Consider the following 54,880-nt stretch of genomic DNA (forward strand, 5'->3'; position numbering starts at 1 on the left):
CCGTTCAAGTCCCTGTCAAATTGACCCGACTTGCTCGACTTGCGGAAATTAAGACCTGCCCCGTTTCCGGGACAACCCCTCTAACTTACCAGCCCTCACGAGTGGACGCGCACGTCCGCCGCGATGGAGGAGGAGAAGAAGGGTTGTGCCGTACTGCGTCGGCTCTTCAAGATTAGCAGCGCTCCCGACCCCTCGGGCCGGATCGCCACGTCCAACGGACACAGATCGATCACGACCGAACATAGACTCCCCACGTGAGCAGTTACACGCCGCCAGTGGCGAAGAAGGTTCCGACTGAGCGCACCCACCACGGTGACACCGTCATCGACGAGTACGCCTGGCTGAGCAACAAGGAAGATCCCGATACCACCGCCTATCTGGAGGCGGAGAACGAGTTTCTCAAACAGCAGACCGCTCACCTCTCCGACCTTCAGGAGCAGGTGTTCCAGGAGATCAAGGGCCGCACGCAGGAAACCGACCTCTCGGTGGCCAGCCGCAAGGGCTCCTGGTGGTACTTCTCGCGCACCTCTGAAGGCAAGCAGTACGCCGTCTCCTGCCGGGTCCCGGCCGACAGCGACGCGCCTCCGGAGATCACCCCGGGAGCCACGCTCGAACGCGAGGAGGTGATTCTCGACGGCAACGAGCTCGCCGGCGACAGCCCGTTCTTCTCGATCGGCACCAGCTCCGTATCGCCCGACGGCACGATGCTGGCCTATTCGACCGATTTCAAGGGCGACGAGCGATTCACGCTGAAGTTCAAGAACCTCGAAACAGGCGAGCCGCTCCCCGACGAGATCACCGACATCTTCTACGGCGGCGCCTGGTCGGCCGACGGCTCGACGTTCTTCTACACGCGCGTGGACGACGCCTGGCGCCCGTACCAGGTCTACCGGCACACCCTCGGCACCGAAGAGGACGTGCTGGTCTACGAGGAGTCCGACGAGCGTTACTGGGTCGGCATCGGCCTGACGCGCAGCGAGAAATACCTCGTGCTGGGCGCGGGCAGCAAGATCACCAGTGAGGTGCGCATTCTCGACGCCACCGATCCCACCGGTGAGTTCACGGTCGTGCGCCCCAGGAAGACCGGTGTCGAATACGGCGTCGAGCACGCGGGCGACTTCTTCTACGTGCTCCACAACGAGAACGCCGAGAACTTCGAGCTGGCCACCGCCCCGCTCGACGCCCCCGGCACCTGGACCCCGCTGATCGCCCACCGCGACGACACCAGGCTCCTGGAGATCGACGCCTTCTCCGACCACGCCGTGGTGCACTTCCGCCGCGACGGGCTGACCGGCCTGCGCGTGCTGCCGTACCCGGGCGACGTCCAGGATGGGCGCGAGCGGATCGAGGCCGCCGAGCGGAACGCGTACGAGATCGACTTCCCCGAGCCGCTCTACGACGTCGGCCCCGCGGGCAACCCCGAGTTCACCACGACGCGGCTCCGGCTGGCCTACACGAGCATGGTCACCCCGCCCAGCGTGTACGACTACGAGCTCGACACGCACGAGCTGATCCTGCTCAAGCGGCGCCCGGTGCTGGGCGGCTACGACCCGGCCGACTACGAGCAGTTCCGCGAGTGGGCCACGGCCGAGGACGGCACGAGGATCCCGGTGTCCATCGTGAAGCGCAAGGACGCCGCCAAGCCCGCCCCGACCGTGCTGTACGGGTACGGCAGCTACGAGACCTCCATCGACCCCGGCTTCTCGGTCCCGAGGCTCTCGCTGCTGGACCGCGGGTTCATCTTCGCCGTCGCGCACATCAGGGGCGGCGGTGAGATGGGCCGCCGCTGGTACGAGGACGGCAAGCTCACCAGGAAGCGCAACACGTTCACCGACTTCGTGGCCGCGGCCGGGCACCTGAAGGCGAGCGGCTGGAGCGAGCGGATCATCGCCAGGGGCGGTTCGGCCGGCGGCCTGCTGATGGGCGCGGTCGCCAACCTGGCGCCGGAGGAGTTCGCGGGCGTGGTGGCCGAGGTGCCGTTCGTGGACGCGCTGAACACCATCCTGGACCCGTCGCTGCCGCTCACCGTGATCGAATGGGACGAGTGGGGTGACCCCCTGCACAACCCCGACGTCTACGCCTACATGAAGAGCTACACGCCGTACGAGAACGTGGATGGCCGGTCGTACCCGCCGATCCTGGCCATCACCAGCCTCAACGACACCCGCGTCCTCTACCACGAGCCCGCGAAGTGGATCGCCCGGCTGCGGGCGACGGCGAACGGCGGGCCGTTCCTGCTGAAGACGGAGATGGGCGCCGGGCACGGCGGCCGCAGCGGGCGCTACGACGCCTGGCGCGAGGAGGCCTTCGCGCTCTCCTGGATCATCGAGAGGGGCACCTCATGACCTATCGGGCCGACGACGGGCGCTACGAGCGGCAGCCGTACAACCGCAGCGGTCGCAGCGGGCTGAAGCTGCCCGCGGTCTCCCTGGGCCTGTGGCACAACTTCGGCGACACCCGTCCGATCGAGAACTCCCGGGCGATCCTGCGGCGCGCGTTCGACCTCGGGGTGACGCACTTCGACCTGGCCAACAACTACGGCGTCCCGTACGGCTCGGCGGAGCAGAACTTCGGCCGCATCCTGCGCGAGGACTTCATCCCGTACCGGGACGAGCTGATCATCTCCACCAAGGCCGGCTACGACATGTGGCCGGGCCCGTACGGCGAGTGGGGCTCGCGCAAGTACGTCCTGGCCAGCCTCGACCAGTCGTTGCGGCGCATGGGCCTGGAGTACGTCGACATCTTCTACAGCCACCGTCCCGACCCGGAGACGCCGCTGGAGGAGACCATGGGAGCGCTCGACCGGGCCGTGCGCTCGGGCAAGGCGCTCTACGCGGGCATCTCCAACTACTCGGCCGAGCAGACCGCCCAGGCCGCGCGGATCATGCGCGAGCTGGGCACGCCGCTGCTCATCCACCAGCCGTCCTACTCGATGATCAACCGGTGGATCGAGGACGGGCTGCTGGACGCGGTGGAGGAGGCGGGCATGGGCTGCATCGTGTTCTCGCCGCTGGCGCAGGGCCTGCTGACCGACCGCTATCTCGACGGCGTGCCGGCGGACTCGCGGGCGGCGACGAGCAGGTTCCTCAGCGCCGACCGGATCGACCTCGACCTGGCCCGCGGCCTCAACGAGATCGCCAGGGGCCGCGGGCAGACGCTGGCTCAGATGGCCCTGTCGTGGACGCTCAGGGACCCGCGCGTGACGAGCGTGCTCATCGGGGCGAGCAGCGTGCGGCAGCTCGAGGACAACGTGGCGTGCGTGGACGGCCCCGACTTCACGGAGGACGAGCTGGGGACCATCGACAAGATCACCGAGCGCTACACGGCCCGCTGATCACAGGGATTCGTGCCGCTGGAGGTAGGTGAAGGCGGCCCAGCCGGGCAGCACCGGCAGCCAGAACGTGAGCAGCCGGTGCAGCAGCACGGCCGAGGTGGCCAGCTCGGCGGGCACGCCGGCCACGGTCAGGCCGCCCGCGAGCGCGAGTTCGACCGCGCCCAGACCGCCCGGTGTGGGCGCGGCCGAGCCGATGGCGTTGGCCGTGAGGTAGACGACCGCGACGGCGGTGAAGCTGAGCGAGCCGCCGAACGCGGCCACGCAGGCGTCCAGGCACAGCACGAACGCCAGGGTGATCATGAGCGTGCCCGTGCACGCCTCCACCATCTTGCGCGGCGACTGCAGCACGTCGAGCAGCCTGGGCAGCACGTTCGTGAACAGCTTGCGCATCCTGGAGGTCACCAGCCTGCGCAGCGGCGGCACGCCGAGCACCACCACGACCAGCACCGCGACCGCGAGCAGCACCACGACGAGGCCGCGGGACGGGGTGAACGACGTGGTCGTGGTGGACCCGGTGATGTAGGCGAACAGCAGCAGCAGCGCGATGTGGAAGACCAGCATGATGAGCTGCGAGGCGCCCACGCTGGCCACCGCGCTCGCCGGTGGGATGCCGCGCTTCTGCAGGTAGCGGGTGTTGATCGCGACCCCGCCCACGGCGGCGGGCGCGACGAGCTTCACGAACGACGAGGCGAACTGCACGAGCACGGTACGCCAGAGCGGCAGCGGCTCGGGCACGAAGCCCCGGAGCATCAGGGCCGCGGCCACGAAGCTGACGAACGACGCGACCAGCGCCACCCCGGACCAGGCCCAGTTGGCCGTGGTGACCACCCGGTAGATGTCGACCCGGCTGAGCTGGGAGAGCACGATGTACGCGGCCAGCGTGCTGGCGATGATCGTGATCAGAGTGCGCGGTTTGAAGCGTTCGAGGCGTACTTCCTCGACCTTGCCCTGCGGCTTGAGCGCGACGATGTGCTCGCGGATGCCGGCCAGCAGGTTTTTGTTCTTCGAGAGAGCCGAGCGGGTCTCCCTGGTCAGCGCGATGCGCTGGAGCAGCGGCATGGCGGCGGCCAGCGTGTCGGGCCCCATGACGGCCGCCGCCGTCCGAACGGAGCGCTCCGGGCCGACGCGCAGCGCCAGGTAGGTGAGCAGCTGGGCGATGTCGAGCCTGAGCAGCAGGTCACCGGCGGCGATCTCGCCGCTGCGCGCGTCGGTCAGCACGACGCGGCCCGCCCGGTCGAGGTGGATGCTGTCGCCGGTGAGCCGCCGGTGCGCCAGGCGCTGGATCTGCAGCAGCTCCACCTGCTCCCAGATCTGGGCGAGCAGCTCGTCGTCGATCTGCTCGTCGGGCACCTCGTCGAGGGGGCGCGTCTCGATGTGCTCGTACGCGAGCATCGCGGCCTCGGTGCCGATCTCGCTGGTGCCGAGCAGCCTGGGGGTGCTGGCGCCGGCCGCCTGGGCCGCGTACGCCATGAGCGCCTCGCGCTCCAGCTCCGCCCGGAGCGACCTGATGGCTCTGCGCCGGGTCTCGGAGTTGAGCCGGATGCGCCGCCACAGCCGGTACGGCAGCCCGGCCACCTGCCGGTCGCGGTCGAGCACGGTGACGTCGAGGCTGGTGCCGTCCTTGAGCCCGATGGCGTAGCGGCGGCTGCCCTGGTGGTCGTCCTCGATGCGGCGGGCCGAGACCACCGCGAACGACAGCTTGCGCAGCGCGGCCACCAGGGCGCTGCCCGCCGGCCTGGTGTTGGGGCTGCCGACGCCGTAGAGGGTGGCGTAGCCGATGACCATGCCGACCAGCACCGTGACGATGGCGCTCGGGATCGTGATCTGCCGGCCGGAGAAGAACGCGAGGACGTAGAGGGCGATCGTGGTCCACATCAGCATGCGCCAGGTGGGCCGGCGCGAGATGCGGACGGCGGTGGCGTACGCGACGACCGAGGTGAGCAGCGTGTTCAGCGGCTCGATCGTCCGGTCGCCGGTCAGCAGCACGCGCAGGTCGTCGGCGTTGCCGGCGACCAGCCACTGCCCGAGCAGGAACGACCCGGCCATGCCGATGATCGCGGCGATCAGCCCTTCGGCGACGCGTAGCCCGTCGCGGTGGAAGACCCGCTCGACGGCGAACGCCGCGGGCACGATGAGCACCGCCGCGCCACCGAGGAACGCGGCGATCCTGCTGAGCAGCGGTACGAGCTGCGCGCCCTCCTTGACGTCGGCCTCCAGGCCGATGAGCGTCTGCTTGGCGACCAGCGCGAGCAGGATCACCGCGCCGAGCACGATGAGCGTGGCGAAGAAGCGCAGCAGGTCGGAGGGGCGGCGGAGACGCTGGGGCAGCAGCGGCTCTACAACGTAGACGTCGCTTTCGGCGCGTGACTCAACCACGGCTGGATCCCCCTCGAGGTCCTCCGTGTCATCTCGTTCCCTGATTTCGGCCACCGACAGCGATTCTGCACCTTCCCGGCCGGACCGTGCGATCTCTAGGTTTCCAGTGTCCTCAATCGTCCCCCGCACACGTCGCACCGGGCAGGCTACACGCATTTCCGCGTCTCCCGTCATTCCAGGTACGGGACGTAGTCTGTGTCCCATGTCGGGTGAATTGAGGGTTTTGGGAGCCTGTCCGCTGGACTGCCCGGATGGCTGTTCCTGGGTGGTCACCGTCGAGAACGGCAGGGCCGTCAAGCTCCGGGGCAACCCCGATCACCCGTACACCAGGGGCGCCCTGTGCGTGAAGGTCAACCGCTACCTTGAGCACACCCAGGCCGACGACCGCATCCTCTACCCCATGCGCCGCACCGGCCCCAAGGGCTCCGGCCAGTTCGAGCGCATCACGTGGGACGAGGCGCTCGACGAGATCTCGCGGCGGCTGCGCGGCATCGTGGAGGAGCACGGTGGGGAGGCCATCTGGCCGTATCTGGGCACCGGCACGCTCGGCTACCTGCAGGGCTGCGAGGGCGTGGCCGGCCGGCGGTTCTGGAACATGCTGGGCGCCTCCAAGCACTGGCTCAACATCTGCTCGGCGGCCGGCAGCAGCGGCCTGATGCGCACGAACGGCACCCCGGGCGGCATGGACCCCGAGAACTTCGCGCTGGCCAAGCTGATCCTGCTCTGGGGCACGAACACGCTGACCAGCGGCCACCACCTGTGGAAGTTCATCCAGGACGCGCGGGCGAACGGCGCGCACGTCGTCGCCATCGACCCGATCCGCACCAGGACGGCCGACCAGGCCGACGAGTACCTGGCGATCAGGCCGGGCACGGACGCGGCGCTCGCGCTCGGGCTGCTGAACGTCGTGCTGGCGGAGAACGCGCAGGACGAGGAGTTCCTGGCCGAGCACACCGAGGGTTGGGAGGACTTCCGCCAGGAAATCCTGAAATATCCGGTCGAGACTGTGGCTGAAATCACCGGCATCCCCGCCTCCGCCATCCACAGCCTGGGGATGAAGCTCGCCCACACCCGCCCGACCGCCATCCGCGCCACGCAGGGCCTCCAGCGGCACCAGGGCGGCGGCACCGCGCTGCGCACGATCGCCTCGATCCCCGGCGTCACCGGCGACTGGCGCCATCCCGGCGGCGGCATCGCGTACTCCACCAGCGGCCACGTGCACTTCGACATCGACTACCGCGACGACCTGCTGGCCAGGCCCGTCCGCACTCTCGTCATGACCAAGCTGGGGTCCCAGCTCGACGACGTGAAATGCCTGTGGGTGTACGCGGCCAACCCGGCGGGCTCCAGCCCCGACGCGAACGCGATCAGGCGGCAGCTCGCCCGCGAGGACCTGTTCACGGTGGTCATGGAGCAGTTCCCGACCGACACCGTGGACTACGCCGACATCGTGCTCCCCGCGACCATGCAGACCGAGCACCAGGACCTGCACGCCGGATACGGGCACCTCTACCTGCTCTGGAACGAGCCCGCCGCGCCCCCGCCCGGCGAGTGCCTGTCCACGACCGAGACGTTCCGGCGGCTGGCGGCGCACATGGGGATGACCGAGCCGTCGCTGTTCGACTCGGACCTGGAACTGGCCGAGCAGCTGCTGTCGAGCGGGCACCCGTCGCTGGAGGGCATCACGCTGGACCGGCTGCGCAAGGAGGGCTGGGTGCGGATGAACTATCCCGAGCCCTTCGCGCCGTTCGCCGAGGGCTTCCCGACGCGGTCGGGCAGGATGCGCTTCCCCCCGGCGGGCAAGGCGTACACGCCGTCCCACACGGCCGGCGCGAGGGGCGGCTCGCCGTACCCGCTGGCGCTGGTCACGCCCGCGTCGCACACGTTCCTCAACACGACCTTCGGCAACAACCCGGAGCTGCGCCGCCGCGCCAAGGACCCGGTGGTGCTGGTCAACCCGGCCGACGCGGCCGCACGGGGGCTGGTGGCCGGTCAGCGGGTACGCGTGCACAACGACGGCGGCGAGTTCCTGGCGGACGTGGAGATCAGCGACCGCGTCGCGGCCGGGGTGGTGGCCTCGCCGAAGGGGCGCTGGCCGAAGCTGACCCCCGGCGGCGCCAACCCGAACGCGGTCGTGGCCGAGCGGGACGGGGACATGGGCAGGGGGCCGGGCTTCCACGACAACCTGGTCGAGATCAGCCCTTGTGCCGGTCCATGAACGCCACGATCCGGTCGAGCACGTCCTTGCCGTGAGGGCTGCCGAACAGGGCCGAGGCGTGCAGGCTCTCCCCCGGGATGACCATGGTCTGGTTGTCGGGGGCCTTGGTGGCGGCGGCGTGCGCCTCGGCCAGGTCGTCGGCGCCGCCGTACCCGTCGTTCTCGGAGCCGATCTGGAGGAGCGGGACGGTCAGCCTGGCCGCGTTCTCCGCGCTGATCTCGCCTGAGACGGCCACCACGCCGGCCGCCTTCGGGCCGAGCCTCAGTGCCGCGGGGACGGCGGTGGTGGCGCCGATCGAGCCGCCGACCAGGAAGATCCGCTTGACGCCCGACTCCTTGGCCAGGCGCTTGCCCATCGCGACGGCGGCGTCCTCGGGGAGCGTGGTGGACCTCCTGGCGTACAGCAGGACGCGGTAGCCGACGGCCACGAGGCGGTCCGACAGCGGCCGCCACGTGCACACGTTGCCCCGGCGCTCGTAGGTGATGACCACGCCGACCGGGCCGTCACCGGTGATCACGCCGGGGAGATCACCGTCGTGCTTGAAGATCTTGCCGTCCGCCTCGGTGAAGCACCCGGAGACGTTCGGCCCCGTCGGAAGCGGGGCCGACGTCGTCGCCTCGGGAACCGGGGCCTGACTCGTCGCCGCGGGAGCCATGCTCGTTTCCCCCCGAGAGTGGCCGGGCGCCGCGGCACCGGTGCTGGCCGCGCCCCCGCAGGCCGTCAGCACTCCCACCATGAGCCCCACCACACCTACCAACGCGCGCATGGCCGCCCTTTCCTCTCGACTATGTCAGAACTGACATAGTCGCAGGAGCACCATATCCTTGGGCGAACCATGACCTCAACGCTGGGATTCGCGATCCTCGCCGTGCTGGCGCGCGGCGAGCGCACGGGGTACGACCTCGCCGCAGCCATGCGGCGGCCCGTCGGCTACTTCTGGACGGCCGGGCACAGCCAGATCCACGCCGAGCTGCAGAAGCTGCGGGCCGGGGGGCTGGTCGGGTTCGAGGCCGAGCACGGGCCGGGGCCGCAGGGCAGGAAGGTCTACCACCTGACCGCCGAGGGCGGGGCGGCGCTGCGGGAATGGGTCACCGAGCCGCCCCGCGAGCGGCCGGAGCGCGACGAGCTGGTGCTGAAGACGTACGCGTCGTGGCTGGCCGAGCCGGAGCTGGTCAGGCGGATGTTCGCCGACCAGCTCGCCGCGCACGAGGAGCGGCTGGCCGAGTACGAGCGGCAGGAGGCGTCATTCGACGGGCCGCCCGCCTTCGGCGATCCCCGGTTCGGCAACTACGCCACGCTGCGCTGCGGGCTGAGCTACGAGCGGCACCGGGCCGACTGGTGCCGCTGGATGCTGGCTCAGCTCAGCGAGAGCTTGTAGCCCTCGTGGGAGGCCGTGAAGCCGAGGTTGTCGTAGAAGCGGTGCGCGTCCGTACGTGACTTGTCGGAGGTGAGCTGCACGATGGCGCAGCCGCGCTCCCGGGCCCGGTCGACCGCCCACTCGATCATCCGGCCCCCGAGGCCCTGGCCGCGGGCGCCGGTGGCGACCCTGACGGCCTCGATCTGGCACCGCTCGGCGCCCAGCCGCGACAATCCCGCCAGGTACGTGAGCTGCATCGTGCCCACCACCTCGCCGTCCTGCTCGGCCACGATCAACTCGTCGTACGGGTTGGCGTCGACCCGCTCGAACGCCGCCAGGTAGCGCTCGTCGCCGGGGTCGCCCTCGCGCGTGGCGCCGAGATGGTCGTCGGCCAGCATCGCCACGATGGCCGGCACATCCTCCTTGCGGGCCGTGCGGAAGAGCGCTTTCTCACTTTGCTGCATGTCCGAATGATGTCAGGGATGGCTCAGGGTCCGTCCCCGATGCCCCCAGGGGGGCCGAAAAGGCACCATGAGTGACATGAACGAAATCAGCCGACGGGATGAAGTCTCGCTGTCGGGCGCCGCGCTCCGCGGCGCCCCCTGGAAGGCCGCCGCCATCGGCGGCGGCGCCGTCGCCGCGACCAGCTTCGGCCTGGGCGTGCTCACGGGCGGCGGCGACCTGGTGTGGGCGCTGGGCCTGGGCGTCAGCCTGTTCGCCCTGATCGCCGCGATCGGCGCGGTCTCCAAGCCGCACGAGGGCGACCGGGTGACCCGCCAGGCCCGCCTGTGGTCGCTGAAGCACCCGTGGAAGTTCGCGCTGCTGCCCGCGGGCATCACGGCCGTGCTGGACTATCCGGTGCAGCTCGTGCTCGACGGCGAAGGGGTGTTCGGCTCCGGCGTGCACGCCCTGTGGCACGGCGCCCTGGTCTATCTGATCGCCGGCGTCCTGACCCTCACCATGCGGGGCCGCGCCGGTTCCGCCCGGTGAGGTCAGCCCTGCGCCTCCCGCTCCGCCTGGCTCCGGCACACGCAGAACTCGTTGCCCTCCGGGTCGAGCATCGTCACCCAGCCGCTGCCGTCGGGCTGCCGCAGGTCGTCATGGACGGTCGCGCCCAGCCCGATCAGCCACTCGACCTCCTGGTCGCGGGTCCTGCCCTCGGTGCCGTTGACGTCGAAGTGGACCCGGTTCTTGACGGTCTTGCCCTCGGGCACGCGGATGAACAGCAGGAACGGGTCCTGCTTGGTACGCAGCAGGACCTCGTCGTCGCCCGGCTTGTCGCCCTCGCCGAGCGGCAGCCCGGTGACCTTGCTCCACCAGCTGGCGATCTCGTACGGGTCGGCGGCGTCGACGGTGACGGCATGAATTTCGATCACCCCGCCACCCAACCGGCGACGGGCCGAAACGTCAAGGTCAGGCGAGCACGCGCAGGCCGATGACCCCCGCCAGGATCAGCGCGATCGAGATGAGGCGGGGCAGCGAGACCTCGTCCCCCATGGCGATCATGCCCAGCACCGCGGTGCCCGCCGCGCCGACGCCGGTCCAGACGGCGTACGCGGTGCCGACTTCGAGGGTCTTGAGCGCGTACGAGAGCAGGCCGAAGCTCAGCACGGCCGTGACGAGGAACGACAGGGTCCACCAGAGACTGCCGAACCCGTTGCTGAGCTTGAGCGAAAGGGCCATCGCGACTTCGAAGACGCCGGCCAGCACGAGGACGATCCACGCCATGATCAGAACTCCCTTGAGACGAGACTGCAGTGCGTGCGTCGTCTTGGCGTTCCGGGTACGGCGCGTCTCGTCCGGGAGCTGTCAGCTCATCGGCAAGAACGCGGGGCTCGACGGGATCATTCCCACCAGACAGTGACCCATCGGTCGCGCGGCAACGGCCACATGCCGAGCTCCAGCACCGTGGCTGCCACCTCCTCCGCCCTGGACGGGTCAAGGCATACCCTGCGGCACGCGCTGACCGCCAGGTCCTCCAGCGAGGTGAATCGTTCCAGGGGCGCTTCCCGTTCCTCCACCTGCACCACGTAGCCGAGCGCCGCCGCCAGCGCCACGCAGTCCTCGGCGATCGGCCGGACCGGCCGGTCGACCCCGTGGAAGTGCTGCCACAGCGGCGTCATCCAGCTCATGGGATGGCGGTGCGTGAGCTCCAGCACCACCCGCCCCTGCGTTCGCTCGTCGAGGGCCCGCAGGAACTCGGCCAGGTCGAGGACGTTGTAGACCACGTGGGCGGCGACGGTGACGTCCACCACGGGCACCCGGCCGGCCACGTCGGGCCAGCGCCCCTCGATGGCCGTGACCGGCACGCCGAGCTTCTCCGCCCGGGCGGTCAGCCCCTCCAGCATCGACGCCGAGGTGTCCACCGCGTAGAGGTGGCCGATGCGCTCGTGCAGCGGCAGGGAAGAGGCACCGGGGCCCGAGCCCACGTCGAGCAGCGTGCCCTTGTCGGGCAGCGCCTCCGAGAGCCGGGTCATGGTGGGACCGTCGTCGGGCTCGGCCAGCGCCCTGTCGGTACGGGTGCCGAACCGCTCGGGCGAGTGACTCCAGGGGTCGGCAGAAGCCTTGGCCATGATCTCGTCGGGAATGGCCCAGGATTCCAGGCGCTCTCGCCATCTCGCGGCGAGTTGTTCGGCGTCCATGGAGACGAGCATGCCATGCATACCTCGGGTTACCCGCGGGTAGCATTGCAGAGTAAGGTTACTCGCCAGTACGAATACCCCTCGGTTCAAGGAGATCGACCCCATGGGCCACTACAAGAGCAACGTGCGAGACCTGGAATTCAACCTTTTCGAGGTGTTCGGGCGACGCGAGATCCTCGGCACAGGGCCCTTTGCGGACGTGGACGAGGAGGTCGCCCGGGGCCTCCTTGACGAGGTCAACAGGCTGGCCACCGGCGTCCTGGCCGACTCCTTCGAGGAGGGCGACAGGAACCCGCCCGTGTTCGACGCGGCGACCAGCTCCGTGAAGGTGCCCGAGGGCTTCAAGAAGTCCTACAAGGCGCTGGTCGACGGCGGCTGGGCCAACCTCGACCTGCCCCCCGAGCTGGGCGGCCCCGGCATCCCGAGGAGCCTGGCCTGGGCCACGGCCGAGCTGGTGCTGGGCTCGAACCCGGCGCTGTACATGTACGCCGCGGGCCCCAACTTCGCCTACACGCTGTGGAAGGTCGGCACGCCGGAGCAGAAGCGCTTCGCCGAGCTGGCCATCGAGCGCGAGTGGGGCGCCACGATGGTGCTCACCGAGCCGGACGCCGGCTCCGACGTGGGCGCCGGGCGGACCAAGGCGGTGCGCCAGGAGGACGGCAGCTGGCACATCGAGGGCGTCAAGCGCTTCATCACCAGCGCCGAGCACGACATGTCCGAGAACATCTTCCACCTCGTGCTGGCCCGCCCCGAGGGCCACGGTCCGGGCACCAAGGGGCTGTCGATGTTCCTGGTGCCGAAGTTCCACGTGAATCTCGAGACCGGCGAGCTGGGCGAGCGCAACGGCGTCTACGTCACCAACGTCGAGAAGAAGATGGGGCTGAAGGTCTCCACGACGTGCGAGCTGACGTTCGGCGACAAGCACCCGGCCGTCGGCTGGCTGGTGGGCGACGTGCACGAGGGCATCAGGCAGATGTTCATGGTCATCGAGCACGCCCGCATGATGGTCGGCACCAAGGCCATCGCCACGCTCTCCACCGGCTACCTGAACGCGCTGGAGTACGCCAAGTCGCGCGCGCAGGGCGCGGACCTGACCCGGATGGCCGACAAGGCCGCCCCGCGGGTGACCGTCACCCACCACCCGGACGTGCGGCGCGAGCTCATGCTGCAGAAGTCGTACGCCGAGGGCATGCGGGCCCTGGTGCTCTACACGGCCACGTTCCAGGACGCCCTCCTGGTCGACCCCGACGACCGGCACGCCGTCGAGATGAACGACCTGCTGCTGCCCCTCGTCAAGGGCGTCGGCTCCGAGCGGTCGTACGAGCTGCTCTCCCGCTCGCTGCAGACCCTCGGAGGCTCCGGCTACCTGCAGGACTACCCGATCGAGCAGTACATCAGGGACGCCAAGATCGACTCCCTGTACGAGGGCACGACCGCGATCCAGGGCCTGGACCTGTTCTTCCGGAAGATCCTGCGCAACCAGGGCGCGGCGGTCGGGTCGCTGCTGGCCGAGATCGGCGAGTTCGCCGGCTCGGAGGCGGGCAACGGCCGGCTCAAGGAGGAGCGCAAGCTCCTCGCGGAGGCCGCCGGCGAGGTCAAGGCCATGGGCGACACGATGGCGGGCTGGGCGCTGAGCTCGCTGGAGGCGCCGGCCGAGGTGTACAAGGTGGGGCTGAACACCACCCGTCTCCTGCTGGCGCTGGGCGACCTGGTGATCGGCTGGCTGCTGCTGCGGCAGGCCGAGGTGGCCCTGGTCAAGCTGGCCGACGGCGAGGACCCGTTCTACCTCGGCAAGGTGGCCGCGGCCTCGTTCTTCGCCAAGACGGTCCTGCCGCGGCTGGCGGCGGAGCGGCGGGTGCTGGAGTCCACGGGGCAGGAGCTCATGGAGCTTCCCGAGGAGGCCTTCTAACCCGCAGAGGCGGGGGGCTGGGAGTGCTTCGAGGGAGTACGGTCGCGGCATGAGCTCGACTTCTCACGATCATCCCCTTCCCCCGCCCCGGGTCGAAGAGGTGTCCGAGGGCGTTTTCGCCTACATCCAGCCCGACGGGAGCTGGTGGATCAACAACACCGGCTTCCTGGCCGGCCGGCGCGGCGTGATCTGCGTCGACGCCTGCTCGACCGAGCGCCGTACGCGGGCGTTCCGGGAGGCCATCGGCAAGGTCACCGACCGGCCGATCACCACGCTGATCAACACCCACCACCACGGCGACCACACGTTCGGCAACTGGCTCTTCCCCGAGGCCACGATCGTCGGGCACGAGGGCGTGCGGGAGCAGATCCTGGCCGAGGGCGTCCCCACCTACCGCGCCGCGTGGTCGCCCGAGGTGGAGTGGGGTGAGATGGAGGTGGCGCCGCCCTTCCTCACCTTCACCGACCGGATCACCCTGCACTCCGACGACCTGCGGTGCGAGGTGCGGCACGTGGGCCACGCCGCGCACACGACGAACGACTCGTACGTGTGGATTCCCGAGCGGCGGCTGCTGTTCTCTGGCGACCTCGTCTTCAACGGCGGCACGCCGTTCGTCCTCATGGGCTCGGTGGCCGGGGCGCTGGACGCGCTCGACCAGCTCAGGGCTTTGGGGGCGGAGACCATCGTGCCGGGGCACGGCGGGGTGTGCGGGCCGGAGGCATATGACCGGGTCGAGAGTTACCTGCGGTTCGTCCAGGAGACCGCGGCCCGGGGCCGGGCGGCGGGGCTGTCGCCGCTGGAGGCGGCCAGGGAGGCCGACCTGGGCGAGTGGGGCGGGCTGCTGGACTCCGAGCGCATCGTGGGCAACCTGCACCGCGCCTACGCCGAGCTCGACGGCCGGCCGCTGGGAGCGCCGATCGACCTGGTCACCGCCGTGTTCGACATGATCACTTACAACGGGGGCAAGCCGCTGTCCTGTCTCGCCTGAGATGTTACGGGTGTGATCTTCTGTACCCGGGTATGACCGTGGCTGTACTCGCCGTTTGCCTGGAGGTCGTCATGGGTGTCGGGGTAAGTATCTTCTTCCTCACGCTTGGCGCCATCCTGAGATTCGCGATCGAGCCCGACGTGTTCGGCAAGAGCGTCCACATGGACGTCGTCGGGCTCATCTTCATGATCGTCGGTGGCGTGGGAGTGGTGCTGAGCATCGTGCTGGCCCCCAGGAGGGGCCGCACTTCCGAGGACAGGCTGATGCACCGCGAGAACAACCCGCCGGAGATCTAGAGGCTGAGCTGCACCGCGGCCCGGGAGGCCAGGATCGGCCTGATGTGCTCCGCGATCACCGCCTGGTGCTGCGGGTGGTCGCGGTAGACCAGGTAGTCGTCGACGTCGTCGAAGTCGGCCACCACCGCGTAGTCGTGGTTGCCCTGGTTGATGCCCGCGTCCGCGCCCACGGTGTACGAGCGGAGCTGCGGGATGATGCCGGGCAGCTTGCCCAGCTCGGCGGTCACCGTCTCCTTCTGCTCGTCGGTCGCGGCTTCGGTCCAGGTGAACAGCACGATGTGGCGAATCATGCGATCAGGTGTATCAGATCGCGGCGGCGAGACTCTGTACGGGATGGGTGCGGGTGTCCCGGCCTACGGCGATCGCCGGGAGAGGGGTCCTCCCGGCGGTCGCCGTAGTCTTCCGCGGCTAGCTCCAGGCCAGCATGTGCAGCGGGTCCTCCAGCATGTCGCCGACGTCGCGCAGGAACATCGAGCCCAGCTCGCCGTCGACGATGCGGTGGTCGAACGAGAGGGCCAGGGTGGTGACCTTGCGCACCGCCAGCTCGCCCTCCACCACCCACGGCATGTCCCTGATCTGGCCGACGGCGAGGATGGCGGCCTCGCCGGGGTTCAGGATGGGGGTGCCGGCGTCGACGCCGAAGACGCCGACGTTGGTGATGGTGAAGGTGCCCCCGGCCATCTCGGCCGGCTGGGTGCGGCCCGCCCTGGCGGTCTCCGTGAGCTCGGCCAGCCGCCCGGCCAGCTCGGGGAGCGACAGGGCGTGGGCGTCCTTGACGTTGGGCACCACCAGCCCGCGCGGGGTGGCGGCGGCTATCCCCAGGTTCACGTAGCGCTTGACCACGATCTCCTGCGCCGCCTCGTCCCACGACGAGTTGATCATCGGGTGGCGTTTGACGGCGGTGAGGACCGCCTTGGCCACCAGCAGCAGCGGCGACACCTTGACGTCCGCGAAGTCCCGGAAGGTGCGCAGGCGCTGCACCGTCTCCATGGTGTTCGTCACATCGAGCTGGAGGAACTCGGTGACGTGCGGAGCGGTGAAGGCGCTGGTGACCATGGCCTGGGCGGTCATCTTGCGCACGCCCTTGACGGGGATGCGCTCCTCCTGCCGCTCGGGTGCCGCCACCTCGGGGACCGGGACCGCCCCGGCCTCCGCCGCGGCGTGGACGTCCTCGCGGGTGATCGAGCCCTCGGGGCCGGTACCGGTGAGGGTGGCCAGGTCGACGCCGAGGTCCTTGGCCAGCTTCCGTACGGGTGGCTTGGCGAGGACGCCGACCCGGCCGGCGGGCGGCACGACAGGGGCAGGAGCAGGGGCAGGGGCGGAGCCGCCGTCCACCTCCACGCGGGAGGGGTTGGCCACCGGGCTCGCCGGGATCCCGGGAGCCTGGGGCTTGCGGGGGCGGCGCTTGGTGGCGCCGGTCTTGACGCCGTAGCCGACCAGGACCGCCTGGCGCTCCTCCTTGGGAGCCGGGCTGCCGTGGGCACCGGGCTCGACGGCACCCTCCGCCGGAGGCGTGGGCACCAGGTCCTCGGCCAGGGCCTTGGTCTCCTCCGAGACCTCGGAGGTGTCGACGGCGATGATGGGGGCGCCGACGTCGACCGTCTGGCCCGCCTCGGCCAGCAGCTCCGCGACCACCCCGTCCCAGGGGATCGGGAGCTCGACGATCGACTTGGCCGTCTCGATCTCGACGACGATCTGGTTGACCTTGACCGCGTCACCCGCCTCGACGTGCCAGCGGACGACCTCGGCCTCCGTCAGCCCTTCGCCGACGTCAGGGAGCTTGAACTCGCGTCGCATGAGAACCCCACCCCCCTCAGTACCCGAAGGCCCGGTCGACGGCGTCGAGCACCCGGTCCAGGTCGGGCAGGTAGTGCTCCTCCAGCTTCGACGGCGGGTAGGGGGTGGAGAAGCCGCCGACCCTGAGCACCGGCGACTCCAGGTGGTAGAAGCACTGCTCCGTGATCCTGGCCGCCAGCTCGGCCCCGAACCCGCTGTTGACGGGGGCCTCGTGGACGACCACCACCCGCCCGGTACGGCGCGCGGAGTCCATCACGGCCGGCTCGTCCAGCGGGTTGAGCGAGCGCAGGTCGATCACCTCCAGCGAACGGCCGTCCTCCTCGGCGGCCGTGGCGGCCTCCAGGCACGTCTTGACCATGGGGCCGTAGGCCAGCAGCGTGACGTCGGACCCGGGCCGCACGACCCGGGCCGCGTGCAGCGGCGGCCACCAGTCGGTGGAGCCGGTGTCGATGTCGGCCTTCTCCCAGTAGCGCCGCTTGGGCTCGAAGAAGATCACCGGGTCGTCGCTGCGGATGGCCTGCTGGATCATGGTGTACGCGTCGGCCGGGTTGGAGCAGGAGACGACGCGCAGCCCGGCCGTGTGGGTGAAGTACGCCTCGGGCGACTCGCTGTGGTGCTCGACCGCGCCGATGCCGCCGCCGCACGGTATGCGTACGACGACCGGGAGCTTGATCGCGCCCAGCGAGCGCATCGGCATCTTGGCGAGCTGCGTGATGATCTGGTCGGCGGCCGGGAAGACGAACCCGTCGAACTGGATCTCGCACACCGGCCGGTAGCCGCGCAGCGCCAGCCCGATGGCGGTGCCGATGATGCCCGACTCGGCCAGCGGCGTGTCGATGACGCGGTCCTCACCGAAGTCCTTTTGCAGGCCGTCGGTGACCCTGAAGACGCCACCCAGCTTGCCGACGTCCTCGCCCATGATGAGGACCTTGGAGTCGTCCTCCATGGCCTTGCGCATGCCCTCGTTGAGCGCCTTGGAAAGGCTCATCACCGTCATTTGGCGAACCCCTCCAAATACGCGGCGTACTGGGCGCGCTCCTGGTCCATCAGGGCGTGGGGCTCACGGTAGACGTGGTCGAAGATGTCGAGCGGCTGGGGGTCGGGCATGGCCAGGCAGCGCCTGCGCAGGTCGGCCCCGAGCTGGTCGGCCTCGGCGTCGACGGAGTCGAAGAACGACGGGTCGGCGTGCTCGTTCTTGAAGAGGTACGACCTGACCCGCTCGATCGGGTCCTTGAGCTTCCACGCCTCCAGCTCGCTGGCCACGCGGTAGCGCGTCGGGTCGTCGGTGGTGGTGTGGGCGCCCATCCGGTACGTGAACGCCTCGATGAGCGTCGGCCCCTGACCGGTGCGGGCGGCCTCCAGTGCCTTCCTGGTCACGGCCAGGCAGGCGAACACGTCGTTGCCGTCCACCCTGATCCCCGGGAAGCCGAAGCCGGAGGCGCGCCGGTAGAGGGGGATACGGGTCTGCTTCTCCAGGGGCTCGGAGATGGCCCACTGGTTGTTCTGGCAGAAGAACACGATCGGCGCGTTGAACACACTGGCCCAGATGAACGACTCGTTCACGTCGCCCTGCGAGGTGGCGCCGTCGCCGAAGTAGACGATCGTGGCGGCGCTCGCGTCGTCGCGCTGGATGCCCATCGCGTAGCCGACCGCGTGGAGGGTCTGGCTGCCGATCACGATCGTGTACAGGTGGAAGTTGTGCTCCTTGGGGTCCCAGCCGCCGTGGTTCACGCCTCTGAACAGGCCGAGCAGCTTCACCGGGTCGACGTCGCGGCACCACGCCACGCCGTGTTCGCGGTAGGTGGGGAAGGCCATGTCGGAGTCGGTCAATGCGCGGCCCGAGCCGATCTGGGCCGCCTCCTGGCCCAGCAGCGAGGCCCAGATGCCCAGCTCGCCCTGGCGTTGCAGCGCCACGGCCTCCAGGTCGATGCGCCGTACGAGGACCAGGTCGCGGTAGAGCGACCGGACCTCCTCATCGGTCAGGTCGATGTCGTAGTCGGGGTGCTCTACCCGCTCACCCTCGGGGGTGAGCAACTGGACGAGCTCCGGAGGTGCGTCAGAGGCACCACGAGAGGCGTCGGCTGTCACGAGGCCTCCTTTGTCGGCCTCGTGACACATGTGCTGTGTCTATCGATGACCTCGACAAGCTCGGTCATGAGCCACTCCTGTGCGGTCGTCAGGGCAGATCCTCGATGGGGTTGCCATCTCGGGCCGGCCTTCCAAGCGATGAACCATCTGGTGGTGGTTCGTACGCGTTTGGGGACATCGTGGCAGACGTCACAGCCCTGCGCGCAAGCCCCATGCCCTCCCCGTTCCCGTTGTGTCGACAGCCACACGCGCCGGTAGGCTGTGCTTCCCAGTCACCCACCGCATCCAGGAGGAACGCAGTGGCCCGCGTCATCGTGGACGTCATGTTGAAGCCCGAGATCCTCGACCCGCAGGGCCAGGCGATCGCCAGGGCGCTGCCCAGGCTCGGCTTCTCCGGCGTCTCGGCCGTACGTCAGGGCAAGCGCTTCGAGGTCGAGCTCGACGGCCCGGCCGACGAGGCGGCGCTCGAGGAGGTTCGCAAGATGGCCGAGACCCTGCTCGCCAACACGGTGATCGAGGACTACAGCGTCCGGGTTGAGGATTAGGGGAGATTTGCCGCCCGGATTCCCCCCTGGCCGGTTAAAGCGGGGTTCGGGAGAGGCACAATGCCACGGGCGTGCCAACACTAAATAACAACAACGTGATTTTGCGGTTAGCCCCGTTTTCACAGGGAAACCTACTCCAGGTGACGTTCTGGCGCCCGGAGGAGTCCGGTGGATATTGAGTTCTCGTTGGCACTGCCTCGGGATGCGATCGGCATACCGATGGTCAGGCGAGTGCTGGGCGATGCCATGCGTTCACTCAACGTGAGTGAGACGTGCATCGCCGACATGCTCCTCGCCGTCTCCGAGGCGTGCTCCAACGCGGTGCGGCACGGGGGGCCCGCCAACCGCTACGAAGTGAGCGCGGCGATCGGCTATGGCCGCTGCGACGTGCGCGTCGCGGACAACGGCGACGGGCTGCCGACGATGCCGCCGCACTTCCCTCCACCCGACACGGAGAACGGCCGTGGTCTGCTGATCATGCGCTCCGTGGTGGACGAGATCTCCTTCGGCATCACGCCCGGCCGCGGCACCACGGTCCACCTGCGCAAGCACCTCGCCTGGGACGACGCGGCGGATGCCCGTCCCCGTGAGCTGGCAGCTGTCTGACCTGCGCCTTCGCCCGACGCACGAGCCGATGTGGACCACCCGGCAGCACCCGATAATCTGAAGACACCGCCGCAGACCACCGTCCACCCGAAGAGACGGTGGCGCGTGCGCGCGCATTCCTCGGAGGGGACGACTGTCATGAGCGCTGCCCGTGTGGGCGTAGTCACGTTTCCAGGAACTCTCGACGACCAGGACGCCGCCAGGGCCGTACGCCTCGTGGGCGCGGAGGCGGTGCCGCTGTGGCACGCCGACCACGACCTGAAGGGGGTCGACGCCGTCTTTCTGCCCGGCGGCTTCTCCTACGGCGACTACCTGCGCTGCGGCGCCATCTCCCGGTTCGCGCCGCTGATGGACGAGCTCATCCCGGCCGCCAGGGCGGGGCTGCCCGTGATCGGCACCTGCAACGGGTTCCAGATCCTCTGCGAGGCCCACCTGCTACCCGGTGCGCTGACCCGCAACGCCTCGCTCCACTATGTCTGCCGTGACCAGCGGGTCCGGATCGAGCAGACGGCCACCCCCTGGACCAGCTCCTTCGAGCCCGGCCAGGAGATCGTGCTGCCCGTCAAGCACGGCGAGGGCCGCTACGTGGCCTCCGAGGACACCCTGGCCGCGCTGGAGTCGGGCGGCCACGTGGTCGTGCGCTACGTCGGCGGCAACCCCAACGGCTCGCTCAACGACATCGCGGGCATCCGTAACGAGGCGGGCAACGTGGTCGGCCTCATGCCGCACCCCGAGCACGCGGTCGAGGACCTGGTCGGCGCGCCCAGCACCGACGGCCTCGGGTTCTTCACCTCCGTCCTCAAGAAGCTGGTGAACGCATGACCGATAATGTGAAGCGGGCCGGAGAGACGCCCGAAGAGCCGATGCCCTTCGCCGAGCTGGGGATGAAGCAGGACGAGTACGACCGGGTCAAGGAGATCCTGGGTCGCCGTCCCACCGGCTCCGAGCTGGCCATCTACAGCGTCATGTGGTCCGAGCACTGCTCGTACAAGTCGTCCAAGGTGCATCTCAAGCAGTTCGCCACCAAGGCGCCCAAGTCTGACGCGCTGCTCGTGGGCATGGGTGAGAACGCGGGCGTGGTGGACATCGGCGACGGCTGGGCGGCCACGTTCAAGATCGAGTCGCACAACCACCCGTCCTACGTCGAGCCGCACCAGGGCGCGGCCACCGGCGTCGGCGGGATCGTCCGCGACATCATGTCGATGGGCGCGCGCCCGATCGCGGTGATGGACGCGCTGCGCTTCGGCGGCGCGGACGCCGTGGACACCCGCCGGGTCCTGCCCGGCGTGGTCGAGGGCATCAGCCACTACGGAAACTGCCTGGGCCTGCCCAACATCGGCGGCGAGGTCGCCTTCGACCCCTGCTACATCGGCAACCCGCTGGTCAACGCCCTGTGCGTGGGCCTGCTCCGCAAGGACCAGATCAAGCTGGCCACCGCGCCCGGCCCGGGCAACAAGGTCGTGCTGTTCGGCGCGTCCACCGGCCCCGACGGCATCGGCGGCGCCTCCGTGCTGGCGTCGGCGACCTTCGAGGACGAGTCGCACGCCAAGCGGCCCGCCGTGCAGGTGGGCGACCCGTTCATGGAGAAGCTGCTCATCGAGTGCTGCCTGGAGCTGTACGCGGCCGACGTGGTCGTCGGCATCCAGGACCTCGGCGCGGCCGGGGTGTCGTGCGCGACGACCGAGCTGGCCGCCAAGGGCACCGGTGGCATGCACGTCGACCTCAACCTCGTCCCGCTCCGCGACCCCTCGCTCAGGCCCGAGGAGATCCTCATGAGCGAGTCGCAGGAGCGGATGATGGCCGTGGTCCGGCCCGACGACATCGCGGCGTTCATGGCGATCTGCGACAGGTGGGACGTCCCCGCCACCGTCATCGGCGAGGTCACCGACACCGGCCGCCTGGTGATGACCTGGGACGGCGAGGTCATCGTGGACATCCCGCCGGGCACGGCGGCCGACGACGGGCCCGTCTACGAGCGCCCGTACCACGAGCCGTCCGGGCAGGCCGCGCTCAACGCCGACACGCCCGACCGGCTGGAGCGGCCCGCGGACCTGCGGGCCACGCTGTTCCAGCTCCTCGGCTCGCCCAACCTGGCCTCCAAGGAGTGGGTGACCTCCCAGTACGACCGCTACGTCCGCTCCAACACCGTGCTGGCCCAGCCGGCGGACGCGGGCATGCTGCGGATCTCGGAGGTCATCGCCGGCGCGGAGCCGACGACCCGGGGCATCGCGCTGTCCACCGACGGCAACGGCCGCTACGCCAAGCTCGACCCGTACGCGGGGGCGCAGCTGGCGCTGGCCGAGGCGTACCGGAACGTGGCCGTGACCGGCGCCAAGCCGCTGGCCGTGACCAACTGCCTCAACTTCGGCTCGCCCGAGGACCCCGAGGTCATGTGGCAGTTCGCCGAGGCCGTGCGCGGCCTGGCCGACGCGTGCCGCACCCTGGGCGTGCCGGTGACCGGCGGAAACGTCTCCTTCTACAACCAGACGGGCTCGACGGCCATCCACCCCACGCCGGTCGTGGGCGTGCTGGGCGTCATCGAGGACGTGGCCAGGCGGGTGCCGTCCGGGTTCACCGCCGAGGGGCTGAAGGTCGTGCTGCTCGGCGACACGCACGAGGAGTTCGGCGGCTCGGAGTGGGCGCACGTCGCGCACCGCCACCTGGGCGGGCTGCCGCCCCGGGCCGACCTGCAGGCCGAGCAAGCGCTGGCGACCGTGCTGGTCGAGGCCGCCAGGCGGGGGCTGCTGGAGGGCTCGCACGACCTGTCTGACGGCGGGCTGGCCGTCGCGCTCGCGGAGTCGTGCCTGGCGCGGGGCGTCGGGGCCTCGGTGGCGCTGAGCGGGGACGCCTTCACCGACCTGTTCAGCGAGTCGGCCGCGCGGGCGCTGGTCGCGGTGCGGCCGGAGGCCTACGAGGAGTTCGCGTCGCTGTGCGGGCGGCACGAGGTGCCCTGCTACGGGCTCGGCACGACCGGAGGCGCCTCGCTGGTGGTCGAGGGCGTGTTCGAGGTGCCGGTCGAGGAGCTGCGGGAGACGCACTCGGCGGCGCTGCCCGCGCTGTTCGGCTGACGGTCTTCCGGAGGGCCGGTACGGGTTGCCCGTACCGGCCCTCCTTCGCGTGTTACGCCTTCTTCTGGCCCAGGCAGACGACGTAGACGGTGCCGCTGACGCTGGTGCCGTGGTTGCCGCCGCTGGTGGTCTTCTGGTCCGTGGTGTCGGCGGAGGAGTAGGTGTTGTTGCCGTTGTCGTCCTTGGCCACGTTCACCGTCCATCCGTTGCCGCCGCTGGGCGCGCTGCTCATGACGATGGCGTTCTTGAGGGCGGTGAACGAGAAGCCGCCGCCCGTCATCATGCCGCCCTTGTCGCAGTTGGCCGTCGCGGAGCCGGTCGAGGTCAGGGACGCGGTCTTGGTGTAGGTGATGTAGTTGGCGCCGTCGCCGGGCTCACCCTGCGGACCCTGAGGGCCCCGGGGGCCCTGGTCGCCCTTCTCGCCCTGCTTGCCGGGGAGGCCGTCCTGACCGTCCTTACCAGGCAGACCGTCCTTGCCGTCCTTGCCGGGGAGGCCGTTCTTGCCGTCCTGACCGTCCTTGCCGGGGAGCCCGTCCTTGCCGTCCTTGCCGGGCAGGCCGTTCTTGCCGTCCGCGCCCTTCGGGCCCTGCGGGCCGGCCGGGCCGGCCGGGCCGGTCTCGCCCTTCGCGCCCTGCGCCCCCTGCTGGCCCTGCTGGACGGTCGTCTGGGAGGCGCCGCCGATCAGGATCCGCTCCTCCGTCTTCCGGCACTTCGTGTCCGGGTTGACGATGCGGGCGTACCGCGTCTTCTTGTGCACGCAGGCGTGCACCTCGCCGGCGGCCGACGATGCGGTGGCGACGCCACCGACGGTGAGGAGCGAGGCGGCCAGCGCCCCCACGGCGGCGAGGGTGAGCGTGCGCCCACCGCGAATCTTGTTAGCCACGGCTGTCCTTCCGAACAAGTGATGCTCATGTTGTCCATGAGATGCACGTTTCAATCGTTCCAAGAGATGACAGGAACTACATAACGTATCCATCACGAAACGGAGGGTTACTGACCAGATTGACAGGATTTCGAGACGCCGGTGAGTAAAACGACGCATTGGCGGCGTCGATCTCCGGTGGATAATCGGGTCTGTGTCAACCCCCTACCTGCCTCCGGCCACCCAACCCGTGCGCGGTGTGGTCTGGGGCATCCACCTGGTCCTGCCGCTGCTGGGGCTCTGGCTGCTGCTCGCCCAGCCGACGATCAACATCATGTGGCACCACAACCTCAGCCACTTCTGGATGATCATCACGGTGGCCGGGATCAACGTGGTCCTCGGAGTGATGATCAGCGAGGCGTCGCGACGCCGCCAGGACGCCCGGTTGTTCCTCGTGTCCATGGTCTTCCTGAGCAGCGCCGGCTTCTTCTTCATGCACGGCCTGGCCACGCCGCAGATCATCCTGCCGATCGGCTCACTGGGCTTCGACGTGGGCCAGCAGGTGGGGCTCTCCGTCGCGGCGGCGTTCGCGTTCGCCTCGGCGCTGCCGCTGGGCGACGCGGCCGCCAAAAAGGTGCTGGACGCCCAGCACCTCATCCGGGCGGTGCTGTTCGGCTTCATGGTCGTCTGGGGCGTCACGTCGCTGGTCCCGGGGCTGACGCAGCTCAGCGAGCCGCCGCTGGCGTCGCCGGTCGACTGGCTGGCCTGGGCGTCCGTCCCCGGCGTCCTGCTGTACGGGGCGGCGAGCGTGATGATGTTCCTGCTGCACCGCAAGCGCCCGTCGGCCATGCTCATCAGCCTCATCACGGCGTACGCGCTGCTGGCCGAGGCCATGGTCGCTGGCATGTCGCAGCTCAACTGGCACCTGTCCTGGTGGGAGTGGCACCTGCTGCTCACGCTGGCCTTCGTCTTCGTGGCCTACAGCGCCTACCTGCAGTTCAGGCGGGAGGGGTCGAGCGCGGGCCTGTTCGACTCGGTGACGCTGGCGGCGACCGTGCGGCGCATCCAGCAGGACTACGACAAGGCCCTGGAGGAGCTGGTCGAGCACGTACGGCGGGGCGAGCCGCTGGCCGCGGCCCGGCTGTCGGGCAAGTTCCGGCTGAACGAGAGCCAGGTCGCGGTGCTCGACCGGGCGGGCGAGGCGCTGGCCAACGAGCGCGAGCTGTCCGGGCGCCTGGCCGCCCTGGTGTCCGTGAGCGCCCAGACCCGGGTGGGCCTGCCCGAGGACCAGCTCCTGGCCACGGCCCTCGACCGGGTGCGGCAGGCGTACGGCGACGTGAAGATCGGCCTGGTCGCGGAGGGCAGGACGGAGATCGGCTCGCGCGAGTACGAGTTCCCCGGCAACCAGCCCGTCAGGCGCGACAACCTGCTGGCCTTCCCCCTGACGGTCAAGGGCCACCTGGCGGGCGTGCTGGAGGTGCCCATCGGGCGCAGCCGGCAGGACGAGGCGCTGGCCGCCACGCTGGCCGGGCAGCTGTCGATCTCCCTCGAGAACGCCCGCCTCTACCAGGAGCTCGACACGCTCTTCCGGCAGTACATGTCGCCCGACGTGGCCAACGCCCTGCTGGCCGACCCGGCGCAGGCCGCGCTGGGCGGCGAGCTGAAGGAGCTGACCGCGCTCTTCGCCGACCTCAAGGGCTTCACGACGTTCTCCGAGAAGGTCACGCCGGGCGAGATCGTCGAGATGCTCAACCGCTACCACACGGCCGCCGTCCCCTGCATCCTCAACAACGGCGGCACGATCGTGCAGTTCGTCGGCGACGCGCTGCTGGCCCTGTTCAACGCCCCCGCCACGCAGGCGGGCCACGCGCGGGCCGCCTGCAAGGCCGCGCTGGAGATGCAGCGGGCCGCCGCCGAGGTGGCCGAGGAGATGTCGTGGAAGCGGGTGGACGACATCCCGTGGCCGACGTTCAGGGTGGGCGTCAACACCGGCCCCGCGCTGGTCGGCAACATCGGCAGCCCGGAGCTGCGCGGCTTCAACGCGATGGGCGACTGCGTGAACGTGGCCGCCAGGCTCGAAGGCATCGCCGAGCCGGGCACCGTCGTCATCGGGGAGACGACGCTCAGGCAGCTGGGACGTGGCGCGTCGGTGAACCCTCTGGGGCCGCTCAACCTCAAGGGCAAGGAAGAGCTCGTCAATGCGTACGTTCTGACTGATTTGCAATAGAAGGGTGACTCCCGTACCGCCATAATCGGGCGCATGGAGCCAGAGTCCGGCGAGTTTCTGTCCATGCTCACCGATGAGGAGGTCGCGGCCCTGCGCGCGGCCGGCCGGCCGCGACGGTGGGATCGCGGCACCACCGTGATCAACGAGGGCGACACGTCCGACTGGGTCCTCGTGCTGACGGATGGCCGGGTCAAGTGCTCGTCGCACACGAGCGCCGGCACCGAGGTGGTGCTGGCCGTGCGCGGCCCCGGCGCGCTGCTCGGGGAGATGTCGGCCATCGACGGATCGCCCCGCTCGGCCACGGTGACCGCGCTGGAGCCGATCTCCGGCATCGTGGTGCGGGACTTCTCGTCGTTCCTGGAGTCCCACGGACGCATCGCCGTGCTGCTCATGCAGCTCGTCACCGGGAGGCTGCGGGACGCGGACAGGAAGCGCATCGAGTACGGCGCGTTCGACACCACGGGCCGGGTCGCGACGCGCCTGCTGGAGCTGGCCGACCGGTACGGCGAGAAGACCAACAGCGGGGTACGCGTGGCGCTGCCCCTGTCGCAGGACGAGCTGGCCGGCTGGACGGGCGCCTCCCGCGAGGCGGTCAGCAAGGCGCTGCGCACGCTGCGCGACCGGGGGCTCATCGAGACCGGGCGGCGGCGCGTGGTCATCCACGACATCGACGGCCTGCGCAGGAGGGCCCGCTAGAGCCCGCCCGCCAGATCCCGTACGTACGCCGTACGTCATAGTGGAGGGCATGGTCGCGGTCATTCCTCACGACGCCAGCCGCTTACGCTACGCCTGGCGGGTCTGCGCGGTCACCAGCCTGGGGCTCGTGCTCATCGGCATCGCCGGCAGCACGCTCAACGTCGCGCTCCCGACGGTCGTGCGGCACTTCCACGCCGACGCCCTGGAGTCGGGCTGGATCCTCCTGGCGTTCCTGCTGGTGAACACCGCGAGCCTGGTCTTCTTCGGCCGGGTGGCGGACCTGCTGGGCAGGCGGGAGGTCTACCTGACGGGGTTCGCGATCTTCACGGTGGCCTCGCTGCTGGCCGGGCTGTCGCCGAGCGTGTGGTTCCTGATCGCGATGCGCGTGCTGCAGGCGGTCGGGGCGGCGATGATCCTGGCGAACGGCACGGTGATCATCACGGACGCGTTCCCGCCCGACCGGCTGAGCCAGGGCATGGGCGTCTACATCGGCACGTTGTCGGTGGCGCAGCTGGCCGGGCCCACGCTGGGCGGGTTGATCGCGGAGACCGCGGGCTGGCAGTGGATCTTCTGGGTGAACGTGCCCGCCGGGCTGGCCGCGCTGACCGTGGGGGCGGTGCTCCTGCGCAGGATGCCCAGGCGGCCGAAGGAGCCCGTGGACGCGCTGGGCAACGTGCTGCTGTTCGCGGCACTGACGGCGGTGCTGCTGGCCCTGTCGGAGACGGGCTCGGCCGGGCTGACCAGCCCCGTGGTGCTGACGGGGGCGGCGGTCTTCGTGGTGCTGCTGCCGCTGATCGTGCTGGCCGAGCGGCGCTCCTCGAACCCGGTGCTGGACCTGCGGCTCTTCGGCGGGCGGCTGCTGGCCTACGCGAACCTGGCCTCGTTCTGCAACGCCCTGGCCCGCTCGGCGCTGATCCTGGTGGTGGCGCTGTACTTCCAGGCGGCCAGGGGGGTGGACGCGTTCACGGCGGGGCTGAGCGTGCTGCCGGTGCCCGTCGGGATCGGGCTGGCCTCGCCGATCGTGGGCCTGCTGGGGCGGCGGGTGTCGCCGTACGCGCTGTCCATCGGCGGGGCGGTGCTCAGCGCTCTGGGGCTCGGGACCCTGATGCTGACCGCCGATCCCGCCACGCCGTACTGGGTGATCGGGATCGGCCTGTTCGTGGCCGGCTGCGGCAGCGGAACGTTCCTGACCGGCAACACCACCCAGGTCATGCGGGCGCTGCCGGCCGGCAGCCTGGGCGTGGTCAACGGGTTCCGCGTCATGATCATGAACGTCGGCATCGTGATCAGCGTCGGCCTGTCGCTCAGCGTCCTGACCGCTTCCGTGGGGCCCGGGCTGCGGGCCCAGGTGTATGCGGGCACGCTGTCCAGGCTGTCGCCGGTGGCCGTGGGACAGCTGATGGACGGCTTCCAGCGCGCGTACGCCGTGCTGTTCGCCGTGGCCCTCGCGGGTGCGCTGCTCGCGGCCCTGGCGCGTCCTCAGAGGGCGGCGGCGAGCCTGGACTCCACGTCGCGGTAGCGGGAGACCGGGATGAGGTGGACGCCGGCGAAGGCGCCCGAGTCGCGCAGGGCGAGCACCTGCTCGCAGGCCGCCTCCACCCCGGCCATGCGGTCCGCGGCCACTTTCGCGATCAGGTCTTCCGGCAGGTCGATGTCGGGGATGCTGGCGGCCAGCATCCTGGCGTGGCGCTCGCTGGCCAGCACCATGACGCCCGCGTAGACCGGCACGTCCACGGGGTGGGCCTCGCGCCAGCGCAGCTGCGCCTCCAGCGAGAAGCCGACCTGCAGGAACAGGAAGTCGGCCGCGCGCTTCCACGTGGGCAGCGAGCGCATCGAGGCCGCCGCGCCCAGCCGCAGGCCGGGCGAGAACTCCCGGGCCTCCTCGATCATCGAGCGCACGGTGAGGTCGCTGGTCCGGTTGCCGCTCGTGGGCTTGTCTCCGTAGACGAACAGGAACTGGTCCACCCCGTACGCCGCCGCCGTGAGCAGGTCGCGGCGGAAGCCCAGCAGGTTGCGGTCGCGCGAGTTGAGGCAGGCGATGCCGCGCCCGCCCATGGCCTCGACCTCGTGCGCCACCGCCACGCTCGACACCGTCGCGCGCCCGATGTGGTTGTCGGGGATGAGGAACGAGTGGGCGATCTTGCTCATGGTGCCGATCTGGTGCCTGACGTGCTTCAGATCGGGCTTGGTGGGAGGTTCGATCTCGCAGATCAGCTCGAAGGACATGATCGAGACTCTAACCTTTGGGCGCGAGCGCCTCTATGCCGCTGAGCACCAGATCGACGCCGAACGTGTCGTACAGCCCCTTCTCCGTCCCCTTGACCAGCGGTGAGGCCATCTCGACCAGGTGCGGGTACGTCTCCTCGGGCAACGACCGCAGGCCCGCCAGCTTGGCCCTGACCGCGTCCGGGCTGACGGTCTTGACGTGCATGGGGGCGTCGGCGATGGCGATGGCGCTCTGCAGCAGATATTTGCTGATCAGGCAGCTCTCGTCGATGCCGAACCCGGCGCTGCGGGCCAGGCCGAGCGACTGGTCCCAGACGGCCAGGAAGTTCGGCACCTCGATGGGGTCGATCTGCTCGAGCACGCTCTTGGCGCACGGATGCGTGCGCAGCGTCCTGATCAGCCCCTCGATCAGGTCGCGGAACTGCTCCCGCCACGGGCGCTCGTCGGCCTGCTTGGGTGCGAAGCCGCCGATCAGGTGGTCGGCCATGCCGACGAGCAGCTGCTCTTTGTTCTTGTAGTGCCAGTAGAGGGCCATCGGGGTCACGCCCAGGTCCGTGGCCAGGCGCCGGATCGTCACGGTGTCGAGCCCTTCGGCGTCACCGATCTCCAGGGCCCGCTCCGCGATCGCCTGCGCGGTCAGTTTTCCCATCACGGTTGACAACTATACGCCGTACAAGTTCAACTATACGACGTACAAGTACGGCGTATAGGAGGAAATGGCGTGCGGTGGTGGGCGTTGGTCGCGGTGACCTTGGGCACCTTCATGACTTATTTGGACAACAACGTCGGCAACGTTGCGTTGCCGACCATCCAGCGGGAGCTCGGGCTGACGATCTCGGGCCTCGAATGGATCGTGAGCTCGTACATCCTGGTCTTCGCCGGGCTGATGCTGGTCGGCGGCCGGCTGGCGGACGTGTTCGGGACCCGCAGGGTGTTCCTCGGCGGGCTGGCCGTCTTCACGCTGGCCTCGATGGCGGCGGGGCTGGCCACGTCCGGCGCGGCGCTGATCGCCGCGCGGGCCGTGCAGGGCGTGGGGGCGGCGCTGCTCACGCCCACCGCGCTCACGCTGATCAGCCAGATCTTCCCCGACCCCGGCGAGCGCGGCAGGGCCGTGGGCATCTGGAGCGCCGCGGGGGCGCTCTCCATGGCGCTCGGGCCGATCACGGGCGGCTTCATCAGCCAGAACCTGCACTGGGGCTGGATCTACCTGATCAACGTGCCGATCGGCGTGGTGACGTTCGGCCTGGGGATGTGGGCGGTCAGGCCCGCGTTCACCCGCGTGCGGCACCGGATCGACCTGCCCGGGCTGGCCACTTCGGCCCTCGCCCTGTTCGCCCTGACATATGCGCTCATCGAGGGTGAGAGTGCCGGATGGACCTCGCCGGAGATCCTGGCCGCGTTCGGCGTGTTCGCGGCGGCGGCCGTGGCCTTCGTGCTGGTCGAGGCGCGGGCCGCCGAGCCGATGATCGCGATCTCGCTCTTCAGGTCCAGGGTGTTCAGCGGCGGGCTGCTCACCAGCGGCATCTGGTCGTTCGGCGTGTTCGGGATCTACTTCTTCAGCGCCCTGTGGCTGCAGAACGTGCTCGGCTTCTCCCCCACCCAGGCGGGCGCGTCGTTCGTGCCGATGGCCCTGGTCATGGCCGTGATCGCGATCCTGTCGCAGCGGATCAGCGCGCGCATCGGCATCGGCCCCACGGTGGCGCTGGGCATGGCTCTCATGGGCTCGGCGATCTACCTGCTCTCCGGCGTGGGCGCCGGCGCCGACTACGCCGACGTGGCCCCCTGGTTCCTGCTGTACGGGCTCGGCGGCGGCATGCTCGTGCCCCTGACGGCCGCGATCCTCGGCGGCATGCCCCAGGGCAGGTCGGGCGTGGCCTCGGGCGTCCTGAACGTGTCACGCGAGGTGTTCGGGCTGCTCGGCATCACCGTGCTGGGGGCGATCCTGAGCGCCAGGCAGAGCGGCAGCGACCGGGCGCCGCTGCTCGCCTTCCTGGACGCGTACCAGTTCACGCTGGTCATCGCGGCCGTGGTGGTGCTGGCGGCGATCCCGGTCGCCCTCTATTCATTGCGAGGGAGCGCCGACGCCTGGAGGAGCGGCGGGAGCGAAGCGACCAGAGCGGGGGAAGGCGTCGGCATCGAGGGCGACCGAGCCCGCCTCACGAAGTGAGGCCATGGACACAGGCTCGTCGAACTGAGTGCGGTAGAGCTCCTCGTAGCGGCCGCCGGCGGCGAGCAGGTCGGCGTGCGTGCCGCGCTCGACCACGCGCCCGTCCTCGATCACCAGGATGAGGTCGGCGGCGCGGATCGTGGAGAGCCGGTGGGCGATCACCACGGCGGTCCTGCCTTCGAGCGCCTCCCCGAGCGCCGCCTGCACGGCCGCCTCGGAGGTGGAGTCGAGCGCCGCCGTGGCCTCGTCCAGGATCACCACCCTGGGCCTGGCCAGCAGCAGCCGGGCGATCGTCAGCCGCTGGCGCTCGCCGCCCGACAGGCGGTAGCCGCGCTCCCCCACGACCGTGTCGAGCCCGTCGGGCAGCGACTCGATCAGGGTGGCCAGCCTGGCCCTGGTGAGGGCGTCCCAGATGTCGTCCTCGGTGGCCTCGGGCCTGGCCAGCAGCAGGTTCGCCCTGATCGTGTCGTGGAAGAGGTGACCGTCCTGGGTGACCATGCCGAGCGTGTCGCGGAGCGAGTCGGCGGTCAGGTCGCGTACGTCCACGCCGCCGAGCCGTACGGCGCCCGAGTCGACGTCGTACAGCCTGGGCAGGAGCTGGGCGATCGTGGACTTGCCCGCGCCGGACGAGCCGACCAGCGCCACCATCTGGCCGGGCTCGGCCCGGAACGAGACGCCGTGCAGCACCTCGACGCCGCCGCGCGAGTCGAGCGTGGCGACCTCCTCCAGCGAGGCCAGCGAGACCTTGTCCGCCGAGGGGTAGGCGAAGCGGACGTCGTCGAACTCAACGGCGACCGGGCCCTCAGGGACCTCGCGGGCGCCGGGCTTCTCCTTGATGAGCGGCTCGAGGTCGAGCACCTCGAAGACGCGCTCGAAGCTGACGACCGCGCTCATGACGTCCACCCGGGCGCTGGCGAGCGCGGTCAGGGGCGCGTACAGGCGGGTGAGCAGCATGGCCATCGACACGAGCGCGCCGGGCGCGAGCTGGTCGCGCAGGGCGTAGAAGCCGCCGAGGCCGTACACGAGCGCCAGGGCCAGCGCCGAGACCAGCGTCAGCGCGGTGACGAAGGTCGACTGGGTCATGGCCGAGCGCACGCCGATATCGCGCACCCGCCTGGCCCGGCCGGCGAACTCGGCCGACTCGTGCGCGGGGCGGCCGAACAGCTTGACCAGCGTCGCCCCGGGCGCCGAGAAGCGTTCGGTCATCTGCGTGCCCATGGCCGCGTTGTGGTCGGCCGCCTCGCGCCGCAACCTGGCGATCCGGGTGCCCATCCGCCGGGCGGGCAGCATGAAGACCGGTAGCAGCAGGAGCGCGAGCAGCGTGATCTGCCAGGAGATGCCGATCATGGCGATGAGCGTGAGCACGAGCGTCACGATGTTGCCCGCCACGCCGGACAGGGTGTCGGTGAACGCCCGCTGCGCCCCGATCACGTCGTTGTTCAGGCGGCTGACCAGCGCGCCGGTGCGCGTCCTCATGAAGAACGCGACGGGCATCTTCTGCACGTGGTCGAAGACGGCCGTACGAAGGTCGAGGATCAGGTCCTCGCCCAGGCTCGCCGACAGCCACCGGTTGAGCAGCCCGAGCCCCGCCTCCGCGAGGGCCAGGCCCGCGATCGCGAGCGACACCACCACGACCACGTCGAGCGGCTCGCTGTTGAAGATGGCGTCCACCACCCGGCCCGCGAGCAGCGGGGACCCCACCGCCAGGCCCGCCATCACCACGCTCAGCACCAGGAACAGCGCCAATTTCCGGCGGTGCGGGCGCGCGAACCCGCCGATGCGCCGGAGCGTCGCCCTGGAGACAGGGCGACGCTCCTTCTGGTTGTTCATCGAATACAGCTGGTGCCAGGCGGTCATCTCCATGCTCATGGCATGGAACGGTATTGCCTCAAGTTAAGTTGAGGTCAAGCGCCGATCTTCTTGCCCTGGCCGTGCCAGACCACCGCGACCGACGGGCGCGGCTGGTCGCCGTCGGGCCAGTGGCTGCTGGGGTTGTCGGGGTTCGCGCCGTCGGTCTCGCCGGGGTGCTGCACCGCGACGAAGACGCTGCGCTGGTCCGCGGTCACCAGCGGGCCGCAGGTCTCCGCGCCGAACGGGACGGTGAGGAACTGGCGCAGGTGGCCGCGCTCCTTGCCGCGCACGGGCATCACGAACATGCCGTCGTTGCTGCCGAGCTGGTTGCCGTCCGTGGAGATCCACAGGTTGCCGTCACGGTCGAACGCCAGGTTGTCCGGGCACGAGATCGGCGAGACCTTGGTCTTGTCGTAGCCGGCGAAGTAGGTGTTGGGGTCGTTCGGGTCACCGCAGACCAGCGGGAGCGACCACGCGAACGTCTTCTCGCCCGCGTCGTTGCGCCGCTCGACGATCTCCAGGACGTGGCCGTGCTTGTTCGAGGGGCGCGGGTTGGCCTCGTCCACCTGGGCCGCGGTGCGGTTGGTGTTGTTGGTGAGCGCCACGTACACGGCGCCGGTGACCGGGTTGCGCTCCATGTCCTCCGGGCGGTCCATCTTGGTCGCGCCCACCTTGTCGGCGGCCACGCGGGTGTAGACCAGGACCTGGACGGCGGTCATGCCGTCCACGAACGACTTGTCGCCCGAGACCAGCGGGATCCACTCGCCCGAGCCGTCGAACTCGCCGTCGGAGGGCAGCTTGCCGCTCCCGTCGATCTCGGAGGCGGGGCTGTCGCCGGTGAACTTGGCCACGTACAGGGTGCCCTCGTCCAGCAGCGTCCGGTTGTGCCGGTCGAAGCCGGGGATGTAGCGGTTCTTGGAGACGAACTTGTAGATGTACTCGGAGCGCGAGTCGTCGCCCATGTACACGACCAGGCGGCCGTCGCGGGCCAGCGTGGTGTTGGCGGCCTCGTGCTTGAAGCGCCCGAGCGCGGTCCGCTTGATCGGCGTGGAGTCGGGGTCGAACGGGTCGATCTCCACGATCCAGCCGAACCTGTTGGCCTCCTGCGGGTGCTTGGCCAGGTCGAAGCGCTCCTCCACCCGGTCGAACCTACGGTTGCCCGACGGGGTGCCGGTGGTGATGGTGTAGCGGGTGATGTACGGCTTCTGCGCCTCGGGCACCTTGTCGCCGTTGACGAAGTACTGGTCGAAGTTCTCCTCGGCGGTCAGCACGGTGCCCCAGGGGGTGGTGCCGCCCGCGCAGTTGTTCAGCATGCCGACGGGGTTGCGCCCCTCGGGGTCGGCGGCCGTCTTGAGCAGGTCGCTCCCGGCCGCGGGGCCGGAGAACTTCATGGGGGTCTGGGCGGTGATGCGGCGGTTGTAGCGGCGACGGCCCCTGGTGACCAGCTTCCACTCGCCCGCGCCGGCCCGCTCGATCTCCACGACCGAGCCGCCGTGCGCGGCCAGCGCGATCTTGATCTGCTCCTCGGTCGCGGCGGCGCCGCCGGTGTAACCGCGGAACATCAGGGCCTCGTTGGTGTACTCGTGGTTCACCCACAGCAGGCCGCGGTCGCGGCCCATCGGCAGGAGCATCACGTAGTCGCAGTTGTAGCCGAACTGCTTGGCCTGCGCGTCGGCGCTCTGGTTGGCGAAGTCGAAGGCCGGGGCGCCGGGCAGCACGGGGTCGCCCCAGCGCACGACCACGGACGAGCGGTAGCCATCGGGGATGGTCAGCTTGTCGTCCTTGTTCGGCGCGACCGGGGTGAACCGGAGGTCGCCGGAATTCCCACCTCGGGCGAGCTCAGCGGCCTGCGCCTCGGGGTCGTCGGCCATGGCCGGCGCGGCCCCCGCGATCCCCGCGCCCGCCACGAGGGCGCCCAGCGCGCCGGCGCGCAGCACGCCGCGGCGCGACAGCGCCTCCTTCACCACGTCACCGAAATAAGCGTTGCCACTGGTGTTCGCCACGTCATGCGCGCACGCGTTCCCGCAGCGGAACTGACACGTCATCGCGGAGCGACCGCCGTTGTGCGGGGTGGAAAGCAGCGGCAGCAGCCGCCCGCCCGCGTTCCGGTTCGCCACAGATCCTCCATATATGTGCGCGGTTGTACGGCGGGGACGTTACGGCCGCTGTCAAAACCGGAGGTGAACGATGACCTCCGTCTCGATGAACGCTGCCAGGGAGACAATGGTGGGGTGCCACCACGCAAACTGGATCAGGAAAAGCTGAGATCGGCGCTCGACGGCCAGCTCGTCGCCCTCGACGAGCCTCCCTACGACGGTCCCGCGTCGGCATTGCCCGACGCGCTCGTGTCCGCCGTGCTGGCCGCCTACGACCGGGGGCTCGAGCCCGAGCGCGCCGCGGCCAGGCAGGCGGTGCGCTACCTGCTCGACCGGCTGGCGACCGCCGCGCCCGGCAGGACCGTGGAGGTACGCGTGCCGCCGTACGCCGCCGTCCAGGCCGTCGAGGGCCCCCGCCACACCCGGGGCACGCCGCCCAACGTGGTCGAGATGAACGGGCGCACCTGGATGGAGCTGGCCCTGGGCCGCCTCACCTGGGCGGAGGCGATGGCGAAGAACCTGGTGTCCGCCAGCGGGTCGCGGGCGGACCTGTCAGAGCACCTGCCGCTCTAGCCTGCTAGCCGCGGGTGCCGCCCATCCAGGGAAACTTGTCCTGGACGCACTTGTCCACGAGCGGGCTGGGCAGGTTGGCGCACTCCTGCACCACGTTCCAGAACCAGAGCGCCACGATCGCGAACAGGACCAGCGAGAGCCCGCTGATCACGATGCCGGCGATGGCGCGGCCCTTGCCGGCGCGCTTGGCGAGCGCCACGCAGCCGAAGACGATCGACAGGATGGCGGTGATCAGGCCCGTGAAGCAGACGAAAACCAGAAAGGGGCTGGCCACGCCCAGCACCAGCGACGCCGTGGCCAGGCCGCTGCCGGGCTGGGCCTGCTGGTAGGGGACGCCATAGGGCGGCGGGCTGTAGCCGGGCGGCCCACCGTAGGGGCTGGAAGGCGTCGTACCGGGAACGGTCGGCTCGGCGGCGTACCCGCCCGGGTGAGGAGCGCCGCCGACCGGCGCTCCTTGGTCCGGCGGCGGGTAGGGGCGCTGGTCCTCCTGCTCGTAGCGGGACGGCGCCGGCCTGGCCGGCGGCTCCCCCTGGGCGCCTCCCCAACCCGGGTACGTCGGGGTGGCCCCGGGGATCGGATACGCCTGGGTAGCCTCGGCGTCACCCTCGGTCGGCGGCATGGCCCGGGTCTCCTCGGCATCGCCCCCGGTGGGCGGCCCTCCGGTGGTCGGCAGGGTCTGCGTCTCCTCGGCATCGCCCCCCGTGGGCGGCGGGGTCTCGGGTGAGGTGGGCAGGTCGGGATGGGCCGGCTCACCGCCCGGCCTGGGCTCGTGCGTGGGCGGCACGTCGGGCCGGGGCACCACAGGCGGCACGGGAGCGATCGGCTCCTCGCCCTCCTGAGCAGGCTCCCGCCGCTCCTCCTCCGGCTCGCCGTCGCGCCACCATTCGGGCGCGTGCCGGCCGGGCTCTTCCTCTTCCCTACGGCCTTCGCGCGGGCCCTGGCCCGGGCGGGGCTCGTTCGGGTCCCCAGGTGTGGTCATGCCTCTCCCCGACGGCTCAACTGCCGGATACTTCACCCTTTCGCGGAGAGGGTCGGCTAAACCGCGCGACACGGTAAAAGGCTTCCGATACTTGGGTCACCATGCGCCAAAACCGCAGGCGGCGGGCAAGATGGGTGCATGCTGGAGGAGACCCTGACGTACGCGCTGATCAAGGTCATGAAGGCGCACCGCAACCAGTTGGCCGCCGAGCTGGGCCCGCTCGGGCTGCACGCCGGGCAGGAGTTGCTGCTCAACCAGCTGTGGCGGCAGGACGGCCTCTGCCAGGGCGAGCTCATCACCAGGCTCGGCGTCGAGCCGCCCACCGTGACGAAGACCCTCCAGCGTCTGGAGCGCGCCGGGCTCGTCCACCGCGCGCCTGACCCCGGCCGGGCGCGGGTGACCCGCGTCTACCTCACGGACGCGGGCAAGGCGCTGCAGAAGCCGGTGGAGGACATCTGGAACCGCCTGGACGAGGAGCTCCTGCGCGGCTTCGACCCCGAGGAGCGCACGCTGCTGGCCCGGCTCGTACGCGCCATTCCCCATTAGTCGTTTCACTCCCAGCGAAATCCCCTTGCGACCAGGACAGCCCTTCCAGTTAGCTGGCTAATTAGTCGGCTAATTGAGAGGGGATGTCTCCATGCACGTACTGATCACGGGTGGTTCGTCGGGGATCGGCGCCGCCACCGCGCTCGCGTACGCCAAGGCCGGGGCGCGCGTCACGATCACCTACAACACCGGCGCCGACCGGGCGGCCGGGGTCGTCAAGCGGATCGAGGAGGAGGGCGGCCAGGCCGCGGCCGTACACCTGGACCTGGAGGACCACGCGACCATCGCGCCCGCGGTCGCCCAGGCGGGCGAGGTGGACGCCCTGGTGGCCAACGCCGTCCGCTGGGGCACCATCATGCCCAACAGCGTGCCTTTCGAGGGCGTGCCCGCGGCCGAGTGGTCGGCGGTCATGCACGCCAACGTGGTGGCCAACGCGCTGCTCGTGCAGGCCGTGCTGCCCGGGATGCGGCGCAGGGGGTTCGGGCGGATCGTGTTCGTCTCGTCGGGCGCGGGCGAGGAGGGGCTGCCGGGGCCGGGCGCGTACGGCACCGCCAAGATGGCCCTGCACGGCATGGCCCGCGCGCTGGCCTGGGACGCCGGCAAGGACGGCGTCCTGGTGAACGTGGCCGTCGCCGGGCTCACGCTGACCGAGCGGGAGCGCCCGGTGTCACAGGAGGCGCTGGACGCCATCGCGGCCCGCACGCCCACCCGCAGGCTGTCCACCGCGGACGACCTGGCCGCGCTGATCCTTTTCCTCGGATCCGCGGCCAACCGAAACCTCACTGGAGAGATCATCCGGGACGGTTCCAACGCAGGCAGATCCAGCCACGTGGCCTGATATCGCCCCCGAGTGTGCGAGCACAGAAGCGGCCGACCTAAACTGAGCCATGTGCTGAAGGGCGACGGCCGGCTCGGCCATGACCTGGACCTCGATGACCGCGCTCCTAAAGACGCCTGTGGCGTCTTCGGCGTCTGGGCTCCGGGCGAGGAAGTTTCCAAACTCACCTACTACGGGCTGTACGCGTTGCAGCACCGCGGGCAGGAGTCCGCGGGCATCGCGGTCAGCGAGGGCAGCCGCATTCTCGTCTACAAGGACATGGGCCTGGTGGCCCAGGTCTTCGACGAGTCGGTGCTCAGCACCTTGCGCGGCCACCTGGCCATCGGACACTGCCGCTACTCCACCACCGGATCGAGCGTGTGGGAGAACGCGCAGCCCACGCTGAGCTCCACCGACGTCGGCGGCCTCGCGCTCGCCCACAACGGCAACCTGATCAACACCCCGGAGCTGGCCCAGCGCCTGGCTCCGGGCTCCACCCGCGCGACGACCGACACCGAGGTCCTGACCACGCTGCTCGCGCAGGACCGCACGCGTTCCATCGAGGACTCGGCGGCGGAGCTGCTCCCGCAGGTCAAGGGCGCCTACTCGCTGGTGTTCATGGACGAGAAGACGCTCTACGCGGCCCGCGACCCGCAGGGCATCCGCCCGCTGGTCCTGGGCCGGCTGGAGCGCGGCTGGGTGGTGGCCTCCGAGACGGCCGCGCTCGACATCGTGGGCGCCACGTTCGTCCGCGAGATCGAGCCGGGCGAGATGCTGACCATCGACGAGCGCGGCGTCAGGTCGCGCCGCTTCGCGCTGGCCGAGCCCAAGGGCTGCCTCTTCGAGTACGTCTACCTCGCCCGCCCCGACACCACCATCGCGGGGCGCGGCGTCCAGGTCACCAGGGTCGAGGTGGGCCGCGTGCTGGCCCGCGAGCACCCCGTGGAGGCCGACCTGGTCATCCCCACGCCCGAGTCCGGCACGCCGGCGGCCGTCGGCTACGCCCAGGAGAGCGGGATCCCCTACGGGCAGGGCCTGGTCAAGAACTCCTACGTGGGCCGCACGTTCATCCAGCCCTCGCAGACCATCCGCCAGCTCGGCATCCGGCTGAAGCTCAACCCGCTGCGGGAGGTGGTCGAGGGCAAGCGGCTGGTGGTCGTGGACGACTCGATCGTGCGCGGCAACACCCAGCGGGCCATCGTCCGGATGCTGCGCGAGGCCGGGGCCAAAGAGGTGCACGTACGCATCTCCTCGCCGCCCGTGGCCTGGCCGTGCTTCTACGGCATCGACTTCGCCACCAGGGCCGAGCTGATCGCCGGATCGCTGTCGGTCGAGGAGATCCGCGCCTCGCTCGGCGCCGACACGCTCGGCTACATCTCCCTGGAGGGCCTGACCAAGGCCACCACCATTCCCGCGGACCGACTGTGCAGGGCCTGCTTCGACGGCTCCTACCCGATCCCCATCGACCAGGACAACGTGGGCAAGTTCGTGTTGGAGAGCAAAGCGTGAGCGAGCGTAGCGAGCGAACCAATGAACACAGCAGCACTGTGCTCACGCTGCCGACGAAGGAGGCTGCGTGAGCACCTATGAGGCCGCCGGGGTCGACATCGAGGCGGGCGAGCGCGCCGTCGACCTGATGAAGAGCAAGGTCGCGCGCTCGCGGCGGCCCGAGGTCGTCGACGACGCCAGCGGGTTCGCCGGGCTGTTCGACGCCTCGGCCCTCCTGCGTTACGAGCGGCCGCTGCTCGCCACCTCCACCGACGGCGTCGGCACCAAGGTCATGATCGCCCAGCGGTACGGCAAGCACGACACCATCGGCATCGACCTGGTCGGCATGGTCCTCGACGACCTGGTGGTGTGCGGGGCCGAGCCGCTCTTCATGACCGACTACATCGCCTGCGGCAAGGTGGTGCCCGAGCGCGTCGCCGAGATCGTCGGCGGCGTGGCCGAGGGCTGCCGCCTGGCCGGGGCCGCGCTGGTGGGCGGGGAGACGGCCGAGCATCCCGGTGCCATGGGGCCCGACGAGTACGACCTGGCGGGCGCCGGGACGGGCGTCGTGGAGGCCTCCGCCATGCTGGGGCCCTCCCGGGTCGTGGCGGGTGACGTGGTGCTGGGGCTGGCGTCCTCCGGGATCCACTCCAACGGCTACTCCCTGGTCCGCCACGTGCTCCGCGAGGCCTCCCTGTCGCTCGACGCCGTCCTGCCCGAGCTGGGGCGCCCGCTGGGCGAGGAGCTGCTGGAGCCGACCCGCATCTACTCCCTCGACTGCCTGGAGCTGACCCGGGCCGTCGACGTGCACGCCTACGCCCACATCACCGGCGGCGGCATCGAGGGCAACCTGTCACGGTCGCTGCCGAACCACCTGGACGCCGTGCTGGACCGGTCGTCCTGGACGCCGCCCGCCGTCTTCGGGGTGCTCGCCGGGCACGGCCAGATCGCCCAGAAGGACCTGGACCGTACGTTCAACCTCGGCGTCGGGATGGCGGCCATCGTGGCCGCCGACTCGGCGGACGAGGCTGTCAGGGTGCTCGGGGCACGCGGGCTGGACGCCTGGGTGCTCGGGGAAGTGGTCCCGGGCGAGGGCCGCGCCCGCTACCGGTAGCCGTCACTCAGATGCCCAGCTTGGCGGCGATGCCGTCGAGGACGTACTCGAGGCCGGTCTCGAACCGCCAGAGCACGTCGTCCTTGCGGGCGGCCGTCATCAGGTAGCCCTCGAAGGTGGGGTAGCGCCCGGTCTGGATGTGCCAGGTCATCTGCGGGGCGAGCTCGGTGCGCAGCTCGCCCCCGTCGGCCCAGCCCTGCTGGTCCATGAAGCTCTGCACGGCGATCTCGTACGCCATGGCGCCGTTCGCGTAGGCGTCGACGGCGCGGAACACGCTCATCATCGTGTCAGGGTCGAGGCCCGACCCGGCCAGGGCCGACAGGGAGCGTTCGGTGACGGCCATGCGGCGCGGGGTGATCGCGAGCATGGCCTGCGGGGACAGCTGAGCCAGCCACGGGTGCCGCAGCATCATCTCGCGGGTGCCGTGCCCCAGGGCGCGCATCGTCTCGCGCCAGCCGAGGCCCTCGGGCAGCCGCAGCTCCTCGTAGACGTGGTCGACCATCAGCTCCAGCAGCTCGTCCTTGCCTGACACGTACCGGTAGGGCGCCATGGGCGCGACGCCCAGCTCGGTGGCCAGGCGGCGCATGGTGACCGCGTCCAGGCCCTCGCCGTCGGCGATCCCGGCCGCGGCCGTGGCGATGCGCTGCGGCGTGAGGGTCTGCCGCGGGGCGGGGGCCGGACGTTCCAGGCGCGCCCAGAGCGGTTCGCGCGGTTTCTCTTTCTCGACGGCCATGTGGCTCCCCTTCCGTTCCCGATACAGCGTATCCGAAGTAGACAACGTACATTCTCGTGTGTACGTTGTATCTCGCTGAATACGACGTACACAACTGGAGCCCTCATGAACGACAGCCCGCTCAAGGTCGCCGTCATCCTCGGCAGCACCCGCGACGGCCGCCTCGGCACAGTCGTCAGCAACTGGATCGTCGGCCGGCTCGACCAGCGCGGCGACATGGCAGCCGACCTCATCGACCTGGTCGAGACGCCGCTGCCGACCGTCTTCCCGGTCCTCGGCCAGCCCCCGGCCTCCCAGGAGGCCAGAGACCTGCTGGCCGCGGTGTCACCGCGGATGGCGGCGGCCGACGCCTTCGTGATCGTCACGCCGGAGTACAACCGCAGCTTCCCGGCCGCGCTGAAGAACGCCATCGACTGGCACGGCCCGGAGTGGCACGCCAAGCCGGTCGCCTTCGTCTCCTACGGCGGCTTCTCCGCCGGGACGCGCGCGGTCGAGCAGCTCCGCCTGGTCCTGGCCGAGCTGCACGCGGTCACCATCCGTGACAGCATCGGCTTCCAGCGCGTCTGGGAGCAGTTCGACGGCGAGGGCAGGACGGTCGACCCGGCCGTCGAGCCCGCCACCAAGGTGATGCTGGACCGGCTCGCCTGGTGGGCGCAGGCCCTGCGCGAGGCCAAGGCCGTCCGGCCGTACGCGGCGTGACGCGCCATGACCCGATCTCTCTACGTCGGCGTGTTCGGCCTGCTGCTCGGCATGTTCCTGGCCATGCTGGACGGCCTGATCGTGGGCACCGCGCTGCCCACGATCGCGGGCGACCTCGGCGGCCTGGACCGCCTGCCCTGGGTGGTGACCGCCTACCTGCTCGCCGCCGCGGCCACCACCCCGATCTGGGGCAAGGTCGGCGACCTGTTCGGCCGCAAGGCGACCTTCATCAGCGCGATCGCGCTCTTCCTGGCCGGGTCGGGGCTGGCCGGCCTGTCGCAGGACATGGGCCAGCTCATCGCCTTCCGCGCCGTGCAGGGGCTCGGCGCGGGCGGGCTCATGGTCGGGGCGCTGGCCATCATCGGCGTGCTCGTGCCGCCCCGCGAGAGCGGCCGGCTGCAGTCGATGATCGGCGTCATCATGCCGATCGCGTACGTCGGCGGGCCGCTCCTGGGCGGACTGCTCACCGACTACCTGAGCTGGCGCTGGACCTTCTACGTCAACCTGCCCGTCGGCGCCGTGGCGCTGCTGATCATCTCCACCCGGATCCACCTCCCGCCTGCCGAACGCGTCAAGCCCCGCATCGACTACGGCGGCGCGGCCCTGCTCACCACCGCCATCGTGGCCATGACTCTGCTGGCCGGCTGGGCGGGCACCACGTACGCCTGGACCTCACCCCAGGTCCTCGCCCTGGGCGCGCTCTCCGTGCTCGCCCTGGCAGGATTCGTCGCCGTCGAGCGCCGGGCCGCCGAACCGGTCATCCCGCCCCGGCTGTTCGCCGACCGCGGCTTCACCCTCGCCCAGGTCCTCAGCTTCCTCGTCGGCGCCGCCATGGTCAGCGTGACCAACTACCTGCCCCAGTACATGCAGTTCGTCCAGGGCGCCTCGCCGGCGGCGGCCGGCATGCTGCTGCTGCCGCTGATGTTCGGCATGCTCGCCGCGCAGCTGGTCACCGGCCGGCTCATCAGCCGCGACGGCCGCTACCGCCGCTATCCGATCCTCGGCGGCGCGCTCATGACCGCCGGGTCGCTGGCCCTGCTCCTGCTCGACGCCTCCACCCCCGCACCGGCCGCCTCGGCGCTCACCCTGGTCATCGGGACGGGGATCGGCCTGGTGATGCAGAGCACGACGCTCATCACGATCAACGGCGCCGACCCGCGCGACATGGGCGCGGCCAGCGGCACGGTCACCCTGCTGCGCACCGTCGGCGGATCGCTGGGGATCGCCGTGCTCGGCACCCTGTACGCGGCCCGGATGCGTACGGAGCTGACCGCCCGCCTCGGCCCCGGCCAGGCCGAACGGCTGGAGCGGGGCGGGGAGCTGACGCCCGGATCGCTGCCGCGCCTGCCCGCCCCGATGGCCGACGCCGTCCGCGAGGCCGTCATCAGCGGCCTGCACGCCCTCCTCCTCGGCGCCGCCGCCCTCGCGGCGATCTCCTTCGCGATCGCCTGGCTCATCCGCGAGATCCCGCTCCGCACCGAAACCGCACCCCGGCCCGACTCCGAACCGGCGCCCCTGCCCCGGAAAGGCTGAGTCAAAATTCCCGCGACAGCGGGATCCGCGTCCGGAAAAAGGGAATCGCGCCGATAGCGGGCACTGCGATTCCAGAGGGGGCCATGAACGGATTCTATTGGGGATTCGCCACGGCGGCACTGGCGGCCACGGCCTTGACGATGGCCCGCAGCTCCGGGACTCGCGCGGCTCTCCGCGCCATATTCAGGCGCCCGCTCGGCGAGCTGACCCTGATCGTGAAAACCGGGACCACACTCGAGTCCCAGCAGGGGGCACGGCCCGCCATGGAGGAAGAGGTCATCCCCATAGATGAGCTGATCATCAAGATCGAGGAGGACCGGAGCAGCCCGGTGGCGCGTCACCACCGATACGCGGGAGGGCCGGAATGAGCCCGGGCGGCGGCGCGACGACCGTGGACCGGAATTTCCGGCTCGTGTTCTTCGTGGTGCTCGGCTTCACGGTCCTCTTCGTGGGCGGCGCGATATATACGGGGCTTTTCATCGAAAATCCCACCGACTCGCAGAAGTCAACGATCGAATGGCTGCAAAGAGCCGCGTGGGCCGGTCTGGGCGTGATTTTCGGGTTGCTCGGAGGCAAAACAGTTTGATGATGGCCAGCCTGATCCTGCTCGTGGCGGCGTTCCACTTCGACCTCCTCGCCGGCCAGTGCCACAGCAGACCGGGTTTGCCCTCTTTCGTGCGCCACGACTCGGCCGGCGTGATCACGTGAGACTGCTCAGATGGCTGAACCGGTTCGCGGGCGGCGGGAACCCATGGCCCTCCAAGACGTTCTAACGTGCAGATCGACCCGAGGAGATCTGCGTTGAAAGACCTGTTCCCGTACCTCCCGCTGCTGTTTGTGGTGTTCGGATTAGTGATCATCCTGGTTGCGATCAGAGGGATCATCAACGGCAAGCGGTTCGTACGGCAGGCGCAGCGGGTGCAAGGCGTGGTCAGCGACGTCCGGACCAGGTTCACGGGACAGGGCGAGCGCTTGAGGGCGAACCAGTGGCCGGTCCTGACCTTCACGACCCTGGAGGGGCAGGAGATCACCACCGAGGCGGCGACCACCTCCGACCTCGGCACCGGCGATGAGACCGAGGTGCTCTACGACCCGCAGGACCCGACCACGGCCGTGCCCGCGCAGGACGCCGGCGGCAGCTACGGCGGCATAGTCGTCGGGCTCATCGCGGTCGTGATCGGCGTGGTCTTCTTCTTCGGCTTCTGGGACGGCGGCAGTAAGAGCGGGTGCGAGATCCAGCGCCCCGACGGCTCCCTCGAGAGCGTCGCCTGCCCGCCCGGCATCGGAACCGGCGGATGACCGGCTCGGACTGCTCGGGGGCAAACAGTTTGATGCCGGACGGTGCCACTCGCCGCCGCCGACACGCCACGGCATTGCAGGAAATCAGGTCAGCTCTCGCGGCTCGGCCGGGCGTGAGGCTCAGGCAATGATCGCAGGGCATGGGGCTTCGCCAGGCCGACCACGTCCCGCGATGCATGGGCCACGAATTGAGTAAGCAGGTGGTCGCTCTGCTTGACCTTCACGTCGAACTCCGATCGCGACAGGGTGGGACGCATTTCATCGATCGTCTCCAGCACGCTCCGAGCGCAGGCCGTCACGTCGTTGTCGCCGGCGATGATCTGGGCGCGGAACAGGGCATGCAGGGCTGCTCCTTGGGCGCGGTCGCTCTCGGCACGCGCTTCACGATAGGTCGGCCCGTCACGATCATCCTGTTGTCTGTACCAACGCGTGATCCGCGCCTGTCGGTAAGTAGTCGAAGCGGCAGCGAAGGCTCCATATGTCTCGATCCGCTCTTCGCGGAGCTTGGAGTCTCGGGACCGTATCTCCATCTGGTCGGTCGTACGGCGCTGTAACCAGTGCGTGACGATGGACCCTAAAAGGGTTCCCATTATGGCGACGACTCCTGCCAGCACAGCTTCCATGAGCTCATGGCATCACATCGAATGGATGATCCGACAGGCACGGATGGAATTCGGAATCCCGGCACCCTGCCGCCCTTCGAGTTGCCGCTTCACGGCCGACGACGTACCCGTGGCGAACGCGGCCCACAGCCTGGGGAGCGTGAAAGCCCGGCAGGCCACCTCACCGGCGCCGCGGCCCTCGCGGCGATCTTCTTCGCGCTCGCCTGGCTCATGCGCGAGATCCCCTATCCGTGTACCCTCATCAGTCGTATTCGCGCTGCGCGCCTACCTCGATCACTTCGGGCTGGTGTTCGGCTGTTTCGACTTTGCCCTGGAGGCCGACGAAACGGCCAATGATCCTTACCGCTGGATATTCCTGGAATGCAACCCGAACGGGCAATGGGGTTGGCCGCCCGATGCGGGCGCAATAGCCGGCGCTTTCGCCGAAACCCTGTTGGAGGGATGGTTCGCATGAACCTGGCTGCCAAGCTCCGTCATGAACTGGCCGCCGCCGTTGACTCTCCGACCTGGCGTGCGGCGCTTGAAGCGGTGCCGCGCGAGCTCTTCGTGGGCGATGCCGTCTACCGCTACCGGGCCGGACAAGGCCGGGTGGCGGTGCATCGCTCCGAGATGGACCCGGAGGACTGGCTAGCCCTGGTCTACACCGATGAGACATGGGTGACCCAGGTCAATGGCGTCATGGCCGAAGATGCAACCCGGCCCATGGGCATCTTGCTGCCCACATCGTCGTCAACGCTCCCGAGCCTGGTTGTCCGGATGCTTGAAGCTGCCGAGATCGGCGAAGGCGAAGAGGTGTTGGAGATCGGAACCGGAACGGGCTACTCCACGGCTTTGCTGTGCCATCGGTTGGGCGATCGCGCCGTCACATCGATCGAGTTCGACCTCGTTGTAGCCGAGCGCGCGAAAGTCGCGCTGAACGTGGCCGGGTACATGCCGACGCTCGTGCAGGATGACGGGCTGATCGGGTACGAGGCGAACGCTCCCTACGACAGGCTCATTGCCACCTGCGCGGTGCGTACGATCCCGCCCTCGTGGGTGCGGCAGATGCGTCCAGGCGGGACGATCACGGCCCCCATGCTGGGTTGGACGGGCGGGGTCGCGTTCGCGCATCTCCACGTCGCTGACGACGGCACCGCAAGCGGACGTTTTCTCAAGGACGACGTCTACTTCATGATGGCGCGGCCCCACCTGCCGCCCCCTCGACCAACCATGACTATGGGTACGGGCGAGGTGAGCGAGAGCAGGATCGACCCGAGCATTCTCACGGACGACACCGCCCTGTGGGTTGCCCAGCTCGCCGTCCCGCAGGCGCAACACGGATGGGCCGAAGACATCCTGACTCTGCTTGATGTGGAGACCGGGGCACAGGCCGACGTCCGGCCCTCAGTCGAGGGTGGCTGGACAGTCCACCAAGACGGGCCACTCAAGTTGTGGGACGCCGTTGAAGACGCCATTCTGACGTGGCAGGAAGCCGGTCGGCCCCACCAATCCGGCTTCGGGCTCACCGTCACACCCGAGGCGCAATGGGTATGGCTGGGCGAGCCTGACGGGCCTTCCTGGGCGTTGCCCACCTGAAGAGCCGTTTCTTAGTGCGGTGACCGCAAACTTTCACCAGTCTGACGAAGGGGAAACCCCCGGCTCAGGATGCCTGCCGAACCAGCGACTCAAAGGCGCCGCAGGAAGTCCAGACTTCGCCGCCAGGTGCGATCGGCCGCTTTCGCATCGTGATCATGCAAGTTCGCGTCCGTGTAGAAGTGTCCGACACCTGGATAGGTGAAGACCTCCACAGCGGCACCCGCGCTCATCGCGGCCTTCGCCCAGCCGTCGACAGCAGCGGGCGGCGCGAACGAATCCGGATTTGCGACGTGCAGTTGTACAGGCAGGGCGGGCCGCGCGGACGCGGGGAGCTGCGTGATGCCGTGCAGGAGCAGCAGACCAGCCGTGTCGCGCCGTTCGGGCAGCAGTTCCCCGACCACCCCGACGCCCATCGAAACGCCGGCGAGAACGGTGCCCCCAGGCATTCTCCGGACGGCATCGCGGGCTCGTTCCACGATGACCTCCCAACCGATCCGGTATGAGCCATCCCATCATCCTCTCCGCTTCACGGCCGGCGACGCACCCGCGGCGAACGCGGCCCACAGCCGGGGGAGCGTGAGGGGGCCGGCAGGCCACCTCGCCGGGGATCGGGGCGAAGCCCCGATCCCCCATCGGCACGCCCGAGCGCCAGCGAGGACCGCTCGGGGTGGGCTCCAGCAGGCCAACCCGGTAATCGCGCAACGGGCGGGCGCCGGCGAGCGCAGCGAGCGGGGGTTTGCCGGGGTCGAAGGGGCGGAGCCCCTGGGAGGCAGGGCCCGAGCACTCGCATGGCACGAAGTGCCTCCCGACGCGAGGACCTTGCATTTCCCCTGGGAGGTCACATGTTGATCATGTGGCCGGCGAGGCCGTGGACCGCCTCCTTGACCGCTTCCCCGAGCGTCGGGTGCGCGTGGACGTTGCGGGCGACCTCGTGCACGGTCAGGTCCCACTGCTGGGCCAGCGTCAGCTCCGGCAGCAGTTCGGTGACCTCGGGCCCGATCAGGTGGGCGCCGAGCAGCTCGCCGTGCGTGTTGTCGCTGATGATCTTGACGAAGCCGGCCGAGTCGCCCAGGCCGTGCGCCTTGCCGTTGGCCGTGAAGGGGAACTTCGCCACCTTCACGTCGTAGCCCAGGTCACGCGCCTGCGCCTCGGTGTAGCCGAAGCTGGCCACCTGCGGCTGGCAGTACGTGGCCCGCGGGATCATCACGTAGTCGAGCTCCATGGTCTCCGCGTCGGCGATCGTCTCGGCGGCGATGATGCCCATGGACTCCGCGGCGTGCGCCAGCATCAGCTTGGCGGTGACGTCGCCGATGGCGAAGATGTGCGGCACGCTCGTACGGCAGCGCCCGTCGACCGCGATGGCGCCCCGGTCGGTCAGCGCCACGCCCGTCTTCTCCAGGCCGTAGCCTTCGACGCGCGGCTGGAAGCCGATGGCCTGCAGCACCTTGTCGGCCTCGAGCACCTGGGTCTCGCCGCCGCGGGTGACGGTGACCTTGACGGAGGCGCCGGTGTCCTCGATGGCGTCCACGCGGGTCGAGGTCAGCACCTCGATGCCGAGCCGCTTGTAGCGCTTGGCCAGCTCGGCCGACACCTCCTCGTCCTCAAGCGGCACGACCCGGTCGAGGAACTCCACGATCGTCACCTTGACGCCGTAGTTGTGCAGCACGTACGCGAACTCCACCCCGATGGCGCCGGCGCCCGCGATGATGATGCTCTCCGGCAGCTCCTCGGTGAGGATCTGCTCCTCGTACGTCACCACGCGCTCGGAAAGCTGCGTGCCCGGGATCAGCCGGGTGGTCGCGCCCGCCGCGATGATGCAGTGGGAGAACGTGATCGTCTCGCCGTTCACCTGGATCGTGTTCGCGTCCAGGAACGTGCCGCGGCCGTCGTACTCCGTGATGGCGTTCTTCTTCATCAGGTAGTGAACGCCCTTGACCCGCCCGTCGGCCACCTTGCGGCTGCGCTGGAAGGCCGCGCCGTAGTCGAAGGTGACCTGGCCGCTGATGCCGAACGTCTTGGCCTCGTTGTTGAAGATGTGGGCCAGTTCGGCGTTGCGCAGCAGCGCCTTGGACGGGATGCAGCCCACGTTCAGGCAGACGCCACCCCAGTACTTCTCCTCGACGACCGCGGTGCGCAGTCCGAGCTGGGCGGCGCGGACGGCGGCCGTGTACCCTCCCGGACCCGCGCCGAGAACGACGACGTCATAGTGAGTGCTCATGAGTCGGACCATACCGTCAGCTAGACCTCGACCTTGTACGAGAGGGTGAGCTCGTCGGCGGGCACCCCGCGGATCCCCCAGTTCACCTTGGGCATCTCGATGATCGTGATCTCCACGTCCTCCGGCTCGTAGCCGGATTTATCGTAGATTTCCCTGATCAGCGCCCGCTTGGCGTCGTCGCTGCGCCCGGTGAAGCAGATCACCTCGATGATGAGGTAATTGTCACTGCGCCCGGGGCACACGAAGTCGTCCTCGTCCAGCAGCAGGAACCGGTGGAACCGCTTCTCCGGCGGCATGCCCCAGGCGCTCACCAGGCACGACTGCACTAGATCGGAGATCTCCCGCTGCCGCCCGGCCCACACGTCCCGGCGCCCGTACACCTTCACCTGTGCCATATCGGCAATATAGAGGGTGTGATCCGCGTACTTCTGGCCGACGACGAGGCCATGATCCGGGCCGGGGTCAAGGCGATCCTCGCCTCCGACCCGACGCTGGAGGTGGTGGCCGAGGCCGGTGACGGCAGGCAGGCCGTCGACCTGGCCATCAGCCACCGCCCCGACGTGGCGCTGCTCGACATCCGCATGCCCAGGCTCGACGGTCTGGGCGCGGCGAGCGAGATGCGCAGGGTCGCGCCGGCGACGGCCGTGGTGATGCTGACCACATTCGGGGAGGACGACTACATCGCCAAGGCGCTCGACATCGGGGCGAGCGGGTTCCTGCTCAAGTCGGGCGATCCACGCGAGCTGATCGCCGGGATCCACGCGGTGGCCGACGGGGCCGCGTACCTGTCGCCCAGGGTCGCCCAGCGGGTGATCGCGCAGTTCGCCGGCGGCCGGATGACCAAGGGGGCGCGGGCCCGCGACCGCGTCGGCCCGCTCACCGACCGGGAGCGCGAGGTGCTCGCCCTGGTCGGCGCGGGCATGTCCAACGGCGAGATCGCCCGCGAGCTGCACATCGTCGAGGGCACGGTGAAGGCGTACGTGAGCGCCATCCTCACCAGACTCGGCGTGCGCAACCGCGTGCAGGCCGCGATCATCGCCCACGAGGCCGGGTTGGTAGCCTGACCCGTGATGTATCGCCTCGTGTTCACGCAGGTCTTGCGGCGTTTCGACGCCGAGGCCGTGCACCATCAGACCGTGAGCGCCCTCGCGCTCCTCGCGCGGCTGCCCGTGGTCAAGCGGCTGCTCTTCCGCGCGCTCGCACCCCACGACCCGGCCCTGCGGGTGACCGCGTTCGGCGTGCACTTCCCTGGCCCGCTCGGCCTGGCGGCCGGGTTCGACAAGGACGCCGCGTGCGCCGAGGGCATCGCCGCGCTCGGCTTCGGCCACGTCGAGGTCGGCACGATCACCGCGCACGCCCAGCCGGGCAATCCGCGCCCGCGCCTGTTCAGGCTGGTGGGAGAGCGCGCGGTGATCAACCGGATGGGCTTCAACAACGCCGGGGCGGCCGCCGCCGCCCGCAGGCTGCGCCGCGCCCGCGGCGTCCCCGTCGTGGTCGGGGTCAACATCGGCAAGACCAAGGTGGTGCCCGAGTCGGAGGCCGTGGCCGACTACGTGGCCAGCGCCAGGGAGCTCGCGCCGCTGGCCGACTACCTCGTGGTCAACGTCAGCTCGCCCAACACGCCCGGGCTGCGCAACCTCCAGGCGGTCTCGCTGCTGCGGCCGCTGCTCACGGCGGTCAAGGAGGTCGCGGACGGCACGCCCCGCCGCACTCCGCTGCTGGTGAAGATCGCCCCCGACCTCGCGGACGAGGACGTGGACGCGGTCGCCGACCTGGCGCTGGAGCTGGGCCTGGACGGCATCATCGCCACCAACACCACGATCAGGCACGGCGGCGAGACGGGCGGGCTGTCGGGCCGCCCGCTCAAGGGCCGCTCGCTGGAGGTGCTCAGGCGCCTGCGCGCCAGGGTCGGCGACCGGCTCACGCTGGTGTCGGTCGGCGGGGTGGAGGACGTGGACGACGTCTGGGAGCGCCTGCTCGCCGGGGCCACCCTGGTCCAGGGCTACACGGGCTGGGTCTACGGCGGTCCCCTCTGGGCCTCGCACATCCACCGGCAGCTCTCCAGGCGCGTACGCCGCCACGGCCTCAAGTCCGTCGCGGACGCCATCGGCCGCACCGCCTGAATCCCCTATCGTTGGGCGAATGATCGAAGAGGTACCTCTAGCGGACGGCGTCGTCCTGCGACCGGCCGCCGAGCAGGACGCCGAGGCCCTGGTACGCGCCTACGACCGCAACCGCGACCACCTGAAGCGGTGGGAGCCCCGCAGGGCCGACGAGTTCTTCACCCTGGACGGGCAGGCCAAGCGGCTCAAGAGCCTGCTCGAGGATCAGGCGCAGGGCCGGGCGACGCCGTGGGTGCTCGCGGACGGCGAGGAGATCGTGGGCCGCGCGACGCTCAGCGGCATCGTCCGCGGCCCCTGGCTGAGCGCCGACCTCGGCTACTGGGTGGACGGCGGCTACGTCGGGCGCGGCCTGGCCACCGGCGCCGTGCGGGAGGTGTGCCGGATGGCCGACGAGGAGCTGCGGCTGCACCGGATCGCGGCCAGCACCCTGCTCGACAACGCGGCCTCGCAGAACGTGCTGCTCAAGACAGGGTTCGAGCCGTACGGCACCGCCGACCGCTACCTCGAGATCGACGGCAGGTGGCAGAGCTGCCGCCTCTTCCAGCGCATCCTCAACGACCGCCCGGCCATGTGAGTCACACGCTGGGGCGGGTCGACTCCGCGTCGTGCGTCATGGCGTCGATGCGGGCCATCACCTCGGAGACGGGCACCACGCCCGGCCGGTGCGGACGCCGCCGCTGCCACGGGTGCGGCCCCGCCGGCGGGCGGTACTCCACCCCGAGCGCGTCCAGCCGCCCCAGGTGCTCTTCCAGCCGCCCCGTGAAGCCGTCGGCGGGCCCCGCCCACCCGACCTCCGCCAGCGCGCAGGCCCGCGGCCACAGGCGGTAGTCGACCGTGCGGGCGTCGGGCACGCGCTCGGTCCAGAGCTGCGCCTGGACCCCCAGGACCCGGGCGCGCTCCTCCTCCGTCCAGGAGGCCGGGGCCGGGTCGAAGGCGGCCACGTCCGAGACGGTGACGGCGTCGCCGATGGCCATGGGCTCGTCCGCCGAGGCCGCCTCCGCATAGTCGAAGTACAGCGGGAACACCGGGGTCGCCACCACGTCGTGTCCGGCCGCGGCGGCCCGGCGGCCCACCCCCATGCCCCGCCACGGCATCACCACGGTGTCCTCCCGCAGCCCGCCGCTGACGAACGCCTCGTCCCACACCACGGCTCGCGTGCCCCGCTCGGCCAGCGCGTCCGCGAGCCGCCGCAGGAACCACGCCTGCAGGTCGTTGGAGGTGGCCAGCCCGAGCGAGTCGCGGTACGCGGTGATCTCCGCGGACTCACCCCAATGGTCCAGCACGACCTCGTCACCGCCGATGTGCACGTAAGGCGTCTCGCCCAGTGCCCCGATCAGCTCGTCGAAGATCGTGGTCAGGAACTCGACGGTCGGCGGCAGCGGCGACAGGATCGCCGAGGAGATGCCCCACCGGTCGAGCACGTCGTACCGCTCCCCCGTCGCCCCGAGCGCCGGGTAGGCCGCCAGGATCGCCGACGCGTGCCCCGGCACGTCGATCTCGGGGACGACCGTGACGCACCGGGCGCGGGCGTAGGCGCCGATCTCGGCCAGGTCGTCGAGCGTGTAGTAGCCCCCGTGCGGCAGGTCGTCGTACGTGTCCGGCTCCCGCCAGTAGTTGGTCGCCGTACGCGGCCGGTGCGAGGAGACCTCGTGCAGCAGCGGGTACGCCCTGCTCTCCACCCGCCACCCCTGGTCGTCCACCAGGTGCAGGTGGAGCCGGTTGAGCTTGTGCGTCGCCATCAGGTCGAGCAGCCGGAAGATCTCCCGCTTGGGGAAGAAGTGCCGCGCCACGTCCAGGTGCAGCCCGCGCCAGGCGAAGCGCGGCGCGTCCTCGATCCGCACCCCTGGAACGGGCCACGAGGCCCCGGTGGAGAACCGGTAGGAGGCGGCGGGCAGCAACTGGTGCAGCGACTGCGCCGCGTAGAAGGCCCCGGCCCGCCCGCCGGCCACGATCTCCACGCCCCGCGAACCCGCCGTCAGCCGGTACGCCTCCTCGCCGAGCGCCGGATCCCGCCGGACGTCGATCTCACCCGCGTCGCCGGGCCGCAGGTCGAGCAGCGGGAGCGCGAGGCGTACGGCGTCCACCAGGTCGCCGGACACGGTCGCGCCCGAGGTCAGCTCGAAGGAACCGGAAAGATCGCTGCGCAGCTCTGGGCGAGGAATCATGCTTCGAGATAGTGCTGCAATCCGTTCGCCAGCGCCAGCGCGATCTTCTGCCGGAAGCCGGGATCCTGGAACTTGGCCGCCTCGGCGGCGTTGCGCATGTTGCCGCACTCGATGAAGATCTTCGGCACGGTCGACAGGTTGAGGCCGCCGAGGTCGTTGCGGTAGTCGAGGGCGTTGCGGCCGACGTAGGTGGAGTACGGCAGGCCCGTGCCCTTGGCGAACGCGTTGCGCACGTCGATGCCGAGCCTGCTCGACGCGCCCACGACCTTGTCCACGGGGCCGTTGATCTTCTTCGGCATGATGACGTGGAAGCCGTGGTTGGCGGGGGCCGAACCGTCGCCGTGGATGGAGATCGCGGCGTCGGCGTGGGCCTTGTTGCCGATCGCGGCCCGCTGGGTGATGCACGGGCCCACGCCGTTGTTGCTCGTCCTGGTCAGCTTGACCGTGGCCCCGCGGGCTTCGAGGATCTTGACGAGCCGCTTGGAGACGTCGAAGGTGAAGGCGGCCTCGCTGTAGCCGCCGTTGGTCTGGGTGCCCGTCGTGTCGCAGGGCTTCCACTTGGTCAGCACGTTGACCTTGCGGTTGACGGCCGCGGGGTCGCGGTAGTTGCCGCCGTTGTGGCCCGGGTCGATCACGACGACCTTGCCCTCGAGCGGCTTGGCGTCGGGCGGGGACTGCTTGGCGGGAGATTGCTCCGCGGAGGTCGCGGAAGCCTGCTCCGCTGCTGTCGCGGGAGCGGCCTGACCTGCCGCGGCGTCACCGGTGCCGGTGCCGCCACACGCGGAGGCGATCAGGCCGCAAACGGCGAGAACTGAGGCTGGCAGAGCACGCATGGCTTCCAACTTACGGCACGCCCGGAGCTCAAGCCCGTCTTATGGCAACTACGGCAGGTGGAGGGGAATCGTACGTACTGGCAGGGCCCCTAGGCCCTCACCAGACGCGCTCGCCGATCTCCTGGCGCTCCAGCAGGGCGGCCAGCTCCCGCGCGTCCTCGGCGTCGAGCCCGAGGACGACGCGGGGCCGGCCCCACGGGTGGTCGAGGGAGT

56 protein-coding genes and 1 riboswitch (1 of these 57 cut by a window edge) are annotated in these 54,880 nt (G+C 70.0%); of the genes, 32 read left to right on the forward strand and 24 right to left on the reverse strand.

What is annotated here, in order from left to right; all coding sequences use genetic code 11:
* The first annotated feature begins 254 nt into the window (after positions 1-254).
* Together ACIBI9_RS50010 and mgrA are read left to right on the forward strand one after the other, a co-directional pair.
* The gene (locus tag ACIBI9_RS50010) at positions 255-2,345 is read left to right on the forward strand and encodes a S9 family peptidase (protein WP_397234050.1); all 2,091 of its coding nucleotides are present in this window, start codon (positions 255-257) and stop codon (positions 2,343-2,345) included.
* Positions 2,342-3,334 carry an L-glyceraldehyde 3-phosphate reductase gene (mgrA, locus tag ACIBI9_RS50015; protein ID WP_397234052.1) on the forward strand — a complete coding sequence of 331 codons (993 nt, stop codon included), beginning with the start codon at positions 2,342-2,344 and terminating at the stop codon, positions 3,332-3,334. Before ACIBI9_RS50010 ends, mgrA begins: the two co-directional genes overlap by 4 nt.
* Here mgrA and ACIBI9_RS50020 read toward each other — a convergent pair whose 3' ends face one another.
* Positions 3,335-5,710: a YbhN family protein gene (locus ACIBI9_RS50020; RefSeq protein ID WP_397234054.1), complete on the reverse strand. Its 2,376-nt coding sequence runs from the start codon at positions 5,708-5,710 to the stop codon at positions 3,335-3,337.
* Between the two features lie 202 nt (positions 5,711-5,912).
* On the opposite strand from ACIBI9_RS50020, the gene ACIBI9_RS50025 reads away from it, so the two are divergent.
* A complete protein-coding gene (locus ACIBI9_RS50025; protein WP_397234056.1) occupies positions 5,913-7,928 on the forward strand; it encodes a molybdopterin-dependent oxidoreductase in 2,016 nt (671 codons plus the stop codon).
* Here the strand turns inward: ACIBI9_RS50025 and ACIBI9_RS50030 are convergent.
* Positions 7,906-8,694 carry an alpha/beta hydrolase gene (locus ACIBI9_RS50030; protein ID WP_397234058.1) on the reverse strand — a complete coding sequence of 263 codons (789 nt, stop codon included), beginning with the start codon at positions 8,692-8,694 and terminating at the stop codon, positions 7,906-7,908. The genes ACIBI9_RS50025 and ACIBI9_RS50030 overlap by 23 nt on opposite strands.
* 69 nt (positions 8,695-8,763) lie before the next feature.
* Here ACIBI9_RS50030 and ACIBI9_RS50035 point away from each other — a divergent pair, with 69 nt between their 5' ends.
* A complete protein-coding gene (locus ACIBI9_RS50035) occupies positions 8,764-9,306 on the forward strand; it encodes a PadR family transcriptional regulator (protein ID WP_394501163.1) in 543 nt (180 codons plus the stop codon).
* On the opposite strand, the gene ACIBI9_RS50040 is transcribed toward ACIBI9_RS50035, so the two are convergent.
* A complete protein-coding gene (locus ACIBI9_RS50040; RefSeq protein ID WP_397234061.1) occupies positions 9,285-9,749 on the reverse strand; it encodes a GNAT family N-acetyltransferase in 465 nt (154 codons plus the stop codon). The two genes, ACIBI9_RS50035 and ACIBI9_RS50040, sit on opposite strands and share 22 nt — an antisense overlap.
* Before the next feature lie 76 nt (positions 9,750-9,825).
* Here ACIBI9_RS50040 and ACIBI9_RS50045 point away from each other — a divergent pair, with 76 nt between their 5' ends.
* The gene (locus ACIBI9_RS50045; RefSeq protein ID WP_397234063.1) at positions 9,826-10,275 is read left to right on the forward strand and encodes a hypothetical protein; all 450 of its coding nucleotides are present in this window, start codon (positions 9,826-9,828) and stop codon (positions 10,273-10,275) included.
* A 2-nt stretch (positions 10,276-10,277) separates the two neighbouring features.
* On the opposite strand, the gene ACIBI9_RS50050 is transcribed toward ACIBI9_RS50045, so the two are convergent.
* The 3 genes from ACIBI9_RS50050 to ACIBI9_RS50060 all read right to left on the reverse strand — a co-directional run bounded on the left by ACIBI9_RS50050 (position 10,278) and on the right by ACIBI9_RS50060 (position 11,927).
* Complete coding sequence (locus ACIBI9_RS50050) at positions 10,278-10,661, reverse strand: VOC family protein (RefSeq protein WP_397234065.1); 384 nt, start codon at positions 10,659-10,661, stop codon at positions 10,278-10,280.
* A 37-nt stretch (positions 10,662-10,698) separates the two neighbouring features.
* On the reverse strand, positions 10,699-11,013 hold the full coding sequence (locus tag ACIBI9_RS50055) for a DMT family transporter (protein ID WP_397234067.1): 315 nt from the start codon (positions 11,011-11,013) through the stop codon (positions 10,699-10,701).
* Between the two features lie 32 nt (positions 11,014-11,045).
* Positions 11,046-11,104, reverse strand: a riboswitch (guanidine-III (ykkC-III) riboswitch).
* A 25-nt stretch (positions 11,105-11,129) separates the two neighbouring features.
* Positions 11,130-11,927, reverse strand: a complete 798-nt coding sequence (locus tag ACIBI9_RS50060) for a class I SAM-dependent methyltransferase (RefSeq protein WP_397234069.1) — start codon at positions 11,925-11,927, stop codon at positions 11,130-11,132.
* A gap of 103 nt (positions 11,928-12,030) precedes the next feature.
* Between ACIBI9_RS50060 and ACIBI9_RS50065 the strand changes: the two genes are divergently transcribed.
* From ACIBI9_RS50065 to ACIBI9_RS50075, 3 genes are all read left to right on the forward strand, one after another.
* Positions 12,031-13,836, forward strand: coding sequence for an acyl-CoA dehydrogenase (locus ACIBI9_RS50065; protein ID WP_397234071.1), 1,806 nt, complete (start codon positions 12,031-12,033; stop codon positions 13,834-13,836).
* 49 nt (positions 13,837-13,885) lie between these two features.
* Complete coding sequence (locus ACIBI9_RS50070; protein WP_397234072.1) at positions 13,886-14,824, forward strand: MBL fold metallo-hydrolase; 939 nt, start codon at positions 13,886-13,888, stop codon at positions 14,822-14,824.
* A 71-nt stretch (positions 14,825-14,895) separates the two neighbouring features.
* On the forward strand, positions 14,896-15,120 hold the full coding sequence (locus ACIBI9_RS50075; protein ID WP_397234074.1) for a hypothetical protein: 225 nt from the start codon (positions 14,896-14,898) through the stop codon (positions 15,118-15,120).
* Here ACIBI9_RS50075 and ACIBI9_RS50080 read toward each other — a convergent pair.
* From ACIBI9_RS50080 to pdhA, 4 genes are all read right to left on the reverse strand, one after another.
* Positions 15,117-15,410, reverse strand: a complete 294-nt coding sequence (locus tag ACIBI9_RS50080) for a Dabb family protein (protein WP_397234076.1) — start codon at positions 15,408-15,410, stop codon at positions 15,117-15,119. The two genes, ACIBI9_RS50075 and ACIBI9_RS50080, sit on opposite strands and share 4 nt — an antisense overlap.
* A gap of 118 nt (positions 15,411-15,528) precedes the next feature.
* Positions 15,529-16,917, reverse strand: coding sequence for a dihydrolipoamide acetyltransferase family protein (locus ACIBI9_RS50085; RefSeq protein WP_397234078.1), 1,389 nt, complete (start codon positions 16,915-16,917; stop codon positions 15,529-15,531).
* Between the two features lie 16 nt (positions 16,918-16,933).
* The gene (locus tag ACIBI9_RS50090) at positions 16,934-17,914 is read right to left on the reverse strand and encodes an alpha-ketoacid dehydrogenase subunit beta (RefSeq protein ID WP_355207764.1); all 981 of its coding nucleotides are present in this window, start codon (positions 17,912-17,914) and stop codon (positions 16,934-16,936) included.
* On the reverse strand, positions 17,911-19,005 hold the full coding sequence (gene pdhA / locus ACIBI9_RS50095; protein ID WP_397234080.1) for a pyruvate dehydrogenase (acetyl-transferring) E1 component subunit alpha: 1,095 nt from the start codon (positions 19,003-19,005) through the stop codon (positions 17,911-17,913). Before pdhA ends, ACIBI9_RS50090 begins: the two co-directional genes overlap by 4 nt.
* Before the next feature lie 299 nt (positions 19,006-19,304).
* Here pdhA and purS point away from each other — a divergent pair, with 299 nt between their 5' ends.
* The 4 genes from purS (at position 19,305) to purL (ending at position 23,224) form a co-directional block, all read left to right on the forward strand.
* The gene (gene purS, locus ACIBI9_RS50100) at positions 19,305-19,550 is read left to right on the forward strand and encodes a phosphoribosylformylglycinamidine synthase subunit PurS (RefSeq protein ID WP_185069016.1); all 246 of its coding nucleotides are present in this window, start codon (positions 19,305-19,307) and stop codon (positions 19,548-19,550) included.
* A 219-nt stretch (positions 19,551-19,769) separates the two neighbouring features.
* A complete protein-coding gene (locus ACIBI9_RS50105; protein WP_397234082.1) occupies positions 19,770-20,156 on the forward strand; it encodes an ATP-binding protein in 387 nt (128 codons plus the stop codon).
* 138 nt (positions 20,157-20,294) lie between these two features.
* Positions 20,295-20,978, forward strand: coding sequence for a phosphoribosylformylglycinamidine synthase subunit PurQ (purQ, locus tag ACIBI9_RS50110; protein ID WP_192788396.1), 684 nt, complete (start codon positions 20,295-20,297; stop codon positions 20,976-20,978).
* On the forward strand, positions 20,975-23,224 hold the full coding sequence (gene purL / locus ACIBI9_RS50115) for a phosphoribosylformylglycinamidine synthase subunit PurL (RefSeq protein ID WP_397234084.1): 2,250 nt from the start codon (positions 20,975-20,977) through the stop codon (positions 23,222-23,224). Before purQ ends, purL begins: the two co-directional genes overlap by 4 nt.
* Before the next feature lie 52 nt (positions 23,225-23,276).
* Here the strand turns inward: purL and ACIBI9_RS50120 are convergent, their stop codons facing one another.
* Positions 23,277-24,107 (reverse strand): hypothetical protein, encoded by an 831-nt coding sequence (locus tag ACIBI9_RS50120; RefSeq protein WP_397234086.1) that lies wholly within the window; start codon positions 24,105-24,107, stop codon positions 23,277-23,279.
* A gap of 193 nt (positions 24,108-24,300) precedes the next feature.
* On the opposite strand from ACIBI9_RS50120, the gene ACIBI9_RS50125 reads away from it, so the two are divergent.
* The 3 genes from ACIBI9_RS50125 to ACIBI9_RS50135 are packed head-to-tail and all read left to right on the forward strand — an operon-like array spanning position 24,301 to position 28,528.
* Complete coding sequence (locus ACIBI9_RS50125) at positions 24,301-26,313, forward strand: adenylate/guanylate cyclase domain-containing protein (RefSeq protein WP_397234088.1); 2,013 nt, start codon at positions 24,301-24,303, stop codon at positions 26,311-26,313.
* 33 nt (positions 26,314-26,346) lie between these two features.
* Positions 26,347-27,009: a Crp/Fnr family transcriptional regulator gene (locus ACIBI9_RS50130; RefSeq protein ID WP_394501147.1), complete on the forward strand. Its 663-nt coding sequence runs from the start codon at positions 26,347-26,349 to the stop codon at positions 27,007-27,009.
* A 49-nt stretch (positions 27,010-27,058) separates the two neighbouring features.
* Positions 27,059-28,528 (forward strand): MFS transporter, encoded by a 1,470-nt coding sequence (locus ACIBI9_RS50135; protein ID WP_397234090.1) that lies wholly within the window; start codon positions 27,059-27,061, stop codon positions 28,526-28,528.
* On the opposite strand, the gene ACIBI9_RS50140 is transcribed toward ACIBI9_RS50135, so the two are convergent.
* Complete coding sequence (locus tag ACIBI9_RS50140) at positions 28,489-29,235, reverse strand: methylenetetrahydrofolate reductase (RefSeq protein WP_397234092.1); 747 nt, start codon at positions 29,233-29,235, stop codon at positions 28,489-28,491. The two genes, ACIBI9_RS50135 and ACIBI9_RS50140, sit on opposite strands and share 40 nt — an antisense overlap.
* A gap of 10 nt (positions 29,236-29,245) precedes the next feature.
* Positions 29,246-29,884 (reverse strand): TetR/AcrR family transcriptional regulator, encoded by a 639-nt coding sequence (locus ACIBI9_RS50145; RefSeq protein WP_397234276.1) that lies wholly within the window; start codon positions 29,882-29,884, stop codon positions 29,246-29,248.
* Between the two features lie 96 nt (positions 29,885-29,980).
* Here ACIBI9_RS50145 and ACIBI9_RS50150 point away from each other — a divergent pair, with 96 nt between their 5' ends.
* Positions 29,981-31,402: a DHA2 family efflux MFS transporter permease subunit gene (locus ACIBI9_RS50150; protein ID WP_397234278.1), complete on the forward strand. Its 1,422-nt coding sequence runs from the start codon at positions 29,981-29,983 to the stop codon at positions 31,400-31,402.
* Here ACIBI9_RS50150 and ACIBI9_RS50155 read toward each other — a convergent pair.
* Positions 31,298-33,271 (reverse strand): ABC transporter ATP-binding protein, encoded by a 1,974-nt coding sequence (locus ACIBI9_RS50155; protein ID WP_397234094.1) that lies wholly within the window; start codon positions 33,269-33,271, stop codon positions 31,298-31,300. The two genes, ACIBI9_RS50150 and ACIBI9_RS50155, sit on opposite strands and share 105 nt — an antisense overlap.
* A gap of 35 nt (positions 33,272-33,306) precedes the next feature.
* Positions 33,307-35,370, reverse strand: coding sequence for a PhoX family protein (locus tag ACIBI9_RS50160; RefSeq protein ID WP_397234096.1), 2,064 nt, complete (start codon positions 35,368-35,370; stop codon positions 33,307-33,309).
* 114 nt (positions 35,371-35,484) lie between these two features.
* Here ACIBI9_RS50160 and ACIBI9_RS50165 point away from each other — a divergent pair, with 114 nt between their 5' ends.
* On the forward strand, positions 35,485-35,922 hold the full coding sequence (locus ACIBI9_RS50165) for a sterol carrier family protein (RefSeq protein WP_397234098.1): 438 nt from the start codon (positions 35,485-35,487) through the stop codon (positions 35,920-35,922).
* A 4-nt stretch (positions 35,923-35,926) separates the two neighbouring features.
* On the opposite strand, the gene ACIBI9_RS50170 is transcribed toward ACIBI9_RS50165, so the two are convergent.
* Entirely contained in the window at positions 35,927-36,901 is a 975-nt protein-coding gene (locus tag ACIBI9_RS50170) for a hypothetical protein (RefSeq protein WP_397234100.1), read from the reverse strand.
* A gap of 138 nt (positions 36,902-37,039) precedes the next feature.
* Here ACIBI9_RS50170 and ACIBI9_RS50175 point away from each other — a divergent pair, with 138 nt between their 5' ends.
* The 4 genes from ACIBI9_RS50175 to purM all read left to right on the forward strand — a co-directional run bounded on the left by ACIBI9_RS50175 (position 37,040) and on the right by purM (position 40,866).
* Positions 37,040-37,447, forward strand: coding sequence for a MarR family winged helix-turn-helix transcriptional regulator (locus tag ACIBI9_RS50175; protein ID WP_397234102.1), 408 nt, complete (start codon positions 37,040-37,042; stop codon positions 37,445-37,447).
* Between the two features lie 91 nt (positions 37,448-37,538).
* Positions 37,539-38,285, forward strand: a complete 747-nt coding sequence (locus ACIBI9_RS50180; RefSeq protein ID WP_397234104.1) for an SDR family NAD(P)-dependent oxidoreductase — start codon at positions 37,539-37,541, stop codon at positions 38,283-38,285.
* 51 nt (positions 38,286-38,336) lie between these two features.
* The gene (gene purF / locus ACIBI9_RS50185; RefSeq protein ID WP_397234106.1) at positions 38,337-39,773 is read left to right on the forward strand and encodes an amidophosphoribosyltransferase; all 1,437 of its coding nucleotides are present in this window, start codon (positions 38,337-38,339) and stop codon (positions 39,771-39,773) included.
* Between the two features lie 67 nt (positions 39,774-39,840).
* Positions 39,841-40,866 (forward strand): phosphoribosylformylglycinamidine cyclo-ligase, encoded by a 1,026-nt coding sequence (gene purM, locus ACIBI9_RS50190; protein WP_397234108.1) that lies wholly within the window; start codon positions 39,841-39,843, stop codon positions 40,864-40,866.
* 7 nt (positions 40,867-40,873) lie between these two features.
* Here purM and ACIBI9_RS50195 read toward each other — a convergent pair whose 3' ends face one another.
* A complete protein-coding gene (locus tag ACIBI9_RS50195) occupies positions 40,874-41,599 on the reverse strand; it encodes a TetR/AcrR family transcriptional regulator C-terminal domain-containing protein (RefSeq protein WP_397234110.1) in 726 nt (241 codons plus the stop codon).
* Between the two features lie 105 nt (positions 41,600-41,704).
* Here ACIBI9_RS50195 and ACIBI9_RS50200 point away from each other — a divergent pair, with 105 nt between their 5' ends.
* From ACIBI9_RS50200 to ACIBI9_RS50225, 6 genes are all read left to right on the forward strand, one after another.
* Positions 41,705-42,298: an NADPH-dependent FMN reductase gene (locus ACIBI9_RS50200; RefSeq protein ID WP_397234112.1), complete on the forward strand. Its 594-nt coding sequence runs from the start codon at positions 41,705-41,707 to the stop codon at positions 42,296-42,298.
* A 6-nt stretch (positions 42,299-42,304) separates the two neighbouring features.
* Complete coding sequence (locus ACIBI9_RS50205) at positions 42,305-43,831, forward strand: MDR family MFS transporter (protein WP_397234114.1); 1,527 nt, start codon at positions 42,305-42,307, stop codon at positions 43,829-43,831.
* A gap of 83 nt (positions 43,832-43,914) precedes the next feature.
* Positions 43,915-44,199 carry a hypothetical protein gene (locus ACIBI9_RS50210; RefSeq protein WP_397234116.1) on the forward strand — a complete coding sequence of 95 codons (285 nt, stop codon included), beginning with the start codon at positions 43,915-43,917 and terminating at the stop codon, positions 44,197-44,199.
* Positions 44,196-44,417 (forward strand): hypothetical protein, encoded by a 222-nt coding sequence (locus ACIBI9_RS50215; protein ID WP_397234118.1) that lies wholly within the window; start codon positions 44,196-44,198, stop codon positions 44,415-44,417. Before ACIBI9_RS50210 ends, ACIBI9_RS50215 begins: the two co-directional genes overlap by 4 nt.
* Positions 44,417-44,539 (forward strand): hypothetical protein, encoded by a 123-nt coding sequence (locus ACIBI9_RS50220; protein ID WP_397234120.1) that lies wholly within the window; start codon positions 44,417-44,419, stop codon positions 44,537-44,539. Before ACIBI9_RS50215 ends, ACIBI9_RS50220 begins: the two co-directional genes overlap by 1 nt.
* A 93-nt stretch (positions 44,540-44,632) precedes the next feature.
* Entirely contained in the window at positions 44,633-45,130 is a 498-nt protein-coding gene (locus ACIBI9_RS50225) for a DUF3592 domain-containing protein (RefSeq protein ID WP_397234122.1), read from the forward strand.
* A gap of 89 nt (positions 45,131-45,219) precedes the next feature.
* On the opposite strand, the gene ACIBI9_RS50230 is transcribed toward ACIBI9_RS50225, so the two are convergent.
* A complete protein-coding gene (locus ACIBI9_RS50230; RefSeq protein WP_397234124.1) occupies positions 45,220-45,753 on the reverse strand; it encodes a hypothetical protein in 534 nt (177 codons plus the stop codon).
* Positions 45,754-45,892: 139 nt separating this feature from the next.
* On the opposite strand from ACIBI9_RS50230, the gene ACIBI9_RS50235 reads away from it, so the two are divergent.
* Both ACIBI9_RS50235 and tgmC read left to right on the forward strand, forming a co-directional pair.
* Entirely contained in the window at positions 45,893-46,207 is a 315-nt protein-coding gene (locus ACIBI9_RS50235; RefSeq protein WP_397234125.1) for a hypothetical protein, read from the forward strand.
* Complete coding sequence (tgmC, locus tag ACIBI9_RS50240; RefSeq protein ID WP_397234127.1) at positions 46,204-47,328, forward strand: ATP-grasp peptide maturase system methyltransferase; 1,125 nt, start codon at positions 46,204-46,206, stop codon at positions 47,326-47,328. The genes ACIBI9_RS50235 and tgmC overlap by 4 nt, the downstream gene beginning before the upstream one ends.
* 89 nt (positions 47,329-47,417) lie before the next feature.
* On the opposite strand, the gene ACIBI9_RS50245 is transcribed toward tgmC, so the two are convergent.
* From ACIBI9_RS50245 to ACIBI9_RS50255, 3 genes are all read right to left on the reverse strand, one after another.
* Entirely contained in the window at positions 47,418-47,804 is a 387-nt protein-coding gene (locus tag ACIBI9_RS50245) for a dienelactone hydrolase family protein (protein ID WP_397234129.1), read from the reverse strand.
* A 362-nt stretch (positions 47,805-48,166) separates the two neighbouring features.
* Positions 48,167-49,546, reverse strand: coding sequence for a dihydrolipoyl dehydrogenase (gene lpdA / locus ACIBI9_RS50250; protein WP_397234131.1), 1,380 nt, complete (start codon positions 49,544-49,546; stop codon positions 48,167-48,169).
* Between the two features lie 20 nt (positions 49,547-49,566).
* Complete coding sequence (locus ACIBI9_RS50255) at positions 49,567-49,941, reverse strand: tautomerase family protein (protein WP_397234133.1); 375 nt, start codon at positions 49,939-49,941, stop codon at positions 49,567-49,569.
* Between the two features lie 18 nt (positions 49,942-49,959).
* Between ACIBI9_RS50255 and ACIBI9_RS50260 the strand changes: the two genes are divergently transcribed.
* The 3 genes from ACIBI9_RS50260 to ACIBI9_RS50270 are packed head-to-tail and all read left to right on the forward strand — an operon-like array spanning position 49,960 to position 52,243.
* On the forward strand, positions 49,960-50,610 hold the full coding sequence (locus ACIBI9_RS50260) for a response regulator (RefSeq protein WP_397234134.1): 651 nt from the start codon (positions 49,960-49,962) through the stop codon (positions 50,608-50,610).
* 6 nt (positions 50,611-50,616) lie between these two features.
* Positions 50,617-51,669, forward strand: coding sequence for a quinone-dependent dihydroorotate dehydrogenase (locus ACIBI9_RS50265; protein WP_397234135.1), 1,053 nt, complete (start codon positions 50,617-50,619; stop codon positions 51,667-51,669).
* A 19-nt stretch (positions 51,670-51,688) separates the two neighbouring features.
* Entirely contained in the window at positions 51,689-52,243 is a 555-nt protein-coding gene (locus tag ACIBI9_RS50270; RefSeq protein WP_397234136.1) for a GNAT family N-acetyltransferase, read from the forward strand.
* A gap of 1 nt (position 52,244) precedes the next feature.
* Here ACIBI9_RS50270 and ACIBI9_RS50275 read toward each other — a convergent pair whose 3' ends face one another.
* From ACIBI9_RS50275 to ACIBI9_RS50285, 3 genes are all read right to left on the reverse strand, one after another.
* Positions 52,245-53,834, reverse strand: coding sequence for a beta-N-acetylhexosaminidase (locus ACIBI9_RS50275; RefSeq protein ID WP_397234138.1), 1,590 nt, complete (start codon positions 53,832-53,834; stop codon positions 52,245-52,247).
* Positions 53,831-54,667: an N-acetylmuramoyl-L-alanine amidase gene (locus ACIBI9_RS50280; RefSeq protein ID WP_397234140.1), complete on the reverse strand. Its 837-nt coding sequence runs from the start codon at positions 54,665-54,667 to the stop codon at positions 53,831-53,833. The genes ACIBI9_RS50275 and ACIBI9_RS50280 overlap by 4 nt, the downstream gene beginning before the upstream one ends.
* 97 nt (positions 54,668-54,764) lie before the next feature.
* Positions 54,765-54,880, reverse strand: partial view of a hypothetical protein gene (locus ACIBI9_RS50285; protein ID WP_185069048.1) — the 3' end only. The gene runs 133 nt beyond the window's last position; the window shows 116 of its 249 coding nt (coding positions 134-249); its start codon lies beyond the right edge, outside the window — the gene reads right to left on this strand; its stop codon occupies positions 54,765-54,767.

Source organism: Nonomuraea sp. NPDC050451 (assembly GCF_044458585.1).

Bases quoted from the DNA above. Each gene is read 5' to 3' on its own strand.
- mgrA (WP_397234052.1), top strand. From the start codon at position 2,342: ATGACCTATCGGGCCGACGACGGGCGCTACGAGCGGCAGCCGTACAAC.
- ACIBI9_RS50025 (WP_397234056.1), top strand. From the start codon at position 5,913: ATGTCGGGTGAATTGAGGGTTTTGGGAGCCTGTCCGCTGGACTGCCCG.
- ACIBI9_RS50030 (WP_397234058.1), bottom strand. From the start codon at position 8,694: ATGCGCGCGTTGGTAGGTGTGGTGGGGCTCATGGTGGGAGTGCTGACG.
- ACIBI9_RS50035 (WP_394501163.1), top strand. From the start codon at position 8,764: ATGACCTCAACGCTGGGATTCGCGATCCTCGCCGTGCTGGCGCGCGGC.
- ACIBI9_RS50040 (WP_397234061.1), bottom strand. From the start codon at position 9,749: ATGCAGCAAAGTGAGAAAGCGCTCTTCCGCACGGCCCGCAAGGAGGAT.
- ACIBI9_RS50045 (WP_397234063.1), top strand. From the start codon at position 9,826: ATGAACGAAATCAGCCGACGGGATGAAGTCTCGCTGTCGGGCGCCGCG.
- ACIBI9_RS50055 (WP_397234067.1), bottom strand. From the start codon at position 11,013: ATGGCGTGGATCGTCCTCGTGCTGGCCGGCGTCTTCGAAGTCGCGATG.
- ACIBI9_RS50060 (WP_397234069.1), bottom strand. From the start codon at position 11,927: ATGGACGCCGAACAACTCGCCGCGAGATGGCGAGAGCGCCTGGAATCC.
- ACIBI9_RS50065 (WP_397234071.1), top strand. From the start codon at position 12,031: ATGGGCCACTACAAGAGCAACGTGCGAGACCTGGAATTCAACCTTTTC.
- ACIBI9_RS50070 (WP_397234072.1), top strand. From the start codon at position 13,886: ATGAGCTCGACTTCTCACGATCATCCCCTTCCCCCGCCCCGGGTCGAA.
- ACIBI9_RS50075 (WP_397234074.1), top strand. From the start codon at position 14,896: ATGGGTGTCGGGGTAAGTATCTTCTTCCTCACGCTTGGCGCCATCCTG.
- ACIBI9_RS50080 (WP_397234076.1), bottom strand. From the start codon at position 15,410: ATGATTCGCCACATCGTGCTGTTCACCTGGACCGAAGCCGCGACCGAC.
- ACIBI9_RS50085 (WP_397234078.1), bottom strand. From the start codon at position 16,917: ATGCGACGCGAGTTCAAGCTCCCTGACGTCGGCGAAGGGCTGACGGAG.
- ACIBI9_RS50090 (WP_355207764.1), bottom strand. From the start codon at position 17,914: ATGACGGTGATGAGCCTTTCCAAGGCGCTCAACGAGGGCATGCGCAAG.
- ACIBI9_RS50105 (WP_397234082.1), top strand. From the start codon at position 19,770: ATGGTCAGGCGAGTGCTGGGCGATGCCATGCGTTCACTCAACGTGAGT.
- purQ (WP_192788396.1), top strand. From the start codon at position 20,295: ATGAGCGCTGCCCGTGTGGGCGTAGTCACGTTTCCAGGAACTCTCGAC.
- purL (WP_397234084.1), top strand. From the start codon at position 20,975: ATGACCGATAATGTGAAGCGGGCCGGAGAGACGCCCGAAGAGCCGATG.
- ACIBI9_RS50130 (WP_394501147.1), top strand. From the start codon at position 26,347: ATGGAGCCAGAGTCCGGCGAGTTTCTGTCCATGCTCACCGATGAGGAG.
- ACIBI9_RS50135 (WP_397234090.1), top strand. From the start codon at position 27,059: ATGGTCGCGGTCATTCCTCACGACGCCAGCCGCTTACGCTACGCCTGG.
- ACIBI9_RS50140 (WP_397234092.1), bottom strand. From the start codon at position 29,235: ATGTCCTTCGAGCTGATCTGCGAGATCGAACCTCCCACCAAGCCCGAT.
- ACIBI9_RS50145 (WP_397234276.1), bottom strand. From the start codon at position 29,884: ATGGGAAAACTGACCGCGCAGGCGATCGCGGAGCGGGCCCTGGAGATC.
- ACIBI9_RS50155 (WP_397234094.1), bottom strand. From the start codon at position 33,271: ATGAGCATGGAGATGACCGCCTGGCACCAGCTGTATTCGATGAACAAC.
- ACIBI9_RS50170 (WP_397234100.1), bottom strand. From the start codon at position 36,901: ATGACCACACCTGGGGACCCGAACGAGCCCCGCCCGGGCCAGGGCCCG.
- ACIBI9_RS50175 (WP_397234102.1), top strand. From the start codon at position 37,040: ATGCTGGAGGAGACCCTGACGTACGCGCTGATCAAGGTCATGAAGGCG.
- ACIBI9_RS50180 (WP_397234104.1), top strand. From the start codon at position 37,539: ATGCACGTACTGATCACGGGTGGTTCGTCGGGGATCGGCGCCGCCACC.
- ACIBI9_RS50195 (WP_397234110.1), bottom strand. From the start codon at position 41,599: ATGGCCGTCGAGAAAGAGAAACCGCGCGAACCGCTCTGGGCGCGCCTG.
- ACIBI9_RS50200 (WP_397234112.1), top strand. From the start codon at position 41,705: ATGAACGACAGCCCGCTCAAGGTCGCCGTCATCCTCGGCAGCACCCGC.
- ACIBI9_RS50205 (WP_397234114.1), top strand. From the start codon at position 42,305: ATGACCCGATCTCTCTACGTCGGCGTGTTCGGCCTGCTGCTCGGCATG.
- ACIBI9_RS50210 (WP_397234116.1), top strand. From the start codon at position 43,915: ATGAACGGATTCTATTGGGGATTCGCCACGGCGGCACTGGCGGCCACG.
- ACIBI9_RS50215 (WP_397234118.1), top strand. From the start codon at position 44,196: ATGAGCCCGGGCGGCGGCGCGACGACCGTGGACCGGAATTTCCGGCTC.
- ACIBI9_RS50220 (WP_397234120.1), top strand. From the start codon at position 44,417: ATGATGGCCAGCCTGATCCTGCTCGTGGCGGCGTTCCACTTCGACCTC.
- ACIBI9_RS50230 (WP_397234124.1), bottom strand. From the start codon at position 45,753: ATGGAAGCTGTGCTGGCAGGAGTCGTCGCCATAATGGGAACCCTTTTA.
- tgmC (WP_397234127.1), top strand. From the start codon at position 46,204: ATGAACCTGGCTGCCAAGCTCCGTCATGAACTGGCCGCCGCCGTTGAC.
- lpdA (WP_397234131.1), bottom strand. From the start codon at position 49,546: ATGAGCACTCACTATGACGTCGTCGTTCTCGGCGCGGGTCCGGGAGGG.
- ACIBI9_RS50255 (WP_397234133.1), bottom strand. From the start codon at position 49,941: ATGGCACAGGTGAAGGTGTACGGGCGCCGGGACGTGTGGGCCGGGCGG.
- ACIBI9_RS50265 (WP_397234135.1), top strand. From the start codon at position 50,617: ATGTATCGCCTCGTGTTCACGCAGGTCTTGCGGCGTTTCGACGCCGAG.
- ACIBI9_RS50270 (WP_397234136.1), top strand. From the start codon at position 51,689: ATGATCGAAGAGGTACCTCTAGCGGACGGCGTCGTCCTGCGACCGGCC.
- ACIBI9_RS50275 (WP_397234138.1), bottom strand. From the start codon at position 53,834: ATGATTCCTCGCCCAGAGCTGCGCAGCGATCTTTCCGGTTCCTTCGAG.
- ACIBI9_RS50280 (WP_397234140.1), bottom strand. From the start codon at position 54,667: ATGCGTGCTCTGCCAGCCTCAGTTCTCGCCGTTTGCGGCCTGATCGCC.